The organism is Bacteroides sp. 4_1_36, assembly GCF_003466325.1.
In the GTDB taxonomy this organism is placed as follows: domain Bacteria; phylum Bacteroidota; class Bacteroidia; order Bacteroidales; family Bacteroidaceae; genus Bacteroides; species Bacteroides uniformis.
Genome location: NZ_QSOX01000006.1, coordinates 171,724 through 217,747 on the forward strand (window position 1 = coordinate 171,724; position 46,024 = coordinate 217,747).

The following is a 46,024-nucleotide window of genomic DNA, read 5'->3' on the forward strand; positions in this document are numbered from 1 at the left end:
AGGCGCGTAAATACGGTTTTATCCGTGGTGCCTATCATTATTTTATCCCTAAGACCGATGCCCGCAAGCAAGCCGATTTCTTTATCCGTACCGTGCAGCTGGCAAAGGGAGACCTGCCTCCCGTACTTGATGTGGAGACTACCGGCAAGCAGTCACCGCAGGAACTTAAAACGGCAGTCAAGACTTGGCTGGATAGGGTAGAGGCGCATTACGGCGTAAAGCCTATTCTTTATACTTCCTATAAATTCAAGAAACGCTATCTCAGCGATTCCATTTTCAATGCTTATCCTTATTGGATAGCCCATTATTATGTAGATTCCGTGCGTTATGAGGGCAAGTGGCACTTTTGGCAGCACACGGATGTAGGCACTGTGCCCGGTATTGAAGAAGAGGTGGATTTGAACGTCTTTAATGGTACAATGGAGGAACTTTTGGAGCTTACGTTGAAAACTCCTTGTATAGAACGCTAAAGGTCAACTTTAGCTTCCTGATATTGACCTTTAGCTTTTTAGTATTGACCTTTATTATTTTTGGAATTTCACTGCTGCCCACCGGTTCTTCTCACGATGGTGGACAAAGTGCAGCCCGTTGCGTTCGGCTTCTTCGCGGATGACGGGAATGTCATCTATGTAGAAACCGCTCATCAACAATTCCGCTCCGGGATTCATGCGGGCTATGTAGTGCTTCATATCTGCCAGGAGGATATTGCGGTTGATGTTGGCGATAACCATATCAAAAGGACCTTTGCTTTCCAGAGAGGAGGCATCGCCTTGGGATACGGCAATATTGTCCACTCCATTCAATTCTATATTTTCGAGGGAGTTGCGCACACACCATTCATCTATGTCGATAGCTGTACAAGGGGAGGCTCCACGCATGCGTGCCAGTATGGCAAGGATGGAAGTCCCACAACCCATATCGAGCAATGCTTTGCCTTGCAGGTCACTATCCAGCAGTTCGCCTATGATGAGGCTTGTTGTCTCGTGGTGCCCTGTGCCGAATGCCATTTGCGGATTGATGACGATGTCATATTCTGCTTGTGGGACATCGTTGTGAAAAGTGCTGTGAATGACACAACGGTCTCCGATAACGATGGGCTGGAAGAAGTTCTTCTCCCATTCCTCGTTCCAGTCTTTGTCTTCGGCTTCTACGAAATTATATTCTATCTGTGTATCGGGCAGAGGGAAGTCTGCAAGTGCTTCTTTGAGTAGAGATTCGTTATACAGCTCTTTCTGTATATAGGCAGTGATACCGTCGGTCTGCTCAACAAAACTTTCAAAGCCAGCTTCACCCAAGACTCCGGAAAGTACATCGTTGACTATTTCTGTGCACGGAACAGTGCGGAATGTAAATTCTAAATATTTCATCGGAATATGATTGTTTGTTAAATGCAGAAGAAGATTTTAAAGAACAAATCTATTTCTGCGTATCTTTGTTTTCACACTGCAAAGGTAATGTAAACCGAGGGCAGAATAAAATGAACTTGTTCATTTTTTATGCGGAAGTGCCGCTTGCCTCGTCAAAAGGCGGGGTATTTAGGGAATTCCCTATAAATCTTTGGGGAAAATCTGCTGCATGGGATAAAATCCGGCGTTATCTTTGTGACGTGAAGAAATAGATAAACGTAAAATCCATAAACCAAACTAATATGAAAAAGATTGTTTTTTTATCGCTTTTTGCCTTGTGCCTCCCATGGACACTGGTGGCACAAAGTATAGATGACGACCTTTACTACACTCCTTCCAAGAATAAGGAAGAGAAAAAAGAAGAGGTGAAGCAGGAGAAGAAAGTCGCTGCTCCCGTAGAAGAGATTGTAGTAAAGTCGAATGTACCGACCACTGTCTATTCATCGCCGGGAAGCACTACTGTTGTAGTAAAAGACCGTAAGGGAAACACCCGCGATGTGGACGAATATAACCGCCGTTATGACTCCCGCGACAATGATTTCGTGATGGAGAACGATACCCTTTACATCAATGAAAAAGAAGATGACGGCCTGGACGGCGAATGGGTGAACGGTGAATTTGAAGGTTCGCAGGATGATTACGAGTATGCTACCCGTATCATCCGTTTCCGTAATCCCCGTTATGCCATCAGCATCAGCAGCCCGCTATATTGGGATGTGGTCTATGGCTTGAATTCCTGGGATTGGAACGTGTATACCGACGGATTATATGCATATGCTTTCCCTACATTCACCAACCGCTTGTGGTGGGATTGGCGCTATAACTCTTATGGTTGGGGCGGCTATCCTTACTATGGCTGGGGATGGAACAGCTGGTACGGTCCGAGCTGGAGCTTTGGCTGGGGCGGCTGGTACGGCGGTGGCTGGTGGGGACATCATCATCACCATCACTATCATCCCGGATATTATCCCGGTGGCGGTGGTCATTGGGGAGGCGGCCATTGGGGAAATGCATATACCAATAGACGTTCTTATGGTCCGAGCCGTTCTTCTTATGCCGGAAACAGAGTATCGTCCTCTACTTCCCGCCGTTCTTCTACTGTAAATGGAGGGCAGACTGTACGTCGTAGCAGTACTACTTCCGGTCAAGTGAGACGTAGCAGTACCGGTACGTCAACCCGTCGGGTGGTAGGCACAAGAAGTTCGTCTACAGTTCGTTCAAGTTCTTCTGCAACTCGCTCAAGTGTAAACCGTTCGAGTGCGGCTTCTACCCGCCGTTCCACTTACACCCGTCCAAGCAGTACGCGTAGTAGCTCATATAATAGTAGCGTAGAAGGAGTTCGTAGCAGTCGTTCTTCCGGTGTACGCTCTTCTGTTGGAACTTCCACTCGTAGCAGGACTTCATCGACTTATAACAGAGGTTCAAGCGCCGCACCGGCACGCAGCTACTCCAATGACAACAATCGTAGCAGCAATCGTTCATATTCTGCTCCAGTACGTTCATCCAGTAGCACCCGTTCTTCTTCCAGCTTCTCTTCAGGCAGTAGCTCACGTTCCAGTTACTCCAGTGGTGGTGGCGGTGGTGCCAGTCGTTCCAGTGGCGGCGGTGGTTCCAGAAGACGGTAAGTATAAGTATGTTTTAATCTAACAAGACTAAGAATTATGAAGAAGATAACCATGATAGCCCTTGCTATGTTTACAGCTGTAGGCGCAGGGGCACAGACAATATATGATGCAACGAATATTGCACAGAAGGAATTGAATGGAACCGCCCGTTTTGTCGGAATGGGCGGAGCTATGGGAGCATTGGGTGGTGATATTTCTACCATAGGAACCAATCCTGCCGGTATCGGTATTTATCGTAGCAATGATGCTATGCTTACCTTTGGCTATTCAATGACGGGCACAGAAAGCAATTATGTAGGTAATAAATTTGAAACGAACAAGAACCGCTGGAGTTTTGATAATGCCGGTTTTGTGATAGCTTCGAAGATAGGCAATCATACTCCTTTGCGGTATGTGAATTTTGGTTTTAATTACCACAAATCAAAGTCATTCTATAAGAATATGACGATGCAGGGGGTGATGGGAAGCATAGATAATCAATATGTATCTCAAGTGCGGAGTATGGCGCAGCAGGCTACGGATGCAGCTTATGCGTTCTATCATCGTCCTCAATATGATTACCCGGATCAAGGAGCTTATTTGGACTATGGTCGCAAGGATATTTATCAACATAATTATGCTGGATGGCTGGGGACTATGGGGTATCAAGGTGCACTTGTTCTTGAGGATATAGAAAGTGAGGACTATAATACTTATCTTCCTTATATTCCTTCCGAAGCGGATGCTTATTTCTTGTCGCGTGAGCGTGGCGGTATTGACCAATATGATTTCAATATCTCCTTCAATATAAATGACCGTTTTTACTTTGGTGTTACTCTGGGTGCTTACGATGTGGATTACAACAAATATTCTCTCTATAATGAAATGTATGCCTACAAATGGGAGGGCGACGGGCAGATTTATGAGGAAGGCTACTCTTTGGAGAGCTTTAACCGTATACACGGTTCGGGTTTCGACTTCAAATTCGGTGCCATCTTCCGGCCGATTGAGGATTCTCCGCTTCGTATAGGTTTGGCTGTGCATACTCCTACTTATTACAAACTGACTTATACTACGGGAGCGTTGCTGACTTCGGATTTGTTTTTACCGAATGAGGCTGGGGATGAAACTCTTACTCGTACCACTGTGGATACTTATTCTGCATTAGGCGGTAGAGATATGGACCGTGATTTTAAGCTGCAAACCCCGTGGGTATTTAATGCAAGTTTGGGCTATACAGTCGGTAATAATCTGGCTTTGGGAGCTGAATATGAATATGAGGACTACTCAAGCATGAAGTTCAAATATCCTGAAGGTGACGAGATGGCATGGGAAACGGGTGAGGCTGACCTCTGTATGAAGGGGGTAAGTACGCTTCGTTTAGGAGCAGAATACAAGCCGATACCTGCTTTCTCTCTGCGTGCCGGTTACAATTACAGTACTGCAGCCTATAAAAAGGATGCTATTAAGGCATTGCCTTCCAATTCTATAAATACAGATACGGATTTTGCCAATAGCAAATCGATGAATACTTTCACTTTAGGTATCGGTTATCGCTTTTCTTCGTTTTATGCGGATTTGGCTTATAAATTCGATACTTATAAATCTGATTTCTATCCGTTTTATAATGATATAAACGGCTTGGTAACACCGCCAACAACGGAAGTTACCAACACTCGCAGTAAAGTGCTATTTACATTGGGCATGCGTTTTTAGAAGAACAATTTTCATTGCAGATAACCTTTCATTGTCAATACCTTAGGGTATAAAAGAACTCCCCGGAATGTACAAATACATTTCGGGGAGTCTTGTGTTATAGGGGAGGGATTACAGATACCATGCCACGCCAAATGAATAGGGAGATACTTCCGGTCCCTTGTCTTTCTGGAATAATCCGTATGTGGAGTAGCGCAGGTAAATGCCGATATTACCATAACCGGCTTGTGCCAGCAGGTTTATGCCGACGGGCTGCACATACATACCTTTGCCTACGGTTTTCTTCTTGCCTCCGTTGATGTGTGAGAATGACTTCACGCTGTGACGTATCTCAAATTCGGGACCGGCATTGAAGAACACTTTGTTTCTTCCCACTCTTTGCTGCCATTCCATCAATACGGGTACACGGAAGAAGAAATGGCGCAGACGGCTTTTATTGTAACTGGTGTCTTCGTTGCCTGCGGTGAAGATGCTGGTTCCGTTTTCCTTCAGCAAGGCATAGTTACCGTCGATATTGAAAGAACGGTATCCCCAGCTGACTCCCAGGTTGATTCCCCAATGCGGGTTCTTCTTGAAGTTGTGATATACGGAGAGGATGTTGAAGCCGAATTCCCATGACTTGGATAAGTCGAGTCCCATCTTGTCGCTTGCTCCGAAGGAAAGGAAGTCGTTAGCCAGCCGGCTGTAGCCAATATACAGACCGGAACAGTGCGGTTCGTAAGCATTGTATCTTCTCTTTTTGGGGATGAATGGCAGGGCGTCGAGGAAAGTGCGCTTGTCTGCATCCACTTTCTCGAGATAGACTCCTTCATAAATTTGTACTTCTTTCTTTTCTCCGTCTTCCAACTGCTCTTCGTACACCTTGATGCGCATGTCTCCTTTTCCTTTCCGGATGATGATGGAGTCGCCTTGTGTCTGTACTGTAGCTTTCTGTTCAGGGTCAGTCTGTTGTTGTGCTGCCATGCGGCCGGCCGGCACAGCAAGCAGGCAGGCCAAAATCATAATTCTGGTTTTCATATCGTATATTGTTTTTAGTGTTATTCCGATTTGTAAAGCATATCCATCATTTCCTTTTCACTGAGCAGACCCTCTATGTAAATCAAAGTGCCCATGGAGTCTTTTCCTATCTTGAAAATGATGTAGCGGTTCAGCTTCTTTCCATTGCGTTCCACCTCTTTCAGTTGGTAATAAGCGCTGCGCAGCACACCGCTTTCCATTACCTCCTGCGCCTTCTTTGCGTTATCTTGCTTGTCGTGTACAATGGCCTGCTGAATTTCCCGGCGATAGGGGGATACATTCTTGAACACAAGGCTCTTGTAGGTAGTCATGCGGTAAGATTTCAGGATACTGCCGTTCAGTTCTACCCTGGTCACGTCCTTTTGCTCGCCATACTTGCTGAATAGGTCGGCTATTTGCAGTCTCTCTTGTGCATGTACAAAGGCTGGCAGGCAAATCAGCAGGGAAAAGAGGCACAGACTACGTATGCAAATCAGTATAGATGTTTTCATAACCTTGTTATATTAGTGTTGAAACAGTAAGTTGCTTAAATCTTCATCCGTGAAGCTGGCGTTCTGCAGGGCTTCTAGTGCTTTGGCTTCCACCAGTTTCTCGTCTGTATACCGCTGGCCGTCGATGACGACATAATTTTCGGGAACACCGGAAAGCGGAAATATAATCTTAGCTACCCCGAGAAGCAGGAGCAATCCGGCGGCAATGCCGCTGACAGCATAGAATGTGCGATAGAGACGGAAAGGCTTCCGCTGTGCGGGTACTTCCTTTGCCGATTCTGTTGTTACGGATTTTTCCTCTGTCGGTTCTGCCATTGAAGTTGCTTCCCGGTTCAGATAAGCGAATAGGGGGCGGTACGTTTGCAGGTGCTCCGGCACTTCCTCTTCGGTAAAGAAACGGCGCAGTTCACGCTCTTCTTCGCAGGAAGTTTCCCCTTCGAAATATTTATCCAGCAGTTCATCTATCTTCATGGCTCATTTCTCCTTTCTTTTCTTTCTTGTATGGTTCGCAGGTAAACGTCTCTCACTTTCTTCCGGGCTCTTGACAGATTGCTGCGGATGGCTTCCGGTCCGCATCCCGTGATTTCGGCGATTTCGTCCGTTTCGTATCCTTCGATGTCCTTCATCCGCATGATGGTGCGTTGAAGATTGGGCAGCGAGTCGATGATTTCGTGCATCAGGTGGATTTCATCTTTGATTTCCAACAGCCGTTCCGGTGTTCCGGTGGGGGATGCCGCCTGCACAATGTCGAGAGATAAGGTGTCGTTGCGTTTGCAGCGCCACATATCTATACAGATGTTGTGCGTCAACGTCATGGCAAATGCTTCGATGCTCCGGTATTGCTCCAGTTCAAGCCTTTTGTTCCATAGCTTGAGCAGTACCTCCTGGACAGCATCTTCTGCATCCTCCGGTTCGTCGGTTAACTTCCGTGCATAGCTCATGAGCTTGGCACGGAGGGGAAGAACGGTTATTTTGAATTCTTTGAGTTCCATTTACACAGATAAGACGAATGGGAATTACAAACGTGACATTGAAAAGTGAAAAAAGTTGGAATAAAAAAAGGGACTTACTAAAATTAGCAGTCCCTTTTCATCACATTACTATAAAAGTATCGGATTATTTCTTGAAATAGCGGTTGTACAGACCTTCGAAACCTTTACCGTGACGGGCTTCGTCCTTAGCCATTTCGTGAACGGTATCATGGATAGCGTCGAGGTTCAAAGCCTTAGCGCGAGTGGCGATACGCTTCTTGTCTTCGCAAGCACCAGATTCAGCGTTCATTCTCTTTTCGAGGTTAGTCTTGGTGTCCCATACGCAGTCACCCAGCAATTCAGCGAATTTAGCAGCGTGTTCTGCTTCTTCCCATGCGTAGCGCTTGAAAGCGTCAGCAACTTCGGGATAACCTTCGCGGTCAGCCTGGCGGCTCATTGCCAAGTACATACCAACTTCTGTACATTCGCCCATGAAGTGGTTGTTCAGGTCTTTAATCATTTCGTCGTCGCAACCTTTGGCTACGCCGATTACGTGTTCGTCGGCAAATACCAGCGGGCCGTCAGCTGTTGCTTCTTCAACTTCTACGAACTTGCTTGCGGGAGCTTTACACAATGGGCACTTTTCGGGAGCTGCATCTCCTTCGTATACGTAACCGCATACAGTACATCTAAATTTTTTCATTTTCTCTCAGATTTTAATTAGTTGAATTAGTTATTCTTTGTTGTTCTTAAACGTTCTTCTTCTATGCAATGTTTACAGATTCCTTTATAATAGTAGTGGATTTCCTGCACATCGTGCCCGTCCATATCCATGTCGACCACCTTCTTGACGTTGTTATTGCACATCAAGTCATAAATCTTTCCGCAACGCTTGCACAAGAAATGGCCGTGCGGGCTGGTATCGGCATCATAACATGTGTTACGCTCGTCGATAGTCAGGGTTTGTGCGGCACCTTGCTCGCTCAGCAACTTCAGGGTATTGTATACCGTTGTCTTGGACAGTGTCGGTATGGAGGGAGACAGTGCCGTATAGATTTCATCCACCGTGGGATGCGTACGATGCTCTATCAAGTAATTCATGATGGCTATGCGCTGTACTGAAGGCTTGATATTATGATTCTGCAATCGTTTTAATACATCCATATAATCTAAAGTTTCAAACTTGTAATTATTACATTTTTAATTCACTTGCAAAGATAGGAAGTTCCTATAATTCTCCAAAAGATTTTTGGAAAATTTTTAGTTGCGGTCATTAAATTAGTCAGTTTCTCGTGCCGATATAGAGAAAACGTTTTTCTCTTATCTCTCTTAATCAGAATTTTGCCGTATCTTTGCACCGAATAAATAATATAGCATCCTTATGAATTACGGATATGTAAAAGTAGCGGCGGCTGTGCCCCGTGTCAAGGTGGCTGACTGTAAGTTCAATGCCTCAGAGATTGAAAAAGAGATTATTATAGCCGACGGGAAAGGTGTGCAAATCATTGCTTTCCCCGAGTTGTGCATTACCGGATATACCTGTGGCGACCTCTTTGCCCAACAACTTCTGCTCGAAGAGGCAGAAATGGGATTGATACAGATTCTGAACAATACGCGCCAGATGGATATTATCTCGATATTGGGCATGCCCGTCGCACTGAACGGCGTGTTGCTGAATGCGGCGGTTGTCATTCAGAAGGGGAGAGTGCTGGGCGTTGTCCCGAAGACTTATCTTCCCAATTATAAGGAGTTTTATGAGAAGCGCTGGTTTACTTCCGCATGTGATGTGGCAGAAAACAGTGTGCGCCTTTGCGGGCAGATTATTCCGATGGGGAGAGACCTGCTGTTCGAAACGGCGGATACCACTTTCGGAGTGGAGATATGCGAGGACTTGTGGGCACCCATACCGCCCAGCTCCACGCTGGCGCTGCAAGGTGCGGAAATCTTGTTCAATCTTTCGGCCGACAATGAAGGTATCGGCAAGCACAATTATCTGCGCTCGCTCATCAGCCAGCAGTCGGCACGATGCATTGCCGGTTATGTATTCAGCTCATGCGGTTTCGGAGAATCCACTACGGATGTGGTGTTTGCCGGCAACGGACTGATTTATGAGAACGGGACTCTGCTGGCGGCAAACGAACGCTTCTCTTTCGAAGGGCAGGTGGTCATCAGTGAAATTGATGTGGAACACTTGCGTACGGAGCGCCGGGTGAATACGACCTTCGCGGCTTGCCATGCAAATTGTGTTTCGGCCCTTCCGGTACGAATCTCTACGGAGTATGTCAACAGCAGGGATTTGAACCTAACACGTACTTTTGAACCGCATCCATTTGTTCCGCAGGGGATAGCGTTGGACGAACGCTGTGAGGAGGTATTCTCCATCCAGGTGTCCGGACTGGCGCAACGTCTGGTGCATACTAAAGCGAAGAGTGCCGTTATCGGCATTTCGGGTGGACTGGATTCTACGCTGGCGCTGCTGGTTTGCGTAAAGACTTTCGATAAGTTGGGATGGTCCCGCCAGGGTATTGTCGGTGTCACCATGCCGGGATTCGGAACGACCGACCGTACTTACACGAATGCCATCGACCTGATGAACTCCCTCGGTGTGACTGTCCGCGAAGTCAGTATCAAGGAGGCCTGCATACAGCATTTCAAGGACATAGACCATGATGTCCATGTGCACGACGTGGTTTACGAGAATGCGCAGGCACGGGAGCGTACCCAAATCTTGATGGATATTGCCAACCAGACCTGGGGAATGGTTATCGGTACGGGCGACCTTTCGGAACTTGCTTTAGGATGGGCCACTTACAACGGCGATCACATGTCGATGTACGGTGTGAATGCCAGCGTCCCCAAGACTCTGGTGAAGCACTTGGTGAAATGGGTGGCAGAGCATGATATGGACGATGCTTCACGTGCTACCTTGCTCGATATTGTGGATACTCCCATCAGCCCGGAACTGATTCCGGCAGATGAGAACGGTAATATCCAGCAGATTACCGAGGATTTGGTGGGGCCGTATGAGCTTCACGACTTCTTCCTTTATTACTTCCTGCGCTGCGGTTTCCGTCCTTCCAAGATATTTTTCCTGGCAGCACGCACATTCAAGGGGATGTATGATGAAGAAACCATCAAAAAATGGTTGCAGACTTTCTGCCGTCGTTTCTTCAACCAGCAGTTCAAGCGTTCCTGTTTGCCGGATGGTCCGAAGGTGGGCAGTATCTCTCTGAGTCCGCGCGGTGATTGGAGAATGCCGAGCGATGCTTCGTCGGAGATGTGGCTAAGGGAGGTGGAAGGACTCTAATTCTTTACTTCGGGTATGCCGTAATATCGATATGGGTATTTGATGACTGCATCTTGTTTGCATTCTTGCTGCATGTATTTTGCAGTGCGACTGCAAACGTGTTGCAGTATCACTGCAAAATGTATGCAGGATTTTGCAGTAATAAGCTGTTGATTGATAACTAGTTGTAAAAGTAGGGATATGCTGCGTGTATGGAAAAGTGCAGCTTAGTTTCGTTTCCCGTAGTATCGTTTGTAGATTTTCTTGTATTCTTTTCCCTTTTTGAAACTATCCAGCCATGTGTTGAGGCTGTCCAGCAGGATAGGGGACTGTTTGCTTACCCCCCAGGAATAGAATTGCGTGAAGCTGATGGCGGTATTGATGTCTATTTGAGGAATGCTGTCGGCTGCGGTACGGGCAATGCTTTCGTCGCATACGGCATAGTCGATGTCTCCATGGGCTACCAAGGCAATCAGTTGTTCGGAACCGTACTTCTCTATTTCCTCAACGTAGATGGTGTCGCCTATCTCATTTCCCAGGTTGCGGATGCGTAGTATGGAAGGGGAGCCTTTCACTACGTGCAGTGTCTTTCCAGCCAGGTCCAGTTGGCTTTTGATGAATAATGACGAGTCGGAAATATTCTCAAGCTTGCGTTGCACCAGCACTTGCTTGTTCAGCACAATAGGGGTGGTAAGCAGCAAGGAGTCTTTCAGCTCACTGGTGGCGAGGATGCCGTAGGCAATCACGTCATATTGCCCGTCGGCCAGGCCTTCCAGCCGCTTGTTGAAGCTCATTTCCGGTGATATGGCCGCTTGCAGCCCGTGGTCGCGTGCAAAAGCTTCTATCAGCTCGTAGTGGAAACCGGACAAGGTGTCATCATCCACATAGAAACTGATGGAGTTGTATTCCGTCGAAGCATGTATGATGCCTTCGGCAGCTATCTCGGCATAATCGCGCGGATGACCTTTCGGTTTCTCTTCTTTCTTGATGAGATAGTGGGCAATGAGAGCCGCTGCAATTCCCAGAAGTGCGTATTTGAGCAGTCTGCTTTTCGTCATACAGTCATCTGTTAGTCATAGAAATTCCATGAGACGCCAATTTTGAACAAGCGCGGATTGATGGGGTAGTGCGGCACCAGGAAGGAATTGGCGCTTCCCATACCCGCGTTGACGTGATACATCATGGCAAAGATACGCGTCCGCTTCAAGTGCAGGTTGGCATATACGTTTACGATGGGGTAACCGCCTATTTCCACCAAATCGTCCGTAGGTTGCAGATGGAACTGCTGGACGCCGGGTGCATAGGCAGGTGCGTTGTACTTGGTGAAGTAACGGACATCGGCACCCAACTGAACGGTCAGCACCTTCTTGGCGAGTTTAGCCAGTATGTAGAAGTTATGGTAGAGCGAGAGTTGGGGCAATGGAAGTACTGTTTCATTGCTCGTCTTCTGCCAGGTCACCTCATTGTCCAGGTGGAAGACACCGAGGCGGAAGTCTTGTTTCAGTGTGGCGGACAGCACTTGTATGTTGCCTCCGTTCTGTTCGGGCAGGGCGCTTTGGTTGAAGTAGGTGTAGTTCTTGATATTCTCTACGCCGGCACGGAGATTGGTTCCCCAACGGGAAATGTTCAGCTCGCCTTCCACACGCGTACGGAATTCCTTGTCCATGTTGTCGTTGTCCCAGTTGTAGTGGTTGGAGTGGTAATGGCGCATGTAGAAGGAAGGAAGCGTGTTGCTCACATAACCGCGGGCGTAGAAGTTCACCGTATCTTTCCATAGACGGAAGTTCAGGTCCAGATTGGCGTTGACGCGGAACTGCCCGATGGCTTTGTCTACCAACCCCACTTCACCGTTTACGTTGTAGTGCAGCAGTTTGCCTTCGCGCTTGGCGAGTTCGCCACCCAGGAAGATTTCCTGCTCGGTGTAGCGGATGCGGCGCATGTCGGTAAGTGTGTCCGTATTCATCAGGTCGTACCGGCTGAACTTGTGGGAGATATAAGCCGTAAGTCCGGCTTTGGCGTATTTGTTGAAACCTTCCAGCAAGGCTATTCCGAACACGTTCTTTACACTGAATGCCGTGGTGGAGTCGTTGCTGTAATTCTTGTAAAGCTTGTAGTCTTCCGGGAAGAATCCTTCGGGCTCGCTTCCCGAACGGAATTGGTGCCGCGACCGCTCTACTTTCAAAGTATGGATAAAGCTGGTGACGGGGACGAACTCTTCTTCGAAAAGTGAGTCGTTGTCTGCGGTAGAAACAGACGGCAGGCTGTCATTGGCAGCTGCAAGTGTGCTGACCGATTTTGATGCTATGCTGTCGTTTGGCAATGCTATGTCGTTGTTCGAAGCGGATATTTCGGATTCAGAGGACGGGGAGGATGAGGCTTTGGGTGCGGATACCGTCGGTTTGCCTTCTTGTGTGTTCCGTACTCTCCGCGTAAAACCAAGACGATAACGCTGTGTCAGATAGATATAAAAATCCTTGTTACGGTTGGAACTCTGTTCCAATTTGACCGGAATAGTGGTGGACTCGTACTCTTTCTTTCCTCCGGACATGTTTTCGGGACGGGTGATGTATTGGTCGTCTGCAATACCGCCGTTCTCGTTCATCTTCAGGAAAAAGTTGTTGTAGACTGCTTGTACCTGGTATTTCTCGCCGATATAGCTACCGAACAGACCTGCATTGAAGTGCGAGGTGGACTGGTTCTGGTAATAACCGCGTCCGTACAGATAGTCGATGTTAAAGCCAAATGCCAACTGCTTGTTGACGTTGACGGAGAAGTAGGACTTGAAGCGTTCTTCACCGTTCACTTTGCTGCCGGCTTTGTAGTAGGTAAGATTGGTGTAAGGCACGTTGCTGTTGGTGAAAAGCACCTGGTCGGGACGTGTGAAAAAACTGGAGAAGGGAGCCATGAAGATGGTAGGTTCGCTTTCCTCCCGTTCGAAGAACAGACGTGAGAGGCGTGGAGAACCTAAATTTCCCAAGTAGTTGTAATGGCCGAACATTCCTTCCACCAGATTGGTGCTCTGGAAGTTGAGGCTGGCTGTGTCGGCAGGTATGATGGTACGGTTGCCCAGTGTCTCACTTAGTTTCCACATGTAAAGCTTGGGTGGAAGACTTTGAATCTCAGTATTGGTACTGTCTTCCAGATTGTCCGGCTGGGTATTTGGGTCAATCTGGTTACCGAACCGGTCGCGATTGTTCATCGGGTTTAAGGTGTTTTGCGCCATAGCCCCCCATATCCCTATAACGGACAGAAATATATATGTCAGTACAATTCGTCTCATAATTAGGCGCAAAGATACAATAAAAAATTATTTGCTTACTGAATTCAGCCTTTTTTGCTTCTTTTAAACTGTCTTGTTTTCTGTTTTGTTCTATACTGCTTCCGGTTCTCTGCCCTTGAATCCATACTTTTTCCGGCTTGAAATGAAATAAGCCCTTGCAATAAATCAATATCACAAGGGCTTATCCGTTTTCCTTTATCTCTTATTCTGGCGTAAAGTTCCTCCTCTTATGGGGAGTGGCTTTACATAGCCTTTCATTTCATTTCCTGAATAAGTTCCATTCCTTTCTTGATAGCTTCTTCGTTCATCGGTATCAAGTGGTGGTGGCGTTCGGGCAGTGTCTTCTTCAATCCTCTGAGTACACTGTCCAGTGTAACCATCGGCTTGATTTTCAATAATCCACCCAATACAATCATGTTGAATGCCTTGGCGTTGTTCATTTCATTGGCGGCATCCATGGCGTTGATGCGGTAAACGTGGATGTCCTTACGCGTCGGCGGGTTGATGATGCCGTAACCGTCGTAGATAAGTACGCCTCCGGGTTTTACCTTGCTTTCGAATTTCTCCAATGACGGCTGGTTCAGGATGATGGCGGCATCGTACTTGCTTAAGATGGGTGAGGATATTTTCTCGTCACTTACGATGACTGTTACGTTGGCTGTACCACCACGTTGTTCCGGTCCGTAAGCCGGCATCCAAGTCACCTCTTTGCCTTCCATCAATCCGGAATATGCCAAAATCTTTCCCATGGACAATACACCTTGTCCACCGAAGCCTGCTATAATGATTTCTTCTTTCATTGTTCTTCTGTCTTTAGCATGATTATTTATCTTTCAGGTCGCCCAGCGGATAGAAGGGGAACATGTTCTCTACCATCCATTCATTGGATTTCGCAGGAGACATCTTCCAGCCGGAGTTACAGGTGGAAACGATTTCCACAAGGTTGGAACCTTTGCCTGCCATAGAGTTCTCGAATGCTTTGCGGATAGCCTTTTTCGCTTTGCGGATGGCGGGAACGGACTGTACGCTTTGGCGTGTCACGTAAGCGGTTCCTTCCAATTGTGCAGCAATATCGGCCATCTTCAGCGGATAGCCGTGCAGATGCACGTCACGTCCGTAAGGGCTGGTCGATGTCTTCATGCCTACAAGGGTAGTGGGAGCCATTTGTCCCCCGGTCATACCATAGATGGCATTGTTGATGAAGATGATGGTGATGTTTTCGCCGCGGTTCAAGGCGTGGATGGTTTCGGCAGTACCGATACAAGCCAGGTCGCCGTCTCCTTGGTAAGTGAACACCAGGCGGTCTGGCCAAAGGCGCTTGATGGCAGTGGCAAGTGCGGGCGCACGTCCATGGGCGGCTTCCTGCCAGTCGATGTCTATATAATTATAGATGAACACGGCACATCCCACGGGGGAGATGCCTATTGCTTTGTCTTCCAGTCCCATTTCTTCGATAACTTCGGCTACGAGTTTATGAACTACGCCGTGACTGCATCCCGGGCAGTAGTGCATGGGATTGTCGTTCATCAGAGTCGGTTTCTTGGCAACCAGATTCTCGGGCTTTATAATATCTTCTTTTGTCATAATCACTTCTCCTATCTGTTGGTGAACCGTATGAAAAACTCCATCAACTTGACGAATATCGCCGCGCCGCAGACGTAGATGAACAGCTTGAAGTCATCTTTTGCAGCAAAATATATAATGATAGCTGCCAAGGCAAGTACCATGAAGAGAATGTTCAGTACGTTTCTTATTTTATCAGGATTCATTTCTTAATCAGTTTTTCTTTCAATGCATCTACTATCTCATCCGGATCGGGAACAATGCCGCCGAGGCGTCCGAAATGTTCCACTTTCACTTTACCGTTCACGGCAAGGCGGACATCTTCCACCATCTGTCCGGCATTCAATTCTGTAACGAGCATACCTTTCACCTTGTCGGCATACGCGGCAATGGCTTTGGTCGGGAACGGCCACAACGTGATGGGGCGGAGCATACCTACCTTGATTCCTTCTTCGCGTGCCAGCTCCATTGCTTTCTGTCCGATGCGTGCCATAGAGCCGAAGGCTACAATCAGGTAGTCGGCATCATCGCAATGAATTTCCTCGAAGCGAACCTCATTCTCTTCTATCTGCTTGTATTTGGCCTGGAAACGGATGTTGTTCTTTTCCATTTCTTCCGGTTTCAGTTCCAATGAGGTGATGACGTTGGGTTTGCGGCCATTGGTTCTGCCGGTAGTGGCCCATGGGCATTGTTCGATGACTTCCGCATCGGTGCGGCGTGGCTTTTGTACCGGGAGCACCACTTTTTCCATCATCTGGCCGATGACACCGTCGGCAAGGATAATTGCCGGATTACGGTATTTGAAGGCAAGTTCGAATGCCAGTCCTACGAAATCTGCCATTTCTTGTACGGAAGCCGGAGCAAGGGCAATCAGACGATAGTCACCGTGGCCGCCTCCTTTTACTGTCTGGAAATAGTCGGCCTGGCTCGGTTGGATGGTTCCCAGACCGGGACCGCCGCGCATAACGTTTACAATCAAGCAAGGCAGCTCGGCACCTGCCAGATAAGAGATACCTTCCTGCTTTAGGCTGACACCGGGGCTGGAGGAGGAGGTCATGACCATTTTACCACTTCCGGCACCGCCGTACACCATATTGATAGCTGCCACTTCACTTTCTGCCTGAAGAACCACCATGCCGGTCGTCTCCCAGGGTTTCAGTTCGGCAAGAGTTTCCAATACCTCCGATTGCGGAGTAATGGGATATCCGAAGTAACCGTCTGCACCGCAACGGATGGCTGCGTGGGCGATGGCTTCGTTTCCTTTCATTAATACAACTTCTTCTGCCATATTCTACTGATTTACAGATTTATTCTACTTTTATTTTATATACTGAGATACATCCGTCCGGACATACTGTGGCGCACGAGGCGCAGCCGTTACAAGTATCTTCCAATATTTGGTGGGCATAGTTATACCCTTTCACATTCACCTCCTTGGTGAGGGCTATTACGTTGAGCGGACACGCTACCACACACAAGTTGCAGCCTTTGCAACGTTCGGTGTCTACTACGATTGCTCCTTTGATTTTTGCCATAATTTACGTTCTTTATTTATTGATTGTACATATCCTTGTTGTAGAAGTTCAGGATGTCCATAGCCATTTGATAGGCATGTTGTGCCGGGCTTTCGGGGTTCAGGTCGATGGCATACTGATAGTTGTTCAGTGCTTGTTGCCAGTTGCCTTGTTTCCGATAGGCATTTCCCCGCAGGTAGTAAGCTTCGTCTTTGCCGGGAAAGTCTGTTTGCAGTATTTCGTCAAGCTGCTGGATGGCTTGCTCTACATTTCCCTGGTTGATAAGCTCTTTTATGGTATTCAGTCGTTCCATATCTAAAAAATATCCGGGTTATCGAACCACAAAGATAGTTTTTATTTGAAGACAATGAGCATCTTCACTGTGAAAAATAAGAAAAAGGGGCAAATAAAAAGCCCGAAGTTTCTCACGATTCTATCAGAATGTCAGAGCTTCGGGCGGATATCATAAAGAAGGTGATTCTATTGCTTTACAAGTGTACCGGTATCTTGTCCACTCTTCGTTGGTGGCGTCCGCCTTCGAATGGTGTACTGAAGAATTCCCTCATAATCATGTCGGCTTCTTCGGTACTGATGAATCGCCCTGGCATGACAAGCACATTGGCATCATTGTGCTGGCGTGCCAAATGGGCTATTTCTGCCGTCCAGCAGAGGGCTGCGCGGATACCCTGATGCTTGTTCAGCGTTATGCTGATACCTTCACCGCTTCCGCAGATGGCAATTCCCGGATAGCACTCTCCGGCTTCAACGGCCAGTGCCAAAGGATGTGCAAAGTCGGGATAGTCGCAACTCTCGGTTGAGTAGGTCCCGAAGTCCTTGTAAGCCCAGCCTTTGGCTTCCAACCAGCCGCGAACATATTCCTTCAATTCGAAGCCTGCATGGTCGGAACAGATTCCTATTGTTTTCATGATGGTCAGTTAATATACCAATGTGCCAATGTGCTGATGCCTGCAGCTTGTAGGGCGCGGGCAATCAGCACATCAGCACATTGGATAATGATTATAACATTGCTTTTACTTGTTTGTAAACGTTCTCTGCGGTGAAACCGAGCTTTTCGTCCAGCACTTTATAAGGTGCCGAGAATCCGAATGATTCCAATCCCCATACTTTACCGCGGGGACCTACCAGCCCTTGCAGTGTGACGGGCAGACCGGCTGTCAGGCCGAATACCTTGGCACCACACGGGATAATGCCTTCTTGATATCCCGGAGCTTGGCTACGGAACAGACCTTCGGAAGGAACGGACACGATACGCACCTTGATGCCATCCTTGCGCAGCAATTCAGTACCGGCTACCAATGTGGCAACTTCCGAGCCTGAAGCAACGAGGATTATATTTGGATTTTCATCGGAGCCGGCTACAATATAAGCGCCTTTGGCAGCTTGTTCGTAATCGTTGCCTTCGGGCAGGTTGGCGATGTTCTGGCGGGAGAAAATCAAACCGGTTGGGGTTGTGGTATTTTCCATTGCCAGTTTCCATGCCACAGTTGTTTCTTCTGCATCTGCCGGGCGGAGTACCAACATGGAATTATGTCCCTTGTGGTTTTTCAGTTTTTCCATCAGGCGGATTTGGGCTTCCTGCTCTACCGGTTCATGGGTAGGACCGTCTTCACCTACACGGAAGGCATCGTGTGTCCAGATGAACTTCACGGGAACTTCCATCAGGGCTGCCATACGTACGGCAGGTTTCATGTAGTCGGAGAATACGAAGAAAGTTCCGCAAGCGGGGATTACACCGCCATGCAGTGCCATACCGATACAGCAACATGCCATAGTCAGCTCGGCAACACCGGCCTGGAAGAATGCACCGCTGAAGTCACCTTTCTTGAAGGCATGTGTTTTCTTGAGGAATCCGTCTGTCTTGTCGGAATTGGAAAGGTCGGCAGAAGCAACAATCATATTTTCTACTTGAGTGGCGAGAGCACTGAGCACAGTGGCAGATGCTGCGCGGGTGGCAACGCCTGCTTTCTGTTCGATGGCGGCCCAATTCACTTCGGGAGCCTTGCCGGAGAAAAACATTTCCAGTTTGGCAGCCTTTTCCGGATTGGCTTTTGCCCATGCGGCTTTGGCTGCATACTTTTCAGCCATGATTTTCTTCAGCTCAGTTGCACGCTTGGCATATAGTTCGGCCACTTCGGGGAAGATGACAAACGGATTTGTCGGGTCACCACCCAAATTCTTGATAGTGTTTATATAAGCGTCGCCGCCCAGAGGAGCACCGTGCGTGGCACAATCAGCCTCGTAGCTGCTGCCGTCTGCCTTGCGGGCACCTTTACCCATTACGGTATGGCCGATAATCAGCGTCGGACACTCTTTCTCAGCTTTGGCTTCGTTCAGTGCACCGCGGATGGCATCGGGATCGTTACCATTGATTTTAATGACTTTCCAGCCCCAAGCTTCGTATTTCTTGCCGGTATCTTCGATGGTCACATCCTTTGTCTCGGTAGAAAGCTGAATGTCGTTGGCATCATAGAACATGATGAGATTATCCAACCCTAATGCTCCGGCGATACGGCCTGAGCCTTGGGAGATTTCTTCCTGGATGCCACCGTCAGAAATATAAGCGTAGATGGTCTGTGGCATTACTTCTTCGAAACGTGCCTTCATGAACTTGGCTGCGATGGCTGCACCGACTGCAAATGTGTGTCCCTGGCCGAGCGGTCCGGAAGTGTTTTCGATGCCGCGCATGATGTCACGTTCGGGATGTCCCGGAGTAGGGCTTCCCCATTGGCGGAACTCTTTCAGTTCGTCCAGCGTGAACTTGCCGGTCAGGGCCAATGTAGAGTAAAGCATCGGTGACATGTGTCCCGGGTCGAGGAAGAAACGGTCACGACCTTCCCAAGCCGGATTTTCAGGGTCATATACCAGGAACTCTGAGAAGAGTACATTTACAAAGTCAGCACCACCCATGGCACCGCCCGGATGCCCGGAGTTGGCTTTCTCAACCATGGATGCAGCAAGGATACGGATATTGTCCGCCGCACGGTTCATAAGTTTGTTGTCGTTCATATTGAATCTAATTAATTTTGAATATTATCAATAGGTTATTTGGTCCTTGTAGGTTTTCCAAGGGCAAAGATAACTCTTTATGCGTAATTCACAACACTCGAAGAGTGTCTTTTTTATCAGTATTACTGCCTTTTTGCTGCTAAAATGATACTAAACGTATTTAGCTGATTTTGTGCGGTGCACGGTAGTTTTACTGTAACTCAATAGTAACGATTGATTTGGCCGGAAGTTTAATCTTGAGAATATCTTTATTGATTTTTACCTCTTTGAACGGAACGGGTTTCACATTGTCGGGATTTTCAAATGAATTGTAGTCCGTCAGATTGGTGGAAGTCAATATTTCACCAACTGCTTTCTTGGCTTTCGTTCCAGACAGATTGATGGTCACTTCCTGTGCATTGTCTGCATCTACGTTGGACATGGAAATGTGTATCTTGCCGTTTGGGTCTTTGGAGGCGGTAGCGCTGACCATTGGTATTCTGCGGTTGTCGCGTACATCCATCATGTCGCAGTTCAGCTCAAGAGGAATGTAGGTGGCATCCTGGTGTACATTGTACATTTTGAATACATAATAAGTGGGGGTGAGTACCATGTTTTTTCCGCTGGTCAGAATCATGGATTGCAATACATTGACGATTTGGGCAATGTTTGCCATTTTCAGACGGTCGGTATATTTATGGAAGATGTCGAAGCTGAGGGAAGCGACAAAAGCATCACGCAATGTATTCTGTTGGTACAGATGTCCGGGATTGGTACCCGGTTCAGTGTCCCACCAGGTTCCCCATTCGTCAAGCATAAGAGCCACGTTCTTTTGAGGGTCGTATTCATCCATAATGGTGCAATGCTTCTTGATGACATCTTCTATTTCGCGGCATTTGCCCAGTGTCCAGTAATAGTCGTCTTTACTGAATTGGGTGGCGGAGCCTTTACTGCCGTTCCATCCGCTGACGGTATAGTAGTGCAAGGAAAGACCGTGCATACGGCCGCCTACGCGGTCCATCAGCACTTTGGTCCAGTTATAGTCGTAGTCGCTGGCACCGCTGGCTATCTTGAAAAGACTATTGCCGTCATAGTTGCGGCAGTAGGTGGAATAGCGGCGGTAGAGGTCGGCATAATATTCGGGACGCATGCTTCCACCGCAACCCCAGCTTTCGTTACCCACGCCGAGGTATTTTACTTTCCAGGCTTTGTCGCGACCGTTCTGGCGGCGCAGGCGTGCCATGGGGGAGTCTCCTTCGGAGGTCATGTATTCCACCCATTTGGCAAGTTCTTCTACGGTACCACTGCCTACGTTTCCACTGATATAGGGTTCACATCCCAGCATTTCGCAGAGATTGAGGAACTCATGGGTTCCGAAACTGTTGTCTTCGATAGTGCCTCCCCAGTTGTTGTTCACCATTTTGGGGCGGTTTTCTTTAGGGCCGATACCGTCCATCCAGTGGTATTCATCGGCAAAGCAGCCTCCCGGCCAACGAAGGACGGGTACACGGAGCTCCTTCAGTGCATTGAATACGTCGGTGCGATAACCGTTGATGTTGGGAATATCGGAGTTCTCACCTACCCAAAGTCCGCCATAGATACAAGTTCCCAAATGCTCTGCAAATTGGCCGTAGATTTCTTTGGGAATGATTTGCTCGCTCTGGTCTGTGTGTAAAGTGATAGTGGCACTTTTCTGTGCGAAGAGTGACAACGAGGTGGAGAGAAATATGCTACTGATAAATAACTTTGTGTTCATAGTTTTTTAGTGTTATTAAATACTTAGTTCTTGAATCTTACTGCTGCTTCTTCGATGGGCAAACCAGCTTTATAGCTTTCGATGTAGGTGTTGAATCCGCTTACATCTTCGGCTGTCGGTGAGATTTCAATACCGGCATTTCCGGTGAATACATGCTTGTCCAGGAAGTCGGCAAGGGATTGGCCGTTTCCGTTGTTTGCAAGGTAGGAAGCGAGGAGGGCAATACCCCAGGCACCACCTTCGCCGGCTGTTTCCATAACGGAAATGGGTGAATTGATGGCAGCTGCCAGTATTCTCTGGCCTACTCCTTTGGTTTTGAAGAGTCCTCCGTGACCGGTGATTCTGTCTACTCTGATTTTCTCTTCATTGAAAAGGATGTCGTTGCCGATTTTGAGAACTCCCACTGAAGCATACAGATGGGTGCGCATGAAGTTGGCAAGGTTGAACTTGTCGTTTGCCGAACGTACAAACAGTGGACGTCCGTCTGCCAGTCCCGTTATAGGTTCGCCTGATATGTAGTTGTATGAGATGAGGCCTCCGCAGTCTGCATTGCCTGTCAGGGCGTGGTTATAGAGCTTTCCGTAGATTTCGTCCATATCTACGGGGATACCCATCAGTTCCTGGTATTCTTTGAAAATATTGATCCAGGCATTGAGGTCGGAAGTGCAGTTGTTGCAATGCACCATAGCTACGAGGCTTCCGTCGGGGGTGGTTACCATGTCAATCATTTCGTAGGGCTTGGACAATTCTTTCTCCAATACAATCATTGAGAAAGAGGAGGTGCCTGCCGATACGTTTCCAGTGCGCTGCTTTACGGCGTTGGTGGCAACCATGCCGGTTCCAGCGTCACCTTCGGGCGGACAGACGGGAATTCCTGCTTTCAGATGTCCCGATACGTCGAGGCGACTGGCTCCTTCGGGAGTAAGGAAGCCTGCGTTTTCACCGGCCGACAATACCTTCGGCAGAATATCTCGAAGCTTCCAGTCGTATCCTTTCGGAGCAATAAGTTTGTCGAACTTATCCACCATTTCAGAAGAATAGTTTTTGGTGATGGGATCGATAGGGAGCATGCCGGAGGCATCTCCTATGCCCAGTACCTTTTGACCGGTTATTTGCCAGTGGACAAAACCTGCAAGGGTGGTCAGGTAATTGATGGATGGAACGTGTTCTTCATTATCCAGGATGGCTTGGTAGAGGTGGGAGATGCTCCAACGCAGAGGGATGTTGTAGACAAATAGTTCGGATAGGGCTGCGGCAGCCTGGCCGGTATTAGTATTTCTCCAGGTACGGAAGGGTACAAGGATTTCTTCTTTTTCATTGAATGCCATATAGCCGTGCATCATGGCACTGACACCGATAGCTGCCAAGGTCTCTATCTCTGTATCGTAGAGGCTCTTTACATTGGTACGAAGGTCTGCGTAGCAATCCTGCAACCCATACCAGACAGCCTCGACGCTATATGTCCACAGTCCGTCGACTAACTGATTCTCCCAAGTATGGCTTCCCTGGGCGATGGGTTTGTTTTCCTGGTCAATCAAAACCGCCTTGATTCGTGTGGAACCGAGTTCTATACCAAGGATGGCCTTACCTGCCTCAATGGTTGATTTTGCATCTAATTTCATGGTATTAATGATAATTTACGGATTTATAGTACGATTATAAACAACGGATTACTAATTGCAAACTACTAGTTACGTTTGTGGTACGTGTAATTAGTAGTCCGCAATCGGTAATCCGTAATGATTATCAGCAAAGTGCCTTGTTCAGCATATAGTAGACTTCATTCATGCGCAGTTCTTTTTTGAACTCGCTGATGGTGGTATTTTCATCGATGACTACCATTTCGATGCCGGCCATTTCGGCAAAGTCTTCCCAATATTCCACCGTCAGGTCGTAGGAGAAGCTGGTATGATGTGTACCTCCGGCCAGAATCCAGGCTGCAGCGCCCACCTCGAGGTTGGGCATTGGAATCCACAGTGCGCTGGCAACGGGCAACTTGGGCAGAGGCTTGCTCTTGATGCATTCTACTTTGTTCACAATGAGGCGGAAGCGATTGCCCAGGTCTACGATGGTAGCGGCTACACCTTCACCTTGCTTGCTGGTAAATACCAGGCGGGCTGTTTCGCTGTCGATACCGATGCTCAGACGGTGCACTTCCAGTTTCGGCTTCTGTTCGGCAATCAGTGGACAGACTTCCAACATGTGTGCCTGCAGGATGGCGCTCTTTTCTCCGTCGAAGTTCAGCGTATAGTCTTCGAGGAAGGAGCACCCCTTCGGCATGCCTTGACTCATCACCCAAGTGGTACGGTATAGTGCCGCAGTTTTCCAGTCGCCTTCGGCACCGAAGCCGTAACCTTCCGCCATCAGTCGCTGTGAGGCCAGTCCGGGGATTTGGTCAAAGTCGCCCAAATCGTTGAAGTTGGTGGTGAAGCCTTTGGCACCCGTGTCTTTCAGCACGCGGCGAATGGTGATTTCGGCCTTGGCGGAGTTCCATACTTTGGTGTAGGCTTCCGTACGTGCGTCTTCCAGTTCGGGAGCGTGGTCGTAGAGCTTGAAGTATTCTGCTACGAGTGCCTTCACGTCCTCGTCGCTGACAGCATTGTAGTGTGTCATCACATCATTGATGGGATAGTAGTCCACATGATAGCCCAATACTTGTTCGGCACTGACCTTGTCACCGTCTGTCACAGCCACGTTGTTCATCTGGTCGCCGAAGCGGATGATGAGCATATCCTGCGCATCAGCCCATGCGGCAGCTACGCGCATCCATGCGGCAATCTGGTTTTGGGCTTTTTCGTCCTGCCAGTGGCCTACTACCACTTTGCGGTTCTTTCGCATACGTGTCACGATGTGTCCAAATTCGCGGTCGCCGTGAGCCGATTGGTTTAGGTTCATAAAATCCATGTCCATCGTCTCCCAGGGAATTTCCTTGTTGAACTGTGTATGGAAGTGTAGTAATGGCTTCTTCAGTTCCTGCAAACCGTGAATCCACATTTTGGCAGGAGAGAAGGTGTGCATCCAGGTGATGACTCCGATACACTTATCGTCGTTGTTGGCGGCTTTGAAGGTAGCGGTTACTTCTTTGGATGAATTGACCGTACCTTTATATACTACCTTTACGGGCAGTTTCCCGGAATCATTCAGACCTTTCACCATTTCATTACTATGTGCGTCTACTGCGATAACTGCGTCACCTCCGTACAAGAGCTGTGCTCCGGTTACGAACCATACTTCATATTGTTCAAATGTGTTCATACAATTTATTTTTATAGTTTATATTTAAAGAATGATAGTTATTTCTGTCCATAATAAGCGTTAGGACCGTGCTTGCGGCTGAAATGTTTTTCTATCAGCAGCGGATTCATGGTCAGATTGGGGTTCACGGCATAGGCTATACTTGCCATTTTTGCCACCTGCTCCATCACTACGGCATTATGTACCGCTTCGTGTGCGTCTTTTCCCCACGAGAAAGGACCGTGGTTCTTTACCAATACTCCGGGAGTATGTACCGGGTTCAGCCCCTCAAAGCGTTTTACGATGACATTTCCCGTTTCCAGTTCATACGCTCCTTCCACTTCCTCCTTCGTCATGTCTGCTGTGCAGGGTATGGCGTCGTGGAAGTAATCGGCATGTGTTGTCCCGATATTCGGTATGTCACATCCGGCTTGTGCCCAGGCTGTGGCGTAAGTAGAGTGCGTGTGCACCACACCGCCGATTTCGGGGAATGCTTTATAGAGAACCAGGTGGGTCGGTGTGTCTGAAGAGGGCTTTAACCGTCCTTCCACGACCTTGCCGTCAAGATTCACTACCACCATATCCTCTGCTTTCATTTCATCGTAACTCACCCCACTGGGCTTGATGACTACCAGACCAGATTCGCGGTCAATGCCCGATACATTGCCCCATGTGAAGATAACCAATCCGTGCTTCACCAGTTCAAGGTTAGCATGGAATACTTTGTCTTTCAGTGCTTCCAGCATATTATTTAAATTACTAATTACAAGTTGTTGAATATTAGGTTCTCAGAGCTTAAATTTCGGAGCTTTGCGGTATGCCTTCTCATTAAACTGATATAAAGCAGCTCCACGTTTGGACCCCGTTTTGTCTATTTTGTCAGTTTTTTCTATATAGTCCATTTCTGCTATGCGTTTTCGGAAGTTCCGTTTGTCAATGCTCTCGCCGTATATAGCTTCGTATAAGCTTTGCAGTTGTGACAGCGTGAACAGTTTAGGTAGTAGATTAAAGCCGATTGGTTCGGTGGACGCTTTTTGTTGCATCAACTTCCGAGCTTTCTCCACCATTTGCGGATGATCAAAGATTAGCGCTGGCAGTTCATTGATATTTACCCAGAAAGCATTGTGTTGCTGTACGGATTCTTTGTCGTATTCGTTGATGTTGATGAGCGCATAGTAAACAATGGAGACTACGCGTTCTCCTGGGTCACGATCTATGGCTCCGAAAGCTTGGACTTGTTCCATATATACATCTTCCAGTCCGGTTAGTTCATTCAGGACTCGTTTGGCTGCATCATCCACGCTTTCGTCTTCCTGCACGAATCCACCCATCAGCGACCATTCGCCCATTGCCGGTTCGAAGTTACGCTTCAGCAACAGCAGGTTCAATTCTCCTTCATTGAAACCGAAAATAATGCAGTCGATACCTACATAAAGTTTCGGATTTGAACTATAGTAATTACTCATATCTTAATTTTTGTTTAAGGGGTATGCTGCATGGATATATATCATAGCAACATACCGATTTACCAGAAATACCAATAAAAAGCAGCAGTAATACCCAGGATGATAAGGGTATGAATGATATCCCATTTATTCCAACTCGCACGTGTAGCTGCTTTTTGTTCAGGAGTTGAAGTTCCGAATACCAGCCCTTGAATCTTTTCAGCGCTTGGGGCAGCTGTAAACATGCTGACTGCGATAACCACTACGATGCAGAACAAGAACATCCATCCGCAGAAAAACAGCCAGTTCATATCATAGAACAGATACTTGAAGGTACTGCTTGACACATCTCCTACATTGCTGTAATATACTTTTGCCCCCAGACGGGTTAAACCGATAATCATTCCGGCAATCAGTCCCCACATACCGCCTTGTGCAGAGGTGCGTTTCCAGCAGATCCCCAAGAGGAAGGCTGCGGCAATGCCTGGTGCTAATACAGATTGTACATCTTGTAAGTAGGTGTAAAGTACATCGCCTACACTGCGCATAATGGGAATCCAGAGTATACCCAATATCACAATCGCAACAGTTGCCATCTGTCCAATTCCTACCAACTTTTTCTCAGAAGTGTTCGGCTTGAAACGTTTGTAGAAGTCAATGGTGAAAAGCATAGCAGATGAGTTGAACAAAGATGCGAGAGAACTCATCAATGCTGCAAGAATACCGCAAACAACCAAACCTTTGACTCCTGCAGGAAGCAATTTTGCTACTAGAGTTGGGAAAGCAGCATCTGCATTGGCATTTCCGTTTGCCAGCATAGGTAGAAAACCTTCTCCCCCGGTTCCGAGATATTTTTGGTGTAATGCGAAAGCAATCATGCCTGGGATAAGGAATAAGAATACGGGCAATAATTTCAGGTAAGCTCCGAAGATGGTACCGCGCCGTGCTTCCTTTTCATTCTTTCCGGAAAGTACGCGTTGCACGATGAACTGGTCTGTACACCAATACCAGAATCCGATAATGGCTGAACCAATCAGTGCACCCAACCAAGGGAAGTTAGGGTCGTTATTACTGCGTATAAGTTCTGTCATTGTGTTGCCATAATCGTTCACTGTGACTGCACCGCAGATTCTCATCATCTCATCCCAGCCTCCCAATTCTTTGAAGCCGAGTACAAGGATTATCAGTGAACCTAACAGCAAGATGGGGGTCTGCAGGATGGAGGTATAAAGTACCGACTTCATTCCTCCGAAGATTGTGTAGAGCGCAGTCAGTATAACCAGACCGATGGCGGCAATCCAAAAGAAGTCGATTCCCCAAAGTTCTTTTATACCGAATACTTGTTGGAATACCAATCCTCCTGCATAAACCGTCACGGCAACTTTTGTCAGTACATAGCTGATTAAAGATATTACAGACAATATTGTACGTGATTGTGGATTATAGCGGCGTTCTAGGAATTCAGGCATTGTGAATACCATACTTCGCGAATAGAACGGTACGAATACCCAACCTAAGATAAGGATCATCCAGCCTTGTATTTCCCAATGTGCCATCGCCATACCGCTGGAAGCACCGGCACCGGCTAATCCGATTAAGTGTTCCGAACCGATGTTGGATGCAAAGATAGATGCACCGATAGCGAGCCATGTGGCATCACGACCACCTAAAAAATAGTCTGCTGAGTCATTCTGTTTCTGTTTGACAACCCAGACAATAATTCCAATTAAAGCCAGGAAAAAGATTCCAATGACTAACCAATCTAATGTTTCCACGATAATAAATGATTTATAAGGTTATTGTTATTTTTCTACGGAAAATTTGAAAACACATTCACTGTTGTAAATTTGTCCGGGTTCCAGTACGACAGAAGGCCATTGGGCTTTGTTGGGGCTATCCGGATAATGTTGTGTCTCGAGGCATACGGAAGCGCGCTGGTTGTAAGTAATGCCTTTTTTACCTTTTACGGTGCCGTCCAGGAAATTCCCGGTATATACTTGTATGCCTGGCTCATTGGTATAAACTTCCAGGGTGATGCCGCTTATAGGCGATGTCAGTTTGGCTGCCACTTGGGATAGGTCACCTTTAGTATTCAGTACCCAATTGTGGTCATATCCGTTTCCGTTCTTTATTTGTTCAAAGTCCGTCCGGTTGATGTCTTGTGCCACACTCTTGGGAGTGGTAAAGTCCATTGGTGTTTCTTTGACGGAGATGATGTCACCCGTTGTCATGAAAGTACTGTCTACCGGAGTATAGTTGTCTGCATTGATGTATAAGATGTGGTCTGTTGCTGCCTTTGAAGGGTCACCTGATAAATTGAAATAAGAATGGTTAGTCATATTGATAACCGTCTTTTGGTCTGTTGTTGCACTGTATTTTATATCAATGGCATTGTCATCCGTTAACTTGAAAAGTACTTTTGCCGTAACATTACCTGGGAAATTCTCGTCTCCATCCGGTGAAATGCGGGTGAGCTCCAGAGTTGTGCTGTCAATGGGATTGGCACTGTATACTTGGTATTGCCATCCTTTGGGGCCACCGTGCAGGCAATGTCCGAAATTGTTCTGTGGTAACTGTATAGTATCTCCGTCAAGAACGATTTTCCCTTGGTTAATCCGGTTGGCGTAGCGTCCGATAGAAGCACCAAAGTCACTTGGAATGTTGATGTAATCGGCAATGCTGTCAAAGCCCAATACTACATCCTGCATAACTCCATTTTTGTCGGGTACCATAATGGATACAATACGTCCTCCAAAGTTTGTGATGCATACTTCCATGCCCGCTTTATTCTTCAGCGTATAAAGCTGTGTCTGGGCGTCATTGACTGTTGTTTGGAATTTTACTGGATCAAGACCGGACAGCGTAAGCGTTGTTTCTGTCTTTTGATTGCACGCAGTTAGCATCATTGCGGCAATTCCTGCAAGTAGAACATGTCTTTTCATGGTTTTGTATTTAATGTAAATGAGATGATTATCTTTCTTTGGGTGTAAAAGTAACACTTTTCTTTAGTGTAGGCTGTACACTTTTATATGTTATGCAACATAAGTGTCAAGAAACATATCTGTGCCAACTGGCTGTACAGATAGATGTGTTCGGAATAAACTTCTCGGATGATTTTGTTTTTAGAGTGGAAAACGGTGGAATAGGGGAGAAGAAAAAGGCGCTTCCCATTACTGGGAAACGCCTTTTATTTGAATGCTGATGTCTATTATTCTAATCTGCGGGCACCGTCGCTGATGACTACATCATATACTTTTGGGCTTCTGCCGAACTTCTTCTTGAATTCATCTTTTGCTTTTTCGATGAATGTACTGTACAATTCATCCTTTACCAGATTGATTGTACATCCACCGAATCCACCGCCCATGACACGTGAACCGGTAACTCCACAATCGAATGCAAGGTCATTCAGAAAATCGAGTTCTTCGCAGCTTACTTCATACAACTTACTCATGCCATGATGTGTTTCATACATCTTTTGGCCTACAGTTTCATAATCGCCTTTTTCCAGGGCGTCGCAAACGTCGAGTACGCGTTGAATCTCTTCGATGACATATTCTGCACGCATATAGTCTTCTGCGCTGATGTCGGCTTTGGCTTCTTCCAGCATGCCCATGGTAACGTCACGCAGGAATTCTACGTGTGGATGCTTCTTCTGAACAGCGGCAACAGCAGCTTCGCAGCTTTGACGACGTTTGTTGTATGCTGAAGATGCAAGTTCGTGTTTCACTACAGAATCTACAAGAACCAGACGATAGCCTTGCGGGTCGAATGGGAAATACTGATATTCTAGTGAACGGCAATCCAGGCGGATGAGGCTTCCTTTCTTTCCGAATACAGAAGCAAATTGGTCCATGATACCACAGTTTACGCCACAATAGTTGTGTTCTGTAGATTGTCCCACTTTTGCCAATTCAAATTTGTCTATTTTGTTGTCACCGAACAAGTCGTTCAAAGCATAGGCATAGGTACTTTCCAAAGCTGCTGAAGAGGACATTCCTGCACCCAGAGGCACATCGCCTGCAAAAGCTGTATTGAAACCTTTTACATCTACACCGCGTTTCATCATTTCCCGGCACACGCCAAAGATATATCTTGCCCAGCTTGCGCGGGGTGCATCTTCTTCATTCAAGCCAAATTCCACATAATCTTTCAGGTCGATGGAATAAGCTTTTACTGTGTTTGTGCCGTTGGGCTTTATTTCTGCAATCATTCCCTTATCGATTGCTCCGGGGAATACAAAACCACCGTTATAGTCTGTATGCTCACCGATAAGGTTGATGCGACCCGGAGAAGCATAAACAGCTCCCGTTGTTCCGTCAAAGTGCTTGATGAAACGGCTTCTTACGTATTCTATATCCATGATATTTATATTTTATAAGGTGAATAAATAAATTACCTATATTTTCTTGTTAATCGACCTTGATGTCCTTATTGACATTTTTGCAGCCTACCAAACCGTAGAACAACAGATAGCCAAGGGCTGCGATGATAACCCAGTAACTCGGCATGAAACCTGCAATGTCGGCCACCAAACCTTGGATAACGGGCAAGATGCCACCGCCGCATACCAATACCATGAACAGACCGGAAGCCGCTGCCAGATATTTACCCAATCCTTCTACGGCCAGATTAAAGATACCACCCCACATGATGGAAGTACACAGACCTACCAGTACCAGATACATTGCGTTGATAGGTACTTCTGCAAATCCGAAAGAGAGACCTCCCGTAGCACTTTGTTGGAGTACCGGCAGATTGACAAGCGAACCGGTAGATGAGAAGATGGCAAGGAATACCAAAAGTAAGCCTAATGCGGAAGTAAAGGTAAGCATTGCCTTACTGGAGATTTTTGCACCCAATGAAGCGCCGGCCAGACGTCCAATCAGCATGAGGAACCAATATGTACCTACAACAAAACCGGAAATGGTGGAAGAAATGCCTGCTCCTCCCTTTTCAATCGGATCGGTCAAAAACAAGTTCAGAGTACCCGGTACACCAACTTCGACACCTACATATACAAAGATTGCTATAGCTCCCAAAATGAAGTGGCGGAATTTTAAAGCGCCTGACATCAACTTACCGATAGGTTCTGTTGAAGTTGCAGCATTGGGTTCCGGTATGGGCACAATCAAAAGAACGAAGAACGCGATGGCAAATACAGCCATTGCTGTGTACATTACAGGGAATATCTGAGAGATAGTAGCTTTTTCAATGGAACCGGCAATCAGGATACCTACGAACATCGGAGTAATGGTGGCCATTACGGAGTTGAAAGAACCACCCACTTGGATAAGCTGGTTTCCTTTGTTACCTTCGCCGCCGAGCTTGTTCAGCATCGGGTTGACTACCGTATTAAGCAAACACATGGAGAAACCGGCGATGAAAGCGCCAATCAAATATACGGCAAAAGCCATATCAGGGCTTGAATGACCTGATAAATATTGGATACCTACACCGATAAAGCCTACAGCTACTGCTATCAATGCCGTTTTTTTATACCCTACCCGTTGTAGTAAGATGCCGCTTGGTATTCCCATCACTGCATATGCAATAAAGTTACCAAAGTTACCCAACATCCCTAAAGCGTTGGATACTGAAAACTGATTTTTCAGTACGATTCCCATAGGGGCAGCAAGGTTGGTAACAAATGAAATCATACCAAAAAGGAAGATCATCGTGATAATTGCGATGAGTTTACCATTCTGTTTTTGTTGTGTCATGGTTTTGTAAAATTAATAAGTTTATAAATTGGATTAGTTTTTTCATTCTTGTACACCAAACTTGTAGATTGTCACTTGCTGGTACTCATCACCCGGTAGCAATACTGCCGACGGAAAATGGGACTTGTTGGGCGTATCGGGAAAACACTGGGCCTCAAAGCAGACTGCACTTCTTGCAGGGAAAGTGGCTCCATGGGCACCTTCAAAGCCCCCGAGCCAGTTTCCAGTGTAGAGCTGGACGCCATTTTCAGTGGTATATACTTCCATAGTTCGCCCGCTGTTGGGCTCTATGCAGGTGGCTGCAAGGCTCAGCTCTCCACTTTCAGTCTTGTTCAGTACATAGCAATGGTCATATCCTGCGCCATTCACAATTTGTGTATGTTTCTCATCAATTCGTTCGCCAAGAGTATGGGGAGTACGGAAATCCATAGGAGTACCTTCTACCTTCAATATCTCTCCGGTAGGAATGGATACTTCATCGATGGGTACATAAAAATCTGCATTGATGGTAACGATATTGTTTAAGACTGTAGGAGAGGGATTGGCTATACCGGCAAGATTGAAGAAACCGTGATTGGTCAAATTGACGATGGTGGCTTTATCGGTAGTAGCCCGGTATTCGATGACCAGAGCATTGGTCTCATCCTCCAGGCGATAAGTCATTTCTACTTTGAGATTTCCGGGGAAGCCCTCTTCGCCGTCAGCGGATGTGTAGTTGAAGATGACTGTTGATTGCTCTGGCTGGACAGCATCCCATACACGGGTATGAAAACCAGTCGGACCGCCATGCAGTGAGTTGGGACCATTGTTGATTGCCAATTGGTGCTCTTCGCCGTATAAAGTAAACTTTCCTTTAGCTATCCGGTTACCGTAGCGTCCGATGGTAGTGTTTAGAAAAGGTTCCGGGCTGTTGATTACATGTTCAATACTGTCGTGTCCTAATACAACATTGGCATATTTGCCATTTTTGTCGGGTACCATGATGGAAAGTATTGCACAGCCGTAATTAGTAACTGCAACTTCCATTCCCTGGGCATTCTTCAGGATAAATAAATCTGTCTTTTTGTTATTTATATCCTTTTGAAAGTCTTTTTGGTTCAAACCGGACAAATTACTTTCTGTTGGAGTAGTGTTTATCATATCCATGGTATTAATTAAATTTCTTGCAAATAAAAAGAAATTCTTTTGTTCCCCCAAGTAATTGGAAGGAAATGTGGAGAACATTTTAGGAAAGTTTAGCGTTTAACAAATGGAATACAAATTGATATTTTTTGTATGTTTGCCCCCGGAATCTAAAAAAATCACATCATTAACAGAAAGTTCTAATAAAAACAACGAATGTATCCTCTAAAATTTGAGCCTATTCTGAAGCAGACGCTTTGGGGAGGCGACAAGATTATTCCATTCAAACATTTGAATGATACCCTTGCCAATGTAGGCGAGAGTTGGGAAGTGTCGGCAGTAGAAGGCAGTGAGTCTATAGTGGCCAATGGTGCAGACAAAGGATTGACGCTGCCGGATATGGTCAGAAAATATAAGGAAGACCTGGTAGGAGAAGCCAACTATGCACGTTTCGGAAATAAGTTTCCTTTATTGATAAAGTTTATTGATGCCAAGTTGGACTTGTCGATTCAGGTACACCCGGGTGACGAGTTGGCTAAGAAACGTCATAACAGTTTTGGTAAAAATGAAATGTGGTATGTTATTGCTGCTGACCAGGGTGCCAAGCTGATTTCCGGTTTTGCAGAGCAGATTACTCCGAAAGAATATAAGGAACGAGTGTATAATGGTACGTTTGCGGATGTTCTGCAGACTTGCGCCATTAAACCGGGCGATGTGTTTTATGTGCCTGCAGGTCGGGTACATGGAATCGGTGCGGGAGCTTTTGTAGCAGAAATACAGCAAACGTCGGATATCACTTACCGTATTTTTGATTACAATCGTAAGGATAAGGATGGTAAATCAAGAGAACTGCATACAAGCCAGGCCATTGATGCCATTAATTTTGCAGATGTGCAGGACGATTTTCGTACGGAGTACGAGCAGGTGCAGAATGAACCGGTAGAAATGGTGGCAAGCCCGTATTTCACGACTTCCATCTATGACATGACGGAAGAAATCACTTGTGACTATTCTGAACTGGATTCTTTTGTTATCTTTATTTGTGTGGAGGGTTCTTGCCGTATTATTGATAATGAGAAGAATGAAGTTTCCGTACAAGCGGGCGAAACAATCCTGCTGCCAGCTGCAACCCAAGAAGTGACGATTGTGCCTGAAGGAGCAGTGAAGTTGCTTGAGACGTACGTATAAAAGTGCTCAGACTATATCGGATAAAAAAAGAGGGGATGACTGTTATGGCCATCCCCTCTTTTTTTATCCGATATTCTATCTCTTTCTTCCAAATATTTTTCTGAATTTCTTCATTACCTTTACCCCCAATACTATACCGTCAAAAACAGCCATACCCGTGTTGAATGCTCTCATCATGGCATTTGCCTTGTTGGTAGCTGGTTCCAGCGGAGCAAAAATTTCTTGTGTAAGCCCAGTCATGATTTCTTTCTGGAGTCGTATTTCTTGTAGCAGCATGGCTTTTTTCTGGGCGATGCTTTCTAAAGTGACGGGAGTCGTATTGGTCGTATTATCCATGAATATTTCGAATTAATTGTCTAAGAATAATTCTGCGATAAGTTTTACTGTCGGATCAATAATGAGCTTTTTGCGGAATAGGACAAGCAGAACGATGAGCAATATATGAAAGCACGCAATGAGTGCAAAGCTCATCATAAGCCCACCCACCAGTGGAGCTAAGATGTAGACCAGCGTAAACGACAGATGAAACAGAACCACTACGCCGAGTATAACGACCAATAGCACCAATAAAAGTGTAGAAAGCAGTTTGGACAGTTTTTCGGTGACTTCCAGTTTGGTATATTCCTTTTGCAGCTCCAGGTATTTTTTGACTTCCATGAATAGCTGCTGCATATTTTCTATACTTTTGTCGTCTGCAAACATAGTGGTTCTGTTTTTTACCTTATTCCGTTACCTCACCTTTAATTTCCGCAGCAATTTCATCTACCAAGTCTTCCATTTCGCTTCGGTTCAGACGAATCCCTTTCTTACGGAGAATTTCTGCGATTTTGTTACGGGTGTCTTCTCCTTTTTCAGGAGCAAATAAGATACCGAGGGCTGCACCTACTGCGGCACCACCCAGGAAAGCTGCTAAAACATTTAATCCTTTCATAATGATATTCCTTTCTTTTTGAGGTTCGTACGACAAAACTAACAAATCTTTTTGAAACTTTGTTCGGAATATCAGTTTTTTTATGATTGTCCTTATCTTCCAACTCCTTTTGGGGTGTTGTTTTGCGAGGTTCGCTTTTTTCTTCTCCAAAAGTCTCCATTCGTACGGCTCCCACGATAGATTTTGTTTTCCTTGGTTTTGGCCTTAATTTCTTCGGTCTTGATTTCCTGGGCTTTTAAGCCATCGGCGGTGACAAAAGGGTGTTCTTTTATTACCGGGATGTTTTTCCCTATCAATTTTTGGATATCTTTCAGGTAAGGCAGTTCTTCCGATTCGCAAAAAGAGAGGGCAATACCGTCGTGGCCGGCGCGTCCGGTTCGTCCGATACGGTGTACGTATGTTTCCGGAATGTTGGGCAACTCGTAGTTGATGACGTGTGATAGTTGGTCCACGTCGATACCTCGTGCTGCAATGTCGGTTGCTATCAGTACGCGCAGTTCATGGCTCTTAAAACCGGTCAATGCTCGCTGTCGGGCATTCTGCGACTTGTTCCCATGTATGGCTTCGGCTCTTATTCCGGACTTGTTCAGAATGCGTGCAAGTTTGTCCGCTCCATATTTGGTTCTGGTGAAGATGAGTACGGACTCGATAGCCGGATTCTTCAGCAGATGAATCAGTAAGTCTTTTTTCTCTTTTTTCTCAACAAAATAGACTGATTGGGAGATTGTGTCAACCGTAGACGATGCAGGGGTGACTTCCACTTTCTCGGGGTGCGTCAGCATGGAGTTTGCCAAGGTCTCTATTTCCGGAGGCATTGTGGCCGAAAAGAAGAGGGTCTGTCGTTTTGCGGGCAATAACTTTAATATGCGCCGGATATCATGTATGAATCCCATGTCCAGCATCCGGTCCGCTTCGTCCAATACGAAGAACTCGAGCGCTTTTAGGTTAATGAAACCTTGGTTGACCAGGTCTTGCAGTCGTCCGGGAGTTGCAACCAGTATTTGTACTCCACGTTTCAGTTCATCTGTCTGTGGCTTTTGTCCTACACCGCCGAAGATGACGGCATGTCTCAATCCGGTATACTTACCATATGCACTGAAGCATTCTCCTATCTGTATGGCCAACTCGCGGGTCGGCGTCAGAATGAGTGCTTTGATACTTTTGCGGTTATCCGTTTTATACAACTTTTGCAAGATAGGGATGGAAAATGCGGCGGTTTTGCCTGTTCCGGTTTGAGCACATCCTAATAAGTCTTTTCCTTGAAGTAATATAGGGATCGATTTTTCCTGGATTGGGGTAGGGGTGGAATACCCCTCTTCTTGAAGAGCCTTCAATATAGGTTCTATCAAATTCAAATTTTCAAATGTCATGTAATCAATTAAGTGAGCCTCATGCTCTGTTTATATTTGGCAAATATACGTCAAGTCTTCCGGGAAATCTCTTTTTATGGAGGGGTTTAATTATATTTAACTAAGGATGCTGAGGTATAATCGCATGTTATGGTGTACTTTTGTTCCATATTTAGATAGTGGCATGGAAAAATGATGAAATTGCATTTAAAATATCTTTGGATTGTATTGGTGGCTTGTACTTTGACCGCTTGCATGAATGGTGGGGGTGACTTGGCCGGTAAGTGGCAGTTGCGTCAGTATCAATATGCCGACGGTACATCAGAGAAGGTGGACAGTGTATTCTATAATTTTCAAAAAGGAAGTTTTTCTGCCATATGTTTGTTGAAAGATGGAGGGTTGACTACGTTTTTTGGAAATTATTCTTTGAAAGGTGCTGAAATTTCCATTATTTTGTTGCCTGAAAGCGTTAACGATAAAAATTATGATACTTATTTCGGGTGGCCGGAAGGAAAATGTACCTTTAAAGTAGAAGATTTGTCCTACTCTTCATTGCGTTTGGAATATGAGGGCACGAAATCTATTTTTCGAAAATTTTGAGATAAAGAATAAGAATAGACGATTTTACTAATAAAAACAATAGAAAAGATGAAAAAATTAGCCGTATTGGGAATGGGAGTATGCATAGCTCTGGCATTCTCTTCTTGTAAATCAAGTGAAAGTGCTTATAAGAAAGCATATGAAAAGGCAAAACAGCAGGAATTGGCTGAGCCGCAAACAACTGCCCCTGCTGAAGAGGTGGCTCCAGTGGTTACCGCTCCAGTAGAAGTAAAGGTGGTGGAAAGTGCACCTGCCGGCATGCGTCAGGAAAAGGTGACTGTGGTATCAGGTGGTACCAGCTTGAAAACCTTTAGTGTAGTTTGCGGAGCTTATAGCGTGAAAGCTAATGCGGAAGGTGTGAAGCAGGCATTGGTGAATGAAGGCTATACTGCAATGGTGGTTTACAATGCAGAAAGAAACCTGTATCGTGTAGTTATCGGTACATTCGATGACAGAGCATCCGCCGAGAATCTGCGCGACTCTTTCAAAGCTAAACATCCTTCGAATGATGACTTCCAGAAGGCATGGTTGCTGTATAGCGTCAATTAATAGAATTCTTTTTGGTAATTCATAACAGAAAGGAATGTATGTTTCCTTTCAAGATGAGGCAGTAACTGCGAAGTTACTGCCTTTTTCATGATATGCCGAAAGAATGTGAAGGCTGGCGCTGTCGCGTGTTTGGTTTGGCAAAACAAAGTGTTTCCTTTAACAGAACAGTTTGTTTCATTAACGAGAACACTTTGTTTCTCTTAACAGAACATCTCGTTCTATCGCATAAAAACAAAATGTTTTTATATACTGAAACAACTTGTTTTTAAAGGTTGAAACAAAGTGTTCAGTACTGTGAACTAACGGACTAATTGAGAAAAGACCCAGATAAACTCATGTTGTCACAGTCTCTTTAGTTCCTCTTCCTTCGTGAATATTTCACTCTATTTCTCTGCTCCGGATTGATTTTTCTGATTGTGAAAAGTGCTTATAATATTCTCTCTTTCGTTTAAAAGAAGTTATAAAACAAGAGGTGGAAACTTTTAGACCTGAAAAAGTTTTTAATTTTGTGCCTTATCTTTGAGAAGAATATAGTATGGAACGACGATATATACTGAATGCGATTGATGCCGCTTTGCAGGCTGGCGAGAAAATTCTTTCCATTTACGATGATCCGGCATCGGATTTTCAGGTAGAAAAAAAAGCGGATAATTCTCCTCTTACTATTGCCGACCGTAAGGCTCATGAAACTATCTGCCGTTTTTTGGCTGATACACCTTTCCCTCTGCTAAGCGAGGAAGGCAAACATTTGCCTTTTTCGGAACGACGGAGTTGGGAAACTTTATGGATTGTAGACCCTTTGGACGGTACGAAGGAGTTCATCAAGAGGAACGGTGAGTTCACAGTGAATATAGCTTTGGTGCATCACTCAGTACCGGTAATGGGAGTCATTTATGTGCCGGTAAAAAAGGAGCTCTATTTTGGAGTGCATGATTCGGGTGCTTATAAGCTATCCGGTATTACTGCACGTGATGGAATGTCGTGGGATGAACTGCTTGCGAAAGCTGTTCGGCTGCCGGAAACAAGCGTGCACGAACGGTTTGTAATTGTGGCTTCCCGTTCGCATCTGACGCCCGAGACAGAAGATTATATCGAGAAAATGAAATGCAGCCATGCGGAAGTTGAGCTTATATCAAGTGGAAGTTCCATCAAGATTTGTCTGGTAGCTGAAGGCAAGGCTGATGTATATCCTCGTTTTGCCCCTACGATGGAATGGGATACGGCGGCTGGGCATGCTATTGCACGTGCTGCCGGAATGGAAATTTATCAGGCGGGGAAGGAAGAACCTTTGCAATATAATAAGGAGGATTTGCTGAATCCGTGGTTTATCGTAGAACCCAAGCATACTGAAATAAAATAACGACTTTATGACATTTGAGATATTGTTTGTGCTGCTGGCATTGTTGGGCATGGTGATTGCCTTGGTTCTGGATAAAATGCGTCCGGGCATGGTGCTCTTTTCTGTCGTAGTATTGTTCTTGTGTGCAGGTATCCTCACTCCTAAGGAGATGCTGGAAGGGTTCAGTAATAAGGGGATGATGACTGTTGCCATGCTGTTTTTGGTCAGTGAAGGCATCAGGCAATCGGGTGCTTTGGGGCAAGTAATCAAGAAGCTGCTTCCCCAAGGTAAGACTACGGTCTTTAAAGCGCAGTTCCGTATGTTGCCCACCATTGCTTTTATTTCAGCTTTTCTAAACAATACTCCGGTGGTTGTTATCTTTGCTCCCATTATCAAGCGTTGGGCCGAATCTGTAAAATTGCCTGCTACCAAGTTCCTTATACCCCTTTCTTATGTGACGATACTTGGCGGAATCTGCACCCTGATAGGGACGTCGACCAATCTGGTGGTGCATGGTATGATATTGGAAGCCGGATATGAAGGCTTTACTATGTTCGAGTTGGGTAAAGTGGGCATTTTCGTCGCGATTGCAGGCATCCTTTATCTGTTCGCTTTTTCCTCAAGGCTTTTGCCGGATGTTCGTACGGATGCGGTAAAGCTGGATGAGGAACCGGAGGAGCATGGAGATTTACATCGGGTGGAAGCTGTACTCGGTGCCCGTTTTCCCGGTATCAACAAGAAACTTGGTGATTTTAACTTCAAGCGGCATTATGGGGCCGAAGTGAAGGAGATTAAGCGTAGCGGTCAGAGCATTGTCGGAAATCTGGAAAATGAATATCTCCGCGAAGGGGATACGCTGGTGGTGATGGCTGATGACTCTTTTGTAAAGACCTGGGGGGAATCTTCGGTGTTCGTGTTGCTGGCCAATGGCAAGGATACGGAACCGGTGCCCGGAAAGGGAAAGCGCTGGTTTGCCTTGGCTTTGCTGATATTGATGATAGTGGGTGCAACGGTTGGTGAACTTCCGGTTGTCAAGGAAGCTTTTCCGGAAATCAAGTTGGATATGTTTTTCTTCGTTTCCATTACTACTATCATTATGGCCTGGACAAAGATATTTCCGGCCCGCAAGTATACCAAATATATATCTTGGGATATTCTGATAACGATTGCTTGTGCTTTTGCTATCAGCAAGGCGATGGTGAATTCCGGAGTGGCAGATGCTGTGGCGCGTTTCATTATAGGCATGAGCCATCATTATGGCCCCCACGTGTTGCTGGCTGCTGTGTTTATCATAACGAACTTGTTTACAGAACTGATTACGAACAATGCGGCCGCGGCACTCGCTTTCCCGTTGGCACTTTCCATCTCTTCACAGATGGGAGTCAGTCCGATGCCTTTCTTCGTTGTAATTTGTATGGCGGCTTCTGCCAGCTTCTCCACTCCTATAGGGTATCAGACTAATTTGATTGTACAAGGTATCGGTAACTATAAGTTCACGGATTTTGTACGCATCGGGTTACCTTTGAATATCATTACTTTCCTGATATCCATTTTCTTGATTCCTTTAATTTGGCCATTTTAAAAAAAGAAGAAATAATAACATATGGAAGAAAACAACCACATATATCCGATATTTGACAGAATGCTGATGCGGAAAGACAAAGAAGACTTGTTGAAGCAGCACAGCGTGATGGTTTGGTTTACCGGCTTGAGCGGCTCCGGCAAAAGTACGATAGCCATTGCCTTGGAGCGCGAACTTCATAAAAGAGGATTGCTTTGCCGTATCCTGGATGGTGACAACATCCGCAGTGGCATCAACAATAACCTCGGTTTTACGGAGGCCGACCGTGTGGAGAATATCCGGCGTATAGCCGAAGTTTCCAAACTCTTTCTTGATACGGGTGTTATAACAATCGCGGCTTTTATCAGTCCTAATAACGATATTCGTGAAATGGCGGCTGATATTATCGGACAAGACGATTTTCTGGAAGTTTATGTCAGTACCCCGCTTGAAGAGTGTGAACGCCGTGACGTGAAGGGACTTTATGCCAAGGCACGTAAGGGAGAAATCAAGAATTTTACTGGTATTTCCGCGCCTTTTGAGGAGCCGGCTCATCCGGCTCTGACGTTGGACACCTCTGTTCTCAGCCTGGAAGAATCGGTCAATAAACTGTTGGAACTCATTTTACCAAGAATTCAGAAGAAATAAGATATAATGAAAGAAGAATATAAATTGAGCCATTTGAAGGAACTCGAAGCAGAGTCCATTCATATTATCCGTGAAGTGGCAGCGGAGTTTGAAAATCCGGTGATGCTGTATAGTATCGGCAAGGATTCTTCGGTTATGGTGCGCTTGGCCGAAAAGGCGTTTGCTCCCGGCAAAGTGCCGTTCCCGTTGATGCACATCGATTCCAAGTGGAAGTTTAAGGAGATGATACAGTTCCGTGACGAGTATGCCAAGAAGTATGGTTGGAACCTGATAGTGGAAAGCAATATGGAAGCTTTCAATGCAGGTGTCGGACCTTTTACGCATGGCAGCAAGGTGCATACGGACCTGATGAAAACGCAGGCTTTGCTCCACGCATTGGATAAGTATAAGTTTGATGCGGCATTCGGTGGCGCTCGCCGCGACGAGGAGAAGTCACGCGCCAAAGAGCGTATTTTCTCCTTCCGTGACAAGTTCCATCAATGGGACCCCAAAAATCAGCGTCCCGAATTGTGGGATATTTATAATGCCCGGGTACATAAAGGAGAGAGTATCCGAGTATTTCCGTTAAGTAATTGGACGGAGCTGGACATCTGGCAATATATACGTTTGGAAAATATTCCTATTGTGCCGTTGTATTTTGCCAAGGAACGTCCTTGTGTGGAGATTGACGGAAATCTGATAATGGCGGATGACGACCGCTTGCCTGAACAGTACCGCGACCAGATAAAGATGCGTATGGTGCGTTTCCGTACGCTGGGTTGCTGGCCGTTGACCGGTGCTGTGGAAAGCGATGCCGATACCATCGAGAAGATTGTCGAGGAAATGATGACCACCACCAAGAGTGAACGGACGACCCGTGTCATTGACTTCGACCAAGACGCAAGCATGGAGCAGAAGAAGCGCGAGGGATACTTCTAAAGGAATTAAAAATTAAGAATTAAAAATTAAATCATTAAGGATGAACGATTCTACACTTGATATAAAGGCTTTTCTTGATAAGGATGAGCAGAAAGACTTATTGCGCTTACTGACTGCCGGTTCTGTGGATGACGGAAAATCCACATTGATAGGCCGTCTGTTGTTCGACAGCAAGAAACTATATGAGGATCAGCTGGACGCACTGGAACGCGACAGCAAGCGCATGGGAAATGCCGGCGACCACATTGACTACGCCCTTTTGCTGGACGGCTTGAAGGCAGAGCGCGAACAAGGCATCACCATCGACGTGGCATACCGCTACTTCTCGACCAACAACCGTAAGTTTATCATTGCCGATACTCCGGGACACGAGCAGTACACACGCAACATGATTACCGGGGGCTCTACAGCTAACTTGGCAATTATTCTGGTGGATGCACGTATGGGTGTCATTACGCAGACGCGCCGGCATACTTTTCTGGTGTCGTTGCTTGGCATCAAGCATGTGGTGCTTGCTGTCAATAAGATGGACCTGGTGGATTTTTCCGAAGAACGTTTTAATGAGATAGTCGATGAATACCGGAAGTTTATAGCTCCATTGGGTATTCCTGACGTAAACTGCATTCCGCTGTCAGCTTTGGATGGCGACAATGTGGTGGAGAAATCGGAACGTACTCCTTGGTATGAGGGTATTTCACTTCTTGACTTTCTGGAGACGGTACATATTGACAACGACCATAATTTGAAGGATTTTCGTTTCCCGGTTCAATACGTCTTGCGCCCCAATCTCGATTTCCGTGGTTTTTGCGGTAAGGTGGCTTCGGGTATTATTCGTAAGGGAGATGAAGTGATGGCATTGCCTTCCGGTAAGAAGTCGCATATCAAGAGTATAGTTACATACGACGGCGAATTGGATTACGCCTTTCCGCCACAGTCCGTCACCCTGACTCTGGAGGACGAAATAGATGTGTCGAGAGGGGAAATGCTGGTACATCCGGATAACCTGCCCGTCATGGACCGCAATTTTGAAACGATGCTGGTTTGGATGGATGAAGAGCCGATGGATATCAACAAATCATTCTTCATCAAACAGACCACCAATATAAGCCGCACCCGCATCGACAGCATCAAGTATAAAGTGGATGTCAATACGATGGAGCATCTTTCCATTGACAACGGAAAGTTGAGCAAGGAAACATTGCCGATGCAGCTCAATCAGATTGCGCGCGTGGTGCTGACCACTGCCAAAGAGCTTTTCTTTGACCCTTATCGGCAGAATAAGGCTACCGGTTCGTTTATCTTGATAGACCCGATAACCAACAATACCAGTGCTGTAGGTATGATTATCGATAGGGTGGAGGATAAGGACATGCACTTAGCTGAGGACCTGCCTATACTGAATTTGCCTAAGCTGGGTATAGCTCCCGAACATTACGAAGCTATAGAAAAGGCTGTGAAAGAGCTGGAACGCCAGGGCGTGGCCGTACGGATAGAGCGCAGTACTTCTTTATAAGTATTGCAGTTCTCTCTCGGTATCACCGGAAGAAAACCATAACATATTAATATAAAGATAATAATGGGATTGTTAGAATTCAATAAGCTTCCGATAAACACCCTGGTAGGTGCGGATTGGAAAACATTCAAGGATATAACGGGCGGTCGTGACATCGGTGCTGCCTACAAAGGTAAGTATCGGCTGACAAAAGCCGTCTGCCGCCTGCTGTCCACTTTGGCTCCTCTGCAGGACAGACGCTATGAAAAGCTCCTGGCAGATAAGCCCTTGGAGCATGATCCGGTATTCATTTTGGGACACTGGCGTAGCGGGACTACGTTTGTGCATAATGTTTTCTCCTGCGACAAGCATTTCGGCTACAACACGACATACCAGACTGTATTTCCGCATCTTATGATGTGGGGGCAGCCTTTCTTCAAGAAGAACATGAGTTGGTTGATGCCGGACAAACGTCCCACGGACAATATGGAACTTGCCGTTGACCTTCCGCAAGAAGAGGAGTTTGCTTTGGCAAATATGATGCCCTACACCTATTATAATTTCTGGTTCCTGCCCGAATATCAGCAAGAGTATGCCGATAAATATCTGCTGTTTGATGATATTACAGAGAAAGAACTGAAAGTGTTTGAGGAGACTTTCGTCAAATTGATAAAAATCTCTCTTTGGAATACGAAGGGAACTCAGTTTCTTAGTAAGAATCCGCCTCATACGGGACGTGTGAAAGAGCTTGTCAAGATGTTCCCCAATGCTAAGTTTATCTATCTGATGCGTAATCCTTATACTGTTTTCGAAAGCACACGTAGTTTCTTTACTAACACCATTCAGCCGTTGAAGTTGCAGGATATCAGTAATGAGGAGCTTGAGAAGAATATTTTGTCCATTTATGCCAAACTGTATCATAAGTACGAAGCGGACAAGACATGCATTCCTAAAGGAAACTTGATAGAGGTGAAGTTTGAGGACTTCGAAGCGGATGCAATGGGAATGACTGAACATATCTACAAGGCTTTGTCCATTCCGGGCTTTGCAGAGGCACGTGCTGATATTGAAAAGTATGTAGGCGGAAAGAAAGGATATAAGAAGAATAAATACAAGTATGATGAGCGTACAGTGCAGTTGGTTCAGGATAACTGGAATTTTGCGCTGGAACAGTGGAAGTACGATTTATAATGATTGTCAATTATTAATGAGAGAAATGATTCAAAAGAAAGTTCGTATATTGGGAATGCTGTCTGCCATGCTCTGTTGCGGAGCAGTTTCTGCACAGCAGCACGAGGTAGAGATGATTCCTTTCGGAAATATGGATCAATGGATTGACCGCCAAATCAAGGAATCCGGTATTATTGGCGGTGCCACGAAGAATGTATATGCCATCGGGCCTACTGCTACTGTCACCGAGACCAAGGCATACAAGAATATGGGAGGTTCGCCGTGGGCGACATCCAATGTGATGGCCCGGGTAGCCGGTATCACGAAAACCAATACTTCTGTTTTCCCGGAAAAGCGAGGGGATGGTTTCTGTGCCCGTATGGACACCCGTATGGAGAGTGTGAAGGTTTTTGGAATAGTGGATATCACGGTGCTGGCTGCCGGCTCCATGTTTCTGGGTGAGGTGCACGAACCTATCAAGGGGACCAAGAATCCGCAGAAAATGCTGAATTCCGGCATACCGTTTACAAAGAAACCTATCGCCATACAGTTTGATTATAAAGTAAAGATGTCCGACCGCGAGAAGCGTATCCGTGCAACGGGCTTTAGCCGTATCACAGATGTTGAGGGAAAGGACTTCCCGGAAGTGAATCTGTTTCTGCAAAAGCGTTGGGAAGATGAGAAGGGGAATATCTATGCCAAGCGTGTAGGAACGATGGTCGTACGATATTATACTACTACCGATTGGCATAATAATGCCACTTATTCCATCATGTACGGTGATATCACCGGTGACCCTGCATACAAGGCCCACATGATGCGTCTTCAGGTTGAAGAACGCTATACAGTTAACAGTAAAGGAGAGAGTGTGCCTATTAAGGAGGTTGCCTGGGGGACGAAGGACGATGTGCCCACTCATTTGCTGTTGCAATTCACCTCTAGTCATGGTGGTGCTTATATAGGTTCTCCTGGCAATTCGCTATGGATTGACAATGTAAAATTGGTCTATTAGAATAAAAGCAGTTAAAGTTGATGTCATACTTTAGCTGCTTTTTTTATGGAGTCAACGAGACTTTGACTTACTTCTTATTTCAAATGAATTTTGTATGTCAGCCCTCCCGTGAAATATTTCATCCTCTGCATTT

Annotated in this window: 45 protein-coding genes (1 of these 45 cut by a window edge); 14 read left to right on the forward strand and 31 right to left on the reverse strand. The window is 46.2% G+C overall.

What is annotated here, in order from left to right; translation table 11 throughout:
* A protein-coding gene (locus DXD65_RS08470) for a glycoside hydrolase family 25 protein (protein WP_005836022.1) crosses the window boundary here: on the forward strand, positions 1–470 show its 3' portion. It extends 403 nt beyond the left edge of the window; 470 of the gene's 873 nt are visible here — the last part of the coding sequence; its start codon lies beyond the left edge, outside the window; its stop codon occupies positions 468–470.
* A gap of 54 nt (positions 471–524) precedes the next feature.
* On the opposite strand, the gene prmA is transcribed toward DXD65_RS08470, so the two are convergent.
* Positions 525–1,367 (reverse strand): 50S ribosomal protein L11 methyltransferase, encoded by an 843-nt coding sequence (gene prmA, locus DXD65_RS08475; RefSeq protein WP_005836023.1) that lies wholly within the window; start codon positions 1,365–1,367, stop codon positions 525–527.
* Positions 1,368–1,648: 281 nt separating this feature from the next.
* Between prmA and DXD65_RS08485 the strand changes: the two genes are divergently transcribed.
* Together DXD65_RS08485 and DXD65_RS08490 are read left to right on the forward strand one after the other, a co-directional pair.
* Complete coding sequence (locus tag DXD65_RS08485) at positions 1,649–3,031, forward strand: hypothetical protein (RefSeq protein WP_009036819.1); 1,383 nt, start codon at positions 1,649–1,651, stop codon at positions 3,029–3,031.
* Positions 3,032–3,067: 36 nt separating this feature from the next.
* Positions 3,068–4,726, forward strand: a complete 1,659-nt coding sequence (locus DXD65_RS08490) for an OmpP1/FadL family transporter (RefSeq protein ID WP_009036820.1) — start codon at positions 3,068–3,070, stop codon at positions 4,724–4,726.
* A 111-nt stretch (positions 4,727–4,837) separates the two neighbouring features.
* Here the strand turns inward: DXD65_RS08490 and DXD65_RS08495 are convergent, their stop codons facing one another.
* The 6 genes from DXD65_RS08495 to DXD65_RS08520 form a co-directional block, all read right to left on the reverse strand.
* Positions 4,838–5,743: an outer membrane beta-barrel protein gene (locus DXD65_RS08495; RefSeq protein WP_005826629.1), complete on the reverse strand. Its 906-nt coding sequence runs from the start codon at positions 5,741–5,743 to the stop codon at positions 4,838–4,840.
* A gap of 20 nt (positions 5,744–5,763) precedes the next feature.
* Positions 5,764–6,234, reverse strand: coding sequence for a DUF4252 domain-containing protein (locus DXD65_RS08500; RefSeq protein WP_005826627.1), 471 nt, complete (start codon positions 6,232–6,234; stop codon positions 5,764–5,766).
* Between the two features lie 12 nt (positions 6,235–6,246).
* The gene (locus DXD65_RS08505; RefSeq protein WP_005826626.1) at positions 6,247–6,705 is read right to left on the reverse strand and encodes a hypothetical protein; all 459 of its coding nucleotides are present in this window, start codon (positions 6,703–6,705) and stop codon (positions 6,247–6,249) included.
* Positions 6,702–7,226 carry an RNA polymerase sigma factor gene (locus tag DXD65_RS08510; protein WP_117887550.1) on the reverse strand — a complete coding sequence of 175 codons (525 nt, stop codon included), beginning with the start codon at positions 7,224–7,226 and terminating at the stop codon, positions 6,702–6,704. The genes DXD65_RS08505 and DXD65_RS08510 overlap by 4 nt, the downstream gene beginning before the upstream one ends.
* A gap of 124 nt (positions 7,227–7,350) precedes the next feature.
* Positions 7,351–7,908, reverse strand: coding sequence for an NADH peroxidase (locus tag DXD65_RS08515; protein ID WP_117887551.1), 558 nt, complete (start codon positions 7,906–7,908; stop codon positions 7,351–7,353).
* Positions 7,909–7,934: 26 nt separating this feature from the next.
* Positions 7,935–8,369 carry a Fur family transcriptional regulator gene (locus DXD65_RS08520; RefSeq protein WP_117887552.1) on the reverse strand — a complete coding sequence of 145 codons (435 nt, stop codon included), beginning with the start codon at positions 8,367–8,369 and terminating at the stop codon, positions 7,935–7,937.
* A 217-nt stretch (positions 8,370–8,586) separates the two neighbouring features.
* On the opposite strand from DXD65_RS08520, the gene DXD65_RS08525 reads away from it, so the two are divergent.
* The gene (locus DXD65_RS08525) at positions 8,587–10,512 is read left to right on the forward strand and encodes an NAD(+) synthase (RefSeq protein ID WP_005826617.1); all 1,926 of its coding nucleotides are present in this window, start codon (positions 8,587–8,589) and stop codon (positions 10,510–10,512) included.
* A gap of 206 nt (positions 10,513–10,718) precedes the next feature.
* Here DXD65_RS08525 and DXD65_RS08530 read toward each other — a convergent pair whose 3' ends face one another.
* The 20 genes from DXD65_RS08530 to DXD65_RS08630 form a co-directional block, all read right to left on the reverse strand.
* The gene (locus DXD65_RS08530; RefSeq protein ID WP_044467289.1) at positions 10,719–11,549 is read right to left on the reverse strand and encodes a transporter substrate-binding domain-containing protein; all 831 of its coding nucleotides are present in this window, start codon (positions 11,547–11,549) and stop codon (positions 10,719–10,721) included.
* Positions 11,550–11,560: 11 nt separating this feature from the next.
* On the reverse strand, positions 11,561–13,771 hold the full coding sequence (locus tag DXD65_RS08535) for a putative porin (protein ID WP_117588884.1): 2,211 nt from the start codon (positions 13,769–13,771) through the stop codon (positions 11,561–11,563).
* Between the two features lie 254 nt (positions 13,772–14,025).
* Entirely contained in the window at positions 14,026–14,571 is a 546-nt protein-coding gene (locus tag DXD65_RS08540) for a 2-oxoacid:acceptor oxidoreductase family protein (protein WP_005826606.1), read from the reverse strand.
* Positions 14,572–14,593: 22 nt separating this feature from the next.
* The gene (locus DXD65_RS08545) at positions 14,594–15,355 is read right to left on the reverse strand and encodes a thiamine pyrophosphate-dependent enzyme (protein WP_005826605.1); all 762 of its coding nucleotides are present in this window, start codon (positions 15,353–15,355) and stop codon (positions 14,594–14,596) included.
* Between the two features lie 11 nt (positions 15,356–15,366).
* Positions 15,367–15,540: a hypothetical protein gene (locus tag DXD65_RS08550; protein ID WP_005826603.1), complete on the reverse strand. Its 174-nt coding sequence runs from the start codon at positions 15,538–15,540 to the stop codon at positions 15,367–15,369.
* A complete protein-coding gene (locus tag DXD65_RS08555) occupies positions 15,537–16,622 on the reverse strand; it encodes a 3-methyl-2-oxobutanoate dehydrogenase subunit VorB (RefSeq protein WP_016273409.1) in 1,086 nt (361 codons plus the stop codon). The genes DXD65_RS08550 and DXD65_RS08555 overlap by 4 nt, the downstream gene beginning before the upstream one ends.
* Before the next feature lie 19 nt (positions 16,623–16,641).
* Positions 16,642–16,869 carry a ferredoxin family protein gene (locus tag DXD65_RS08560; protein ID WP_005826600.1) on the reverse strand — a complete coding sequence of 76 codons (228 nt, stop codon included), beginning with the start codon at positions 16,867–16,869 and terminating at the stop codon, positions 16,642–16,644.
* Positions 16,870–16,885: 16 nt separating this feature from the next.
* Positions 16,886–17,161: a tetratricopeptide repeat protein gene (locus DXD65_RS08565; RefSeq protein WP_005826598.1), complete on the reverse strand. Its 276-nt coding sequence runs from the start codon at positions 17,159–17,161 to the stop codon at positions 16,886–16,888.
* 175 nt (positions 17,162–17,336) lie between these two features.
* Positions 17,337–17,774, reverse strand: coding sequence for a ribose 5-phosphate isomerase B (gene rpiB / locus DXD65_RS08570; protein WP_005826596.1), 438 nt, complete (start codon positions 17,772–17,774; stop codon positions 17,337–17,339).
* A 91-nt stretch (positions 17,775–17,865) separates the two neighbouring features.
* Entirely contained in the window at positions 17,866–19,875 is a 2,010-nt protein-coding gene (locus tag DXD65_RS08575; protein WP_009036826.1) for a transketolase family protein, read from the reverse strand.
* 190 nt (positions 19,876–20,065) lie between these two features.
* On the reverse strand, positions 20,066–21,610 hold the full coding sequence (locus tag DXD65_RS08580) for an alpha-N-arabinofuranosidase (RefSeq protein WP_057097702.1): 1,545 nt from the start codon (positions 21,608–21,610) through the stop codon (positions 20,066–20,068).
* 23 nt (positions 21,611–21,633) lie between these two features.
* On the reverse strand, positions 21,634–23,232 hold the full coding sequence (locus DXD65_RS08585) for a xylulokinase (RefSeq protein ID WP_022402102.1): 1,599 nt from the start codon (positions 23,230–23,232) through the stop codon (positions 21,634–21,636).
* A 124-nt stretch (positions 23,233–23,356) separates the two neighbouring features.
* Positions 23,357–24,865 carry an L-arabinose isomerase gene (gene araA / locus DXD65_RS08590; protein ID WP_022402103.1) on the reverse strand — a complete coding sequence of 503 codons (1,509 nt, stop codon included), beginning with the start codon at positions 24,863–24,865 and terminating at the stop codon, positions 23,357–23,359.
* Positions 24,866–24,903: 38 nt separating this feature from the next.
* Positions 24,904–25,590, reverse strand: coding sequence for an L-ribulose-5-phosphate 4-epimerase (locus DXD65_RS08595; protein ID WP_005826585.1), 687 nt, complete (start codon positions 25,588–25,590; stop codon positions 24,904–24,906).
* A gap of 42 nt (positions 25,591–25,632) precedes the next feature.
* Positions 25,633–26,310 carry an NUDIX hydrolase gene (locus DXD65_RS08600; protein ID WP_005826583.1) on the reverse strand — a complete coding sequence of 226 codons (678 nt, stop codon included), beginning with the start codon at positions 26,308–26,310 and terminating at the stop codon, positions 25,633–25,635.
* Positions 26,311–26,369: 59 nt separating this feature from the next.
* Positions 26,370–28,064: a sodium:solute symporter gene (locus DXD65_RS08605; RefSeq protein WP_005826581.1), complete on the reverse strand. Its 1,695-nt coding sequence runs from the start codon at positions 28,062–28,064 to the stop codon at positions 26,370–26,372.
* Between the two features lie 27 nt (positions 28,065–28,091).
* Positions 28,092–29,231 carry an aldose epimerase family protein gene (locus DXD65_RS08610; protein ID WP_009036829.1) on the reverse strand — a complete coding sequence of 380 codons (1,140 nt, stop codon included), beginning with the start codon at positions 29,229–29,231 and terminating at the stop codon, positions 28,092–28,094.
* Positions 29,232–29,497: 266 nt separating this feature from the next.
* The gene (galK, locus tag DXD65_RS08620) at positions 29,498–30,652 is read right to left on the reverse strand and encodes a galactokinase (protein ID WP_005826576.1); all 1,155 of its coding nucleotides are present in this window, start codon (positions 30,650–30,652) and stop codon (positions 29,498–29,500) included.
* A gap of 49 nt (positions 30,653–30,701) precedes the next feature.
* The gene (locus DXD65_RS08625) at positions 30,702–32,012 is read right to left on the reverse strand and encodes a sugar MFS transporter (RefSeq protein WP_005826573.1); all 1,311 of its coding nucleotides are present in this window, start codon (positions 32,010–32,012) and stop codon (positions 30,702–30,704) included.
* A 42-nt stretch (positions 32,013–32,054) separates the two neighbouring features.
* Positions 32,055–33,152: an aldose epimerase family protein gene (locus DXD65_RS08630; RefSeq protein WP_117887561.1), complete on the reverse strand. Its 1,098-nt coding sequence runs from the start codon at positions 33,150–33,152 to the stop codon at positions 32,055–32,057.
* Between the two features lie 198 nt (positions 33,153–33,350).
* Between DXD65_RS08630 and DXD65_RS08635 the strand changes: the two genes are divergently transcribed.
* On the forward strand, positions 33,351–34,322 hold the full coding sequence (locus tag DXD65_RS08635) for a type I phosphomannose isomerase catalytic subunit (protein WP_005836045.1): 972 nt from the start codon (positions 33,351–33,353) through the stop codon (positions 34,320–34,322).
* 75 nt (positions 34,323–34,397) lie between these two features.
* Here the strand turns inward: DXD65_RS08635 and DXD65_RS08640 are convergent, their stop codons facing one another.
* From DXD65_RS08640 to DXD65_RS08655, 4 genes are all read right to left on the reverse strand, one after another.
* Positions 34,398–34,658, reverse strand: coding sequence for a hypothetical protein (locus DXD65_RS08640; RefSeq protein WP_005826570.1), 261 nt, complete (start codon positions 34,656–34,658; stop codon positions 34,398–34,400).
* A 12-nt stretch (positions 34,659–34,670) separates the two neighbouring features.
* Positions 34,671–35,024, reverse strand: a complete 354-nt coding sequence (locus DXD65_RS08645; RefSeq protein ID WP_117887553.1) for a phage holin family protein — start codon at positions 35,022–35,024, stop codon at positions 34,671–34,673.
* Positions 35,025–35,043: 19 nt separating this feature from the next.
* Positions 35,044–35,253, reverse strand: a complete 210-nt coding sequence (locus DXD65_RS08650) for a YtxH domain-containing protein (protein WP_005826568.1) — start codon at positions 35,251–35,253, stop codon at positions 35,044–35,046.
* A gap of 92 nt (positions 35,254–35,345) precedes the next feature.
* A complete protein-coding gene (locus DXD65_RS08655) occupies positions 35,346–36,623 on the reverse strand; it encodes a DEAD/DEAH box helicase (RefSeq protein ID WP_117887554.1) in 1,278 nt (425 codons plus the stop codon).
* 174 nt (positions 36,624–36,797) lie between these two features.
* Here DXD65_RS08655 and DXD65_RS08660 point away from each other — a divergent pair, with 174 nt between their 5' ends.
* From DXD65_RS08660 to DXD65_RS08700, 9 genes are all read left to right on the forward strand, one after another.
* Positions 36,798–37,202 (forward strand): lipocalin-like domain-containing protein, encoded by a 405-nt coding sequence (locus tag DXD65_RS08660; protein WP_172685027.1) that lies wholly within the window; start codon positions 36,798–36,800, stop codon positions 37,200–37,202.
* Positions 37,203–37,250: 48 nt separating this feature from the next.
* Positions 37,251–37,751, forward strand: coding sequence for an SPOR domain-containing protein (locus tag DXD65_RS08665; RefSeq protein WP_005826564.1), 501 nt, complete (start codon positions 37,251–37,253; stop codon positions 37,749–37,751).
* 535 nt (positions 37,752–38,286) lie between these two features.
* Positions 38,287–39,111, forward strand: coding sequence for a 3'(2'),5'-bisphosphate nucleotidase CysQ (gene cysQ / locus DXD65_RS08670; protein WP_005826562.1), 825 nt, complete (start codon positions 38,287–38,289; stop codon positions 39,109–39,111).
* 7 nt (positions 39,112–39,118) lie between these two features.
* Positions 39,119–40,672 carry an SLC13 family permease gene (locus tag DXD65_RS08675; protein WP_035448034.1) on the forward strand — a complete coding sequence of 518 codons (1,554 nt, stop codon included), beginning with the start codon at positions 39,119–39,121 and terminating at the stop codon, positions 40,670–40,672.
* Positions 40,673–40,693: 21 nt separating this feature from the next.
* Entirely contained in the window at positions 40,694–41,299 is a 606-nt protein-coding gene (gene cysC, locus DXD65_RS08680) for an adenylyl-sulfate kinase (RefSeq protein WP_005826559.1), read from the forward strand.
* A 6-nt stretch (positions 41,300–41,305) separates the two neighbouring features.
* Positions 41,306–42,217 (forward strand): sulfate adenylyltransferase subunit CysD, encoded by a 912-nt coding sequence (cysD, locus tag DXD65_RS08685; RefSeq protein WP_005826557.1) that lies wholly within the window; start codon positions 41,306–41,308, stop codon positions 42,215–42,217.
* A 40-nt stretch (positions 42,218–42,257) separates the two neighbouring features.
* Entirely contained in the window at positions 42,258–43,730 is a 1,473-nt protein-coding gene (cysN, locus tag DXD65_RS08690; protein ID WP_005826555.1) for a sulfate adenylyltransferase subunit CysN, read from the forward strand.
* A 63-nt stretch (positions 43,731–43,793) separates the two neighbouring features.
* Entirely contained in the window at positions 43,794–44,900 is a 1,107-nt protein-coding gene (locus DXD65_RS08695) for a sulfotransferase family protein (RefSeq protein WP_005826550.1), read from the forward strand.
* A gap of 25 nt (positions 44,901–44,925) precedes the next feature.
* Positions 44,926–45,891, forward strand: a complete 966-nt coding sequence (locus tag DXD65_RS08700; RefSeq protein ID WP_005836055.1) for a PCMD domain-containing protein — start codon at positions 44,926–44,928, stop codon at positions 45,889–45,891.
* Positions 45,892–46,024 lie beyond the last annotated feature (133 nt).

Coding starts and splice junctions, on each gene's coding strand:
- prmA (WP_005836023.1), bottom strand. CDS start 1,367: ATGAAATATTTAGAATTTACATTCCGCACTGTTCCGTGCACAGAAATA.
- DXD65_RS08555 (WP_016273409.1), bottom strand. CDS start 16,622: ATGGCAGAAGAAGTTGTATTAATGAAAGGAAACGAAGCCATCGCCCAC.
- DXD65_RS08600 (WP_005826583.1), bottom strand. CDS start 26,310: ATGAGTAATTACTATAGTTCAAATCCGAAACTTTATGTAGGTATCGAC.
- araA (WP_022402103.1), bottom strand. CDS start 24,865: ATGAACACATTTGAACAATATGAAGTATGGTTCGTAACCGGAGCACAG.
- DXD65_RS08510 (WP_117887550.1), bottom strand. CDS start 7,226: ATGGAACTCAAAGAATTCAAAATAACCGTTCTTCCCCTCCGTGCCAAG.
- DXD65_RS08545 (WP_005826605.1), bottom strand. CDS start 15,355: ATGACAAAAGAAGATATTATAAAGCCCGAGAATCTGGTTGCCAAGAAA.
- DXD65_RS08630 (WP_117887561.1), bottom strand. CDS start 33,152: ATGATAAACACTACTCCAACAGAAAGTAATTTGTCCGGTTTGAACCAA.
- DXD65_RS08625 (WP_005826573.1), bottom strand. CDS start 32,012: ATGACACAACAAAAACAGAATGGTAAACTCATCGCAATTATCACGATG.
- DXD65_RS08650 (WP_005826568.1), bottom strand. CDS start 35,253: ATGAAAGGATTAAATGTTTTAGCAGCTTTCCTGGGTGGTGCCGCAGTA.
- DXD65_RS08595 (WP_005826585.1), bottom strand. CDS start 25,590: ATGCTGGAAGCACTGAAAGACAAAGTATTCCATGCTAACCTTGAACTG.
- DXD65_RS08560 (WP_005826600.1), bottom strand. CDS start 16,869: ATGGCAAAAATCAAAGGAGCAATCGTAGTAGACACCGAACGTTGCAAA.
- DXD65_RS08505 (WP_005826626.1), bottom strand. CDS start 6,705: ATGAAGATAGATGAACTGCTGGATAAATATTTCGAAGGGGAAACTTCC.
- cysN (WP_005826555.1), top strand. CDS start 42,258: ATGAACGATTCTACACTTGATATAAAGGCTTTTCTTGATAAGGATGAG.
- DXD65_RS08575 (WP_009036826.1), bottom strand. CDS start 19,875: ATGAACGACAACAAACTTATGAACCGTGCGGCGGACAATATCCGTATC.
- DXD65_RS08700 (WP_005836055.1), top strand. CDS start 44,926: ATGATTCAAAAGAAAGTTCGTATATTGGGAATGCTGTCTGCCATGCTC.
- cysD (WP_005826557.1), top strand. CDS start 41,306: ATGAAAGAAGAATATAAATTGAGCCATTTGAAGGAACTCGAAGCAGAG.
- DXD65_RS08540 (WP_005826606.1), bottom strand. CDS start 14,571: ATGAAAGAAGAAATCATTATAGCAGGCTTCGGTGGACAAGGTGTATTG.
- DXD65_RS08695 (WP_005826550.1), top strand. CDS start 43,794: ATGGGATTGTTAGAATTCAATAAGCTTCCGATAAACACCCTGGTAGGT.
- DXD65_RS08635 (WP_005836045.1), top strand. CDS start 33,351: ATGTATCCTCTAAAATTTGAGCCTATTCTGAAGCAGACGCTTTGGGGA.
- DXD65_RS08515 (WP_117887551.1), bottom strand. CDS start 7,908: ATGAAAAAATTTAGATGTACTGTATGCGGTTACGTATACGAAGGAGAT.
- DXD65_RS08485 (WP_009036819.1), top strand. CDS start 1,649: ATGAAAAAGATTGTTTTTTTATCGCTTTTTGCCTTGTGCCTCCCATGG.
- DXD65_RS08655 (WP_117887554.1), bottom strand. CDS start 36,623: ATGACATTTGAAAATTTGAATTTGATAGAACCTATATTGAAGGCTCTT.
- DXD65_RS08550 (WP_005826603.1), bottom strand. CDS start 15,540: ATGAATCCTGATAAAATAAGAAACGTACTGAACATTCTCTTCATGGTA.
- rpiB (WP_005826596.1), bottom strand. CDS start 17,774: ATGAAAACAATAGGAATCTGTTCCGACCATGCAGGCTTCGAATTGAAG.
- DXD65_RS08585 (WP_022402102.1), bottom strand. CDS start 23,232: ATGAAATTAGATGCAAAATCAACCATTGAGGCAGGTAAGGCCATCCTT.
- DXD65_RS08580 (WP_057097702.1), bottom strand. CDS start 21,610: ATGAACACAAAGTTATTTATCAGTAGCATATTTCTCTCCACCTCGTTG.
- DXD65_RS08500 (WP_005826627.1), bottom strand. CDS start 6,234: ATGAAAACATCTATACTGATTTGCATACGTAGTCTGTGCCTCTTTTCC.
- DXD65_RS08645 (WP_117887553.1), bottom strand. CDS start 35,024: ATGTTTGCAGACGACAAAAGTATAGAAAATATGCAGCAGCTATTCATG.
- DXD65_RS08495 (WP_005826629.1), bottom strand. CDS start 5,743: ATGAAAACCAGAATTATGATTTTGGCCTGCCTGCTTGCTGTGCCGGCC.
- DXD65_RS08525 (WP_005826617.1), top strand. CDS start 8,587: ATGAATTACGGATATGTAAAAGTAGCGGCGGCTGTGCCCCGTGTCAAG.
- DXD65_RS08665 (WP_005826564.1), top strand. CDS start 37,251: ATGAAAAAATTAGCCGTATTGGGAATGGGAGTATGCATAGCTCTGGCA.
- cysC (WP_005826559.1), top strand. CDS start 40,694: ATGGAAGAAAACAACCACATATATCCGATATTTGACAGAATGCTGATG.
- cysQ (WP_005826562.1), top strand. CDS start 38,287: ATGGAACGACGATATATACTGAATGCGATTGATGCCGCTTTGCAGGCT.
- DXD65_RS08675 (WP_035448034.1), top strand. CDS start 39,119: ATGACATTTGAGATATTGTTTGTGCTGCTGGCATTGTTGGGCATGGTG.
- DXD65_RS08490 (WP_009036820.1), top strand. CDS start 3,068: ATGAAGAAGATAACCATGATAGCCCTTGCTATGTTTACAGCTGTAGGC.
- DXD65_RS08610 (WP_009036829.1), bottom strand. CDS start 29,231: ATGAAAAGACATGTTCTACTTGCAGGAATTGCCGCAATGATGCTAACT.
- DXD65_RS08535 (WP_117588884.1), bottom strand. CDS start 13,771: ATGAGACGAATTGTACTGACATATATATTTCTGTCCGTTATAGGGATA.
- DXD65_RS08640 (WP_005826570.1), bottom strand. CDS start 34,658: ATGGATAATACGACCAATACGACTCCCGTCACTTTAGAAAGCATCGCC.
- galK (WP_005826576.1), bottom strand. CDS start 30,652: ATGGATATAGAATACGTAAGAAGCCGTTTCATCAAGCACTTTGACGGA.
- DXD65_RS08520 (WP_117887552.1), bottom strand. CDS start 8,369: ATGGATGTATTAAAACGATTGCAGAATCATAATATCAAGCCTTCAGTA.
- DXD65_RS08565 (WP_005826598.1), bottom strand. CDS start 17,161: ATGGAACGACTGAATACCATAAAAGAGCTTATCAACCAGGGAAATGTA.
- DXD65_RS08660 (WP_172685027.1), top strand. CDS start 36,798: ATGAAATTGCATTTAAAATATCTTTGGATTGTATTGGTGGCTTGTACT.
- DXD65_RS08530 (WP_044467289.1), bottom strand. CDS start 11,549: ATGACGAAAAGCAGACTGCTCAAATACGCACTTCTGGGAATTGCAGCG.